The 57,671-nt window shown below is 62.7% G+C and carries 46 protein-coding genes and 2 pseudogenes (2 of these 48 only partly in view); 16 read left to right on the plus strand and 32 right to left on the minus strand.

Annotation, left to right across the window (positions count from 1 at the left end):
- From RI103_RS32190 to RI103_RS32210, 5 genes are all read right to left on the minus strand, one after another.
- Positions 1-128: the 5' portion of a succinate dehydrogenase iron-sulfur subunit gene (locus RI103_RS32190; protein ID WP_012428644.1), read on the minus strand. It extends 577 nt beyond the left edge of the window; the window shows 128 of its 705 coding nt (coding positions 1-128); its start codon is at positions 126-128; its stop codon lies off the left edge, out of view.
- Positions 129-152: 24 nt separating this feature from the next.
- Positions 153-1,928 carry a succinate dehydrogenase flavoprotein subunit gene (gene sdhA / locus RI103_RS32195; RefSeq protein ID WP_310816771.1) on the minus strand — a complete coding sequence of 592 codons (1,776 nt, stop codon included), beginning with the start codon at positions 1,926-1,928 and terminating at the stop codon, positions 153-155.
- A gap of 4 nt (positions 1,929-1,932) precedes the next feature.
- A complete protein-coding gene (gene sdhD / locus RI103_RS32200; protein ID WP_310816773.1) occupies positions 1,933-2,301 on the minus strand; it encodes a succinate dehydrogenase, hydrophobic membrane anchor protein in 369 nt (122 codons plus the stop codon).
- Positions 2,302-2,304: 3 nt separating this feature from the next.
- Positions 2,305-2,721 carry a succinate dehydrogenase, cytochrome b556 subunit gene (sdhC, locus tag RI103_RS32205; RefSeq protein ID WP_116146977.1) on the minus strand — a complete coding sequence of 139 codons (417 nt, stop codon included), beginning with the start codon at positions 2,719-2,721 and terminating at the stop codon, positions 2,305-2,307.
- Between the two features lie 157 nt (positions 2,722-2,878).
- Positions 2,879-3,679 (minus strand): GntR family transcriptional regulator, encoded by an 801-nt coding sequence (locus RI103_RS32210; protein WP_310816774.1) that lies wholly within the window; start codon positions 3,677-3,679, stop codon positions 2,879-2,881.
- Positions 3,680-4,172: 493 nt separating this feature from the next.
- Between RI103_RS32210 and RI103_RS32215 the strand changes: the two genes are divergently transcribed.
- The 6 genes from RI103_RS32215 (at position 4,173) to acnA (ending at position 12,610) form a co-directional block, all read left to right on the plus strand.
- Entirely contained in the window at positions 4,173-5,156 is a 984-nt protein-coding gene (locus RI103_RS32215; RefSeq protein WP_154557955.1) for a malate dehydrogenase, read from the plus strand.
- A 244-nt stretch (positions 5,157-5,400) separates the two neighbouring features.
- Positions 5,401-6,417, plus strand: a complete 1,017-nt coding sequence (locus tag RI103_RS32220) for an aldolase/citrate lyase family protein (protein ID WP_310816777.1) — start codon at positions 5,401-5,403, stop codon at positions 6,415-6,417.
- 160 nt (positions 6,418-6,577) lie between these two features.
- Positions 6,578-7,765 carry a 2-methylcitrate synthase gene (gene prpC, locus RI103_RS32225; protein WP_310816778.1) on the plus strand — a complete coding sequence of 396 codons (1,188 nt, stop codon included), beginning with the start codon at positions 6,578-6,580 and terminating at the stop codon, positions 7,763-7,765.
- Between the two features lie 103 nt (positions 7,766-7,868).
- The gene (locus RI103_RS32230; protein ID WP_310816779.1) at positions 7,869-8,375 is read left to right on the plus strand and encodes a hypothetical protein; all 507 of its coding nucleotides are present in this window, start codon (positions 7,869-7,871) and stop codon (positions 8,373-8,375) included.
- A 25-nt stretch (positions 8,376-8,400) separates the two neighbouring features.
- Complete coding sequence (locus RI103_RS32235; RefSeq protein ID WP_310816780.1) at positions 8,401-9,852, plus strand: bifunctional 2-methylcitrate dehydratase/aconitate hydratase; 1,452 nt, start codon at positions 8,401-8,403, stop codon at positions 9,850-9,852.
- 40 nt (positions 9,853-9,892) lie between these two features.
- Positions 9,893-12,610, plus strand: a complete 2,718-nt coding sequence (gene acnA, locus RI103_RS32240; protein WP_310816782.1) for an aconitate hydratase AcnA — start codon at positions 9,893-9,895, stop codon at positions 12,608-12,610.
- 123 nt (positions 12,611-12,733) lie between these two features.
- Here the strand turns inward: acnA and RI103_RS32245 are convergent, their stop codons facing one another.
- The 8 genes from RI103_RS32245 to RI103_RS32280 form a co-directional block, all read right to left on the minus strand.
- Positions 12,734-13,723, minus strand: a complete 990-nt coding sequence (locus RI103_RS32245) for a hypothetical protein (protein ID WP_310816783.1) — start codon at positions 13,721-13,723, stop codon at positions 12,734-12,736.
- The gene (locus RI103_RS32250) at positions 13,720-14,736 is read right to left on the minus strand and encodes an ATP-binding protein (RefSeq protein ID WP_310816784.1); all 1,017 of its coding nucleotides are present in this window, start codon (positions 14,734-14,736) and stop codon (positions 13,720-13,722) included. Before RI103_RS32250 ends, RI103_RS32245 begins: the two co-directional genes overlap by 4 nt.
- A gap of 11 nt (positions 14,737-14,747) precedes the next feature.
- Positions 14,748-15,383: a response regulator transcription factor gene (locus RI103_RS32255; protein WP_310816785.1), complete on the minus strand. Its 636-nt coding sequence runs from the start codon at positions 15,381-15,383 to the stop codon at positions 14,748-14,750.
- A 187-nt stretch (positions 15,384-15,570) separates the two neighbouring features.
- On the minus strand, positions 15,571-16,662 hold the full coding sequence (locus RI103_RS32260) for an OmpA family protein (RefSeq protein ID WP_310816786.1): 1,092 nt from the start codon (positions 16,660-16,662) through the stop codon (positions 15,571-15,573).
- Positions 16,663-16,815: 153 nt separating this feature from the next.
- Positions 16,816-17,655, minus strand: coding sequence for an ABC transporter permease (locus tag RI103_RS32265; protein ID WP_310816788.1), 840 nt, complete (start codon positions 17,653-17,655; stop codon positions 16,816-16,818).
- Between the two features lie 14 nt (positions 17,656-17,669).
- The gene (locus RI103_RS32270; RefSeq protein ID WP_310818629.1) at positions 17,670-18,938 is read right to left on the minus strand and encodes an ABC transporter permease; all 1,269 of its coding nucleotides are present in this window, start codon (positions 18,936-18,938) and stop codon (positions 17,670-17,672) included.
- Between the two features lie 160 nt (positions 18,939-19,098).
- Positions 19,099-20,148: an ABC transporter substrate-binding protein gene (locus tag RI103_RS32275; RefSeq protein WP_310816790.1), complete on the minus strand. Its 1,050-nt coding sequence runs from the start codon at positions 20,146-20,148 to the stop codon at positions 19,099-19,101.
- Positions 20,149-20,256: 108 nt separating this feature from the next.
- Positions 20,257-21,354 (minus strand): ABC transporter ATP-binding protein, encoded by a 1,098-nt coding sequence (locus tag RI103_RS32280; protein ID WP_310816792.1) that lies wholly within the window; start codon positions 21,352-21,354, stop codon positions 20,257-20,259.
- Positions 21,355-21,484: 130 nt separating this feature from the next.
- Between RI103_RS32280 and RI103_RS32285 the strand changes: the two genes are divergently transcribed.
- The gene (locus tag RI103_RS32285) at positions 21,485-23,032 is read left to right on the plus strand and encodes a PLP-dependent aminotransferase family protein (protein ID WP_310816793.1); all 1,548 of its coding nucleotides are present in this window, start codon (positions 21,485-21,487) and stop codon (positions 23,030-23,032) included.
- 8 nt (positions 23,033-23,040) lie between these two features.
- Here the strand turns inward: RI103_RS32285 and RI103_RS32290 are convergent, their stop codons facing one another.
- A complete protein-coding gene (locus RI103_RS32290) occupies positions 23,041-26,790 on the minus strand; it encodes a DUF748 domain-containing protein (protein WP_310816794.1) in 3,750 nt (1,249 codons plus the stop codon).
- A gap of 233 nt (positions 26,791-27,023) precedes the next feature.
- Positions 27,024-28,436 carry a DUF1254 domain-containing protein gene (locus RI103_RS32295; RefSeq protein ID WP_310816795.1) on the minus strand — a complete coding sequence of 471 codons (1,413 nt, stop codon included), beginning with the start codon at positions 28,434-28,436 and terminating at the stop codon, positions 27,024-27,026.
- Between the two features lie 299 nt (positions 28,437-28,735).
- Between RI103_RS32295 and RI103_RS32300 the strand changes: the two genes are divergently transcribed.
- From RI103_RS32300 to RI103_RS32310, 3 genes are all read left to right on the plus strand, one after another.
- The gene (locus RI103_RS32300; protein WP_310816796.1) at positions 28,736-29,386 is read left to right on the plus strand and encodes an FMN-binding negative transcriptional regulator; all 651 of its coding nucleotides are present in this window, start codon (positions 28,736-28,738) and stop codon (positions 29,384-29,386) included.
- A 127-nt stretch (positions 29,387-29,513) separates the two neighbouring features.
- Positions 29,514-32,135 carry a heavy metal translocating P-type ATPase gene (locus RI103_RS32305; protein ID WP_310816797.1) on the plus strand — a complete coding sequence of 874 codons (2,622 nt, stop codon included), beginning with the start codon at positions 29,514-29,516 and terminating at the stop codon, positions 32,133-32,135.
- Positions 32,136-32,397: 262 nt separating this feature from the next.
- Positions 32,398-34,371 (plus strand): Cache 3/Cache 2 fusion domain-containing protein, encoded by a 1,974-nt coding sequence (locus RI103_RS32310; protein WP_310816798.1) that lies wholly within the window; start codon positions 32,398-32,400, stop codon positions 34,369-34,371.
- 80 nt (positions 34,372-34,451) lie between these two features.
- On the opposite strand, the gene RI103_RS32315 is transcribed toward RI103_RS32310, so the two are convergent.
- Complete coding sequence (locus RI103_RS32315; protein ID WP_310816800.1) at positions 34,452-35,105, minus strand: glutathione S-transferase family protein; 654 nt, start codon at positions 35,103-35,105, stop codon at positions 34,452-34,454.
- Positions 35,106-35,325: 220 nt separating this feature from the next.
- On the opposite strand from RI103_RS32315, the gene RI103_RS32320 reads away from it, so the two are divergent.
- Positions 35,326-36,789 carry a polyhydroxyalkanoate depolymerase gene (locus RI103_RS32320; protein WP_310816801.1) on the plus strand — a complete coding sequence of 488 codons (1,464 nt, stop codon included), beginning with the start codon at positions 35,326-35,328 and terminating at the stop codon, positions 36,787-36,789.
- 93 nt (positions 36,790-36,882) lie between these two features.
- On the opposite strand, the pseudogene RI103_RS32325 reads toward RI103_RS32320, so the two are convergent.
- From RI103_RS32325 to RI103_RS32365, 9 genes and pseudogenes are all read right to left on the minus strand, one after another.
- Positions 36,883-37,002, minus strand: a pseudogene (locus tag RI103_RS32325) (cupin); the annotation flags it as partial.
- A 7-nt stretch (positions 37,003-37,009) separates the two neighbouring features.
- A complete protein-coding gene (locus tag RI103_RS32330) occupies positions 37,010-37,621 on the minus strand; it encodes a flavin reductase family protein (RefSeq protein ID WP_310816802.1) in 612 nt (203 codons plus the stop codon).
- 96 nt (positions 37,622-37,717) lie between these two features.
- The gene (locus RI103_RS32335) at positions 37,718-38,728 is read right to left on the minus strand and encodes a DUF6708 domain-containing protein (RefSeq protein WP_310816803.1); all 1,011 of its coding nucleotides are present in this window, start codon (positions 38,726-38,728) and stop codon (positions 37,718-37,720) included.
- 2 nt (positions 38,729-38,730) lie between these two features.
- The gene (locus tag RI103_RS32340; protein WP_310816804.1) at positions 38,731-41,493 is read right to left on the minus strand and encodes a T6SS effector BTH_I2691 family protein; all 2,763 of its coding nucleotides are present in this window, start codon (positions 41,491-41,493) and stop codon (positions 38,731-38,733) included.
- A 475-nt stretch (positions 41,494-41,968) separates the two neighbouring features.
- Positions 41,969-42,883: a 3-hydroxyacyl-CoA dehydrogenase family protein gene (locus RI103_RS32345; protein WP_310816806.1), complete on the minus strand. Its 915-nt coding sequence runs from the start codon at positions 42,881-42,883 to the stop codon at positions 41,969-41,971.
- A 153-nt stretch (positions 42,884-43,036) separates the two neighbouring features.
- Positions 43,037-43,336 carry a hypothetical protein gene (locus RI103_RS32350; protein ID WP_310816808.1) on the minus strand — a complete coding sequence of 100 codons (300 nt, stop codon included), beginning with the start codon at positions 43,334-43,336 and terminating at the stop codon, positions 43,037-43,039.
- A 439-nt stretch (positions 43,337-43,775) separates the two neighbouring features.
- Positions 43,776-43,934, minus strand: coding sequence for a hypothetical protein (locus RI103_RS32355; RefSeq protein ID WP_310816809.1), 159 nt, complete (start codon positions 43,932-43,934; stop codon positions 43,776-43,778).
- 736 nt (positions 43,935-44,670) lie between these two features.
- Entirely contained in the window at positions 44,671-45,999 is a 1,329-nt protein-coding gene (locus tag RI103_RS32360; RefSeq protein WP_310816811.1) for a hypothetical protein, read from the minus strand.
- Between the two features lie 132 nt (positions 46,000-46,131).
- Positions 46,132-46,818 (minus strand): MgtC/SapB family protein, encoded by a 687-nt coding sequence (locus tag RI103_RS32365; RefSeq protein WP_310816812.1) that lies wholly within the window; start codon positions 46,816-46,818, stop codon positions 46,132-46,134.
- Between the two features lie 269 nt (positions 46,819-47,087).
- Between RI103_RS32365 and RI103_RS32370 the strand changes: the two genes are divergently transcribed.
- A complete protein-coding gene (locus RI103_RS32370; RefSeq protein ID WP_310816814.1) occupies positions 47,088-48,197 on the plus strand; it encodes an AGE family epimerase/isomerase in 1,110 nt (369 codons plus the stop codon).
- 57 nt (positions 48,198-48,254) lie between these two features.
- On the opposite strand, the gene RI103_RS32375 is transcribed toward RI103_RS32370, so the two are convergent.
- Positions 48,255-48,530 carry a hypothetical protein gene (locus RI103_RS32375; protein WP_310816816.1) on the minus strand — a complete coding sequence of 92 codons (276 nt, stop codon included), beginning with the start codon at positions 48,528-48,530 and terminating at the stop codon, positions 48,255-48,257.
- Between the two features lie 218 nt (positions 48,531-48,748).
- On the opposite strand from RI103_RS32375, the gene RI103_RS32380 reads away from it, so the two are divergent.
- Positions 48,749-48,952, plus strand: coding sequence for a cold-shock protein (locus tag RI103_RS32380; protein WP_007178724.1), 204 nt, complete (start codon positions 48,749-48,751; stop codon positions 48,950-48,952).
- Positions 48,953-49,064: 112 nt separating this feature from the next.
- Here the strand turns inward: RI103_RS32380 and RI103_RS32385 are convergent, their stop codons facing one another.
- Positions 49,065-50,687, minus strand: coding sequence for a methyl-accepting chemotaxis protein (locus tag RI103_RS32385; protein WP_310818630.1), 1,623 nt, complete (start codon positions 50,685-50,687; stop codon positions 49,065-49,067).
- Between the two features lie 269 nt (positions 50,688-50,956).
- Between RI103_RS32385 and RI103_RS32390 the strand changes: the two genes are divergently transcribed.
- The 3 genes and pseudogenes from RI103_RS32390 (at position 50,957) to RI103_RS32400 (ending at position 52,992) form a co-directional block, all read left to right on the plus strand.
- Positions 50,957-51,391, plus strand: a complete 435-nt coding sequence (locus tag RI103_RS32390; protein WP_310816818.1) for a PaaI family thioesterase — start codon at positions 50,957-50,959, stop codon at positions 51,389-51,391.
- Between the two features lie 58 nt (positions 51,392-51,449).
- Positions 51,450-51,581 (plus strand): annotated as a pseudogene (locus tag RI103_RS32395) (transcriptional regulator); the annotation flags it as partial.
- Positions 51,582-51,639: 58 nt separating this feature from the next.
- Positions 51,640-52,992 (plus strand): aminotransferase class V-fold PLP-dependent enzyme, encoded by a 1,353-nt coding sequence (locus RI103_RS32400; protein WP_310816820.1) that lies wholly within the window; start codon positions 51,640-51,642, stop codon positions 52,990-52,992.
- A 102-nt stretch (positions 52,993-53,094) separates the two neighbouring features.
- On the opposite strand, the gene RI103_RS32405 is transcribed toward RI103_RS32400, so the two are convergent.
- From RI103_RS32405 to RI103_RS32425, 5 genes are all read right to left on the minus strand, one after another.
- On the minus strand, positions 53,095-53,943 hold the full coding sequence (locus tag RI103_RS32405; protein WP_310816822.1) for an ureidoglycolate lyase: 849 nt from the start codon (positions 53,941-53,943) through the stop codon (positions 53,095-53,097).
- Between the two features lie 61 nt (positions 53,944-54,004).
- Positions 54,005-54,748 (minus strand): SDR family oxidoreductase, encoded by a 744-nt coding sequence (locus RI103_RS32410; protein ID WP_310816824.1) that lies wholly within the window; start codon positions 54,746-54,748, stop codon positions 54,005-54,007.
- Positions 54,749-54,791: 43 nt separating this feature from the next.
- Positions 54,792-55,622: an amidohydrolase family protein gene (locus tag RI103_RS32415; protein WP_310816825.1), complete on the minus strand. Its 831-nt coding sequence runs from the start codon at positions 55,620-55,622 to the stop codon at positions 54,792-54,794.
- A gap of 7 nt (positions 55,623-55,629) precedes the next feature.
- Entirely contained in the window at positions 55,630-56,670 is a 1,041-nt protein-coding gene (locus RI103_RS32420; protein WP_310816826.1) for an aldo/keto reductase, read from the minus strand.
- Between the two features lie 98 nt (positions 56,671-56,768).
- On the minus strand, positions 56,769-57,671 hold the 3' portion of the coding sequence (locus tag RI103_RS32425; RefSeq protein ID WP_310816827.1) for a UxaA family hydrolase. 417 nt of this gene lie beyond the right edge of the window; 903 of the gene's 1,320 nt are visible here — the last part of the coding sequence; the start codon falls outside the window, past its right edge; it ends in the stop codon at positions 56,769-56,771.

The raw sequence follows: 57,671 nt of genomic DNA on the forward strand, positions 1-57,671 counted from the left end.
TTCAACTTCAGCAGTGCGTCGAGCAGCATGCGTTCGTGCGAGTCGATCTCGATCTCGTACGTTTGCATGCGCGGCGCTGCGTCCTTGTCCGGGTCGTAGCGATAAATTTCAAATGTACGCTTTGCCATTTCTGAATTCCTTTGACTTGTGCCTTAGAAGGTCCGCGCTTTCGGCGGAACCGATTCGACCGTCAGCGGTTGCATGTGAACCGGCTTGTAGTCGAGGCGATCGCCTTCGCTGAACCACAGCGTATGGCGCAGCCAGTTTTCGTCGTCGCGATGTTCGAAGTCGTTCTGCGCGTGCGCGCCACGGCTTTCCTTACGCGCTTCGGCGGAAACCATCGTGGCGCGTGCCACTTCGATCAGGTTCGCCACTTCCAGCGCTTCGATGCGCGCCGTGTTGAACACCTTCGACTTGTCCTTCAGGTGGATGCTGTCGACGCGGTCAGCCACTTCGCGGATGCGCTCAACGCCCTCAGCCAGCAGCGCCGAGGTACGGAACACGCCGGCGTGCTTCTGCATCGTGCCGCGGATGTCGTTCGCGACCGATTGCGCGTACTCGCCCGAAGACGAGCTGTCGAGCTTCGCCAGACGCGACAGCGCGAAATCGGCGGCGTCGGCCGGCAGCGGCTTGTGCTCCTTGATTTCCTTCACGTGCTTGACGATGTGGTTGCCGGCCGCGCGGCCGAACACCACCAGGTCGAGCAGCGAGTTCGTACCGAGACGGTTCGCACCATGCACCGACACGCACGAGCATTCGCCCACTGCGTAGAAACCGTTGACCGGCTCTTCATGACCCTTCGACGTGCCCACGACCTGGCCGTGGATGTTCGTCGGAATACCGCCCATCTGATAGTGGATGGTCGGCACGACCGGAATCGGTTCTTTAATGCAATCGACGTTCGCGAACTTCAGCGCGATTTCGCGGATGGACGGCAGACGCTTCATGATCGTCTCGGCGCCGATGTGCGACAGGTCGAGCAGCACGTGATCCTTGTTCGGACCCACGCCACGGCCTTCCTTGATTTCCTGGTCCATCGAACGCGAAACGAAGTCGCGCGGTGCCAGATCCTTCAAGGTAGGCGCGTAGCGTTCCATGAAACGCTCGCCGTTCGAGTTACGCAGAATGCCGCCTTCGCCGCGCACGCCTTCGGTAATCAGCACGCCCGCGCCGGCCACGCCGGTCGGGTGGAATTGCCAGAATTCCATGTCTTGCAGCGCGATGCCCGAACGCGCCGCCATGCCCAGACCGTCGCCGGTGTTGATGAACGCGTTGGTCGATGCCGCGAAGATCCGGCCCGCGCCGCCCGTGGCGAACAGCGTGGTCTTGCCTTCGAGAATGTAGACGTCGCCGGTTTCCATTTCCAGCGCGGTCACGCCGAGCACGTCGCCTTCGGAGTCGCGGATCAGGTCCAGCGCCATCCATTCGACGAAGAATTGCGTCTTGGCTTCCACGTTTTGCTGATACAGCGTGTGCAGCAGCGCGTGACCGGTACGGTCAGCCGCCGCGCAAGCGCGTTGCACCGGCTTTTCGCCGTAGTTCGCGGTGTGGCCGCCGAACGGGCGCTGGTAGATCGTGCCGTCTGCGTTACGGTCGAACGGCATGCCGAAGTGTTCGAGTTCGTAGACGGCGTTCGGTGCTTCGCGGCACATGAACTCGATTGCGTCCTGGTCGCCGAGCCAGTCGGAACCCTTGATCGTGTCGTAGAAGTGGTAATGCCAGTTGTCCTCGCTCATGTTGCCGAGCGATGCGCCGATGCCGCCTTGAGCAGCGACCGTGTGCGAACGCGTCGGGAACACCTTGGACAGCACGCAGACCGACAGACCGGCGCGCGCGAGTTGCAGCGAAGCGCGCATCCCCGAGCCGCCTGCGCCGACGATAACCACGTCAAACTTGCGACGCGGCAGAGAATTCTTGATTGCAGCCATTCTTTTACACTCTCCAGAGAATCTGCGCAGCGTAGCCCGCACATGCGAGCAGCCAGACGATCGTCAGCGCCTGAAGCAACAGGCGCACGCCAACGGGCTTCACATAGTCCATCCAGATGTCGCGGATACCAACCCACGCGTGATAGAACAGCGACAGCAGCGTGACAAACGTGGCGAGCTTCATCCATTGCGTGGCGAAGATCGACGCCCAGCCGTCGTATGAGAAATCACGCGCGCCGAAGAACCACACGAGCAGGATCACCGTGTAGATCGCCATGATGGCGGCGGTAATGCGCTGGGCCAGCCAATCGCGCAGACCGTAATGCGCGCCGACAACGAGACGCTTCGAACCGATTCGGTTATTAGCTGACATTTTTTAGAATGCTCCGAACAGTTTTGCCGCGAATGCGATGGTGAGCAGCGACGACACGACGAGAACGACGATGGAGGTCGACTTGCCTTTTTCCTTCGTGACCGCGTTGTGGTTCGTGTCCATCAGCAAGTGACGGACGCCGGCGCAGAAGTGAAACAGGAAGGCCCACGCGAGAACGAGCGTGATGAGCTTGACGATGATGTTGGAGAGGAAACCTTTGAAGACTTCGAAACTAAGTTCCGATGTCAGACTCTGATCGAAGAGGTACAGCAGGAACGGAAGAAAAACAAAAAGCAGACCACCGCTCAAGCGGTGCAAGATCGACACTCGCCCCGCTAGCGGGAGACGGTATGCCGTCAATATCTGCCCGATACCGATGTTCCGGAATTCCGGCCTCGGTTTTTTTACGGCTTCAGCCATGCTAGACCCCTACTATGTAGTCACACTAATCCGCGATTTTAGCGCCTTTTTATATCGCGCTGCAGCGAAAACCACGTCAGGTCCGTTACAGCGCGCGCGATAAAGGCGCCTTCAAACAGGCGCGCGTGTGGGACGCAGCACCTTTATTCAGCCCGATTCAGCTTAGATCGTTCTGATAGTAATACCCGGTTGTGACATACCAACCACGGCGCACTTCAACAGGCCGGTCTCCATATGTATAGGACACGCGCTCGACCGATAGCAGCGGAAACCCCGCGGGCACATGCAGCAGATCGGCCACGGAAGGCTCGGCCGCCACCGCGCGGATCTTCTCCGTTGCGCGGATCATGCGGGTACCGAACTCCGTCTCGAACATCGCGTAGAGGGGACCTTTATACTCCGACAGCCGCTCGAGCGTGAGGCCGCGAAACACGGCGCCGGGCAACCAGATTTCATCGAGCACGGTGACTTCGCCGTCGAACTGCAGCAAGCGCTTGATCAACACGACCGGATCGGCCGGCTTCAGATCGAGTTGCCGGGCGATGTCCGCCGACGCGCGCAACCGCCGGCATTCAAGCAGGCGGCTGACGTGCGGGTGTTCCGCGCCGTCGTCGGCCAGTAATCTGAGGAAGCGAAACTGGGCGCGGTCTTCGTTGTGCGTCGCAACAAACGTACCCTTGCCCTGGCGGCGCACCAGCAGGTTGTCGGCGGCGAGTTCGTCGATCGCTTTACGCACCGTTCCCTGACTGACCTTGTATCTGGCCGCCAATTCGACTTCACTAGGTATGATCTCCCCCGGCTTCCATTCGCCGCTTTCCAGGCTCTGCGTTATCAGCCCCTTGATCTGCTGATACAAGGGGCTGAACGTAGGCGACGTGGCTGGGGCGGCAGCGGGTACACCCTCGCCCGCGGCGCCTTGGCCGCTCGGATTCGTGGTGTTCGCCGGGTTCGAATTCATCCGCGCATTTCATCATAAAGGGCTAGGCCGCGTCTAGGGTTTTCCCCGCAATAGATATGTCTTATATAAGACATAAGATAATGTTGACTTTGTGTCTGACGACTCCTACACTCCTTGTCGAGCAAGGGTTTGCGGGTTTTTTCGGCGGCTGTTTGATGCAGTGCCGCGACGCGCCGGCAGCCACTCTGCACCATGCCGTTCCCACGCAGTTCAGGTTTCGATTCGCCGCCATTCGTTGGTCAGACGCTTGCCGAAACGCGCTGTTTGCAGGAGCCCGCACCGTGCAGCGGCTACCCGGCGCCTCGTATTCCGCTCCCGTGCGGCAGTACAGATTTCCGGCATGGCGGTCTTGCCGCAACGCGCCGCTCGGCCTCGTCAGATCGCGAGGCAGTCCGCGACAGTGAATTCCGCCGTGTTTCACAACGCTTCGCTGAACGCGCATATAGAATGGCGTTTTCCGTAGCGTCTAACGCATCGTCCTGGAGATTTCTCAATGGCTAAGCCCGCAAAGCGCGTTGCCGTCACCGGCGCCGCAGGTCAAATCGCTTACTCCCTGCTGTTCCGCATCGCCAATGGCGATCTGCTCGGCAAGGATCAGCCGGTGGTCCTGCAATTGCTCGACCTGCCGCAAGCGCAAGGCGCCGTCAAAGGCGTCGTGATGGAACTGGATGATTGCGCATTCCCGCTACTGTCGGGCGTCGTGATCACCGACGACCCCAAGGTTGCATTCAAAGATGCAGACGTGGCCCTGCTGGTCGGCGCGCGTCCGCGTTCGAAAGGCATGGAGCGTAAGGACCTGCTGTCGGCCAACGCCGAAATCTTCACGGTTCAGGGCAAGGCGCTGAACGAAGTCGCGAGCCGCGACGTGAAGGTGCTGGTGGTCGGCAACCCGGCCAACACGAACGCCTACATCGCCATGAAGTCGGCGCCGGATCTGCCGAAGAAGAACTTCACCGCCATGCTGCGTCTGGACCACAACCGCGCGCTGTCGCAACTGGCGGCCAAGTCGGGCAAGCCGGTCGCGTCGATCGAAAAGCTGGCGGTGTGGGGCAATCACTCGCCGACCATGTACCCGGATTTCCGCGTTGCAACGGCAGAAGGTCAGGACCTGACCAAGCTGATCAACGACGAAGAATGGAACCGCAACACGTTCATCCCGACCGTCGGCAAGCGCGGCGCGGCGATCATCGAAGCGCGCGGCCTGTCGTCGGCGGCGTCGGCGGCTAACGCGGCAATCGATCACGTGCGTGACTGGGTGCTCGGCACGAACGGCAAGTGGGTCACCATGGGTATCCCGTCGGACGGTTCGTACGGCATTCCAGAAGACATCATCTACGGTGTGCCGGTCACGTGCGAAAACGGCGAGTACAAGCGCGTCGAAGGTCTGGCAATCGACGCGTTCTCGCGCGAAAAGATGGACGGCACGCTGAACGAATTGCTGGAAGAGCGCGAAGGCGTTCAACATCTGCTGGGCTAAGCGCCTGATGCAGACGAACCGGAACTCATGAAAGAACGCCAGGCCGCCCGCGAGGGAGCCTGGCGCGATGCGACAAGTGGGTGGGCGCTCACCGGCGCCACCACCGCGGGTTCCGGTTTTTTTACGTGCGAATGCAGCCATTCGCATCTGATCCGAACGCGTTTTGCGCAGTTACCGCGATGGTCCGGCAGAACGCGCCCGAATCAGATTTCTCCAAACACTACCCACGCTCCTGACGCCGAAGATGCGCGCCCTCACACCCGCCGAAGTGCTGTTTGACGGCGAAGTGCCGCCCGCTGTGCTGCCTGCCTGCGATCACTACGCCGGCAGTGAAAAGCTGATGCTGAAATCGTTAGCGTTGCAGCAGCAACTGGGCCCCGTGTTCGACATCACGCTCGATTGCGAAGACGGCGCGCAGGTCGGCCGCGAAGCGCAGCACGCGGAGCTGGTTGCCTCGTTGCTGGGCAGCGAGCACGACCGCTTCGGCCGAGTTGGCGTGCGGATTCACGACTTCGATCACGCGCACTGGCGCGACGACGTCCGTCTCATTCTGCGGGCCGCGAAGCGAGCGCCTGCCTACATCACCCTGCCGAAGATCCGCAACGTCCCCGACGCCGCCGAAATGATCGCGTTCATCGAGGCCACGCGGCGTGAACTCGGCCTCGCGCAACCGGTGCCGGTGCAATTGCTGGTCGAGACGCACGGCGCGCTGACGCGCGTGTTCGATCTGGCCGCGCTGCCAGGCGTCGAAGCCCTGAGCTTCGGCCTGATGGACTTCGTCTCCGCGCACGACGGCGCGATTCCCGATACCGCCATGCGCTCGCCCGGCCAGTTCGATCATCCGCTGGTGCGGCGTGCCAAGCTGGAAATCTCGGCTGCCTGCCATGCATACGGCAAAGTACCGTCGCATAACGTCAGCACGGAAGTGCGCGACATGAGCGTGGTCGCGAACGACGCTACGCGCGCACGCAACGAATTCGGCTATACGCGCATGTGGAGCATCCACCCGGCGCAGATCGAGGCGATCGTCGCGGCATTCGCTCCGCGCGACGAAGAGATCGCCACAGCCACCGAAATCCTGCTGGCCGCGCAGTCCGCGCAATGGGGCCCGACGCGCCATCACGACACGCTGCACGACCGCGCCAGCTATCGCTACTACTGGTCGGTGCTGCGTCGCGCGCAAGCCACCGGTCGCGCCGTGCCGGAAGATGCCGCGCCGCTCTTCACGAAAGTGGGCACTGACGTGCAAGCCGGATCATGAGCGGGAAAGTCCATGCGGCAATCGGCGCGCCGGCGGTGAGCCGCGTATGCGGTCGCCGCCATGAAATCGAAGCACAGCCTCGTCTGGCGCTGCGCACAAGCGGCGTTGAACGCACGGGTCAATCAGAAGCATCGAGCAGGCACAAAGGAGATTGCGGGAGATGAGCGAGACGACGCAAACCGCCGGTGCACAAGGCGGCAACGAACCCCAAAGCGGCTTCAAACCGAAGAAATCCGTCGCCCTGTCCGGCGTGACGGCGGGCAACACGGCCCTCTGCACGGTCGGCAAGACCGGCAACGATCTGCATTACCGCGGCTATGACATTCTCGATATCGCGAGCGCCTGCGAGTTCGAAGAGATCGCGTATCTGCTCGTGCATGAAAAACTGCCGACCCTGGCTGAACTCACCGCCTACAAGACCAAGCTGAAAGCGCTGCGCGGCCTGCCCGCGAATGTGAAGGCCGCGCTCGAATGGATTCCGGCCGCCGCGCATCCGATGGACGTGATGCGCACCGGCGTATCGGTGCTCGGCACCGTGCTGCCGGAGAAAGACGATCACAACCTGCCGGGCGCGCGCGACATCGCCGACAAGCTGATGGCCTCGCTCGGCTCGATGCTGCTCTACTGGTATCACTACTCGCACAACGGCAAGCGCATCGAAGTGGAAACCGACGACGATTCGATCGGCGGCCACTTCCTGCATCTGCTGCACGGCGTGGAGCCGTCGAAGGCGTGGGTCGACGCGATGCACGTGTCGCTGAACCTGTACGCCGAGCACGAATTCAACGCGTCGACGTTCACCGGCCGCGTGATCGCGGGCACGGGCTCGGACATCTATTCGGCGATCACCGGCGCGATCGGCGCACTGCGCGGGCCGAAGCACGGCGGCGCCAATGAGGTTGCGTTCGAAATCCAGTCGCGCTACCAGACGCCGGACGAAGCGGAAGCGGACATCCGCCGCCGCGTCGAAAACAAGGAAGTGGTGATCGGTTTCGGTCATCCGGTGTACACGATTTCGGACCCGCGCAACAAGGTCATCAAGGAAATCGCGAAGAAGCTCTCGAAGGAAGCGGGCAACAGCAAGCTGTTCAATATCGCCGAACGGCTGGAGTCGGTGATGTGGGACGCGAAGAAGATGTTCCCGAACCTGGACTGGTTCAGCGCGGTCTCGTATCACATGATGGGCGTGCCCACGGCGATGTTCACGCCGCTCTTCGTGATCTCGCGCACGGCCGGCTGGAGCGCGCACATCATCGAGCAGCGCGTCGACAACAAGATCATCCGCCCGAGCGCGAACTACACCGGACCTGAGAATTTGAAGTACCTGCCGCTAAATAGGAGAAAATAGCGGTCGCTGTGCGCTTTCAAAGCGCGTGCAGTTCAACCACGCGGTCGCCAGGACCGGTAGCCCGCGGAATGTTTAACTGAAACTAGATAGAAAGGTTTTCTCCATGAAAAAGCTGATGATCGCCGCCGTGATTGGCGCCCTGTCCACGACGATGCTGACCGTCGCGACCGACGCCGCCGCGCAAACGGCGACCACCACGAAGCCGGCTGCCAAGGCTGTGCCGAAAAAGCCGCAGCCGAAGCGCCTGATCAAGCGCAAACCGAACCCGGCCAAGGAAGCGAAGGTCGATCCGGTGCCGGACGGCGCGGAAAAGTGGTCGTGCAACGAAGGTCTGTCGTTCGACCTGAAGGGCGACATGAAGCGTGACCAGATCGTCACGGTTCACTGGGCCAACAAAAACTACAATCTGCCGCGCGAAGCGACCACCACGGGCGCAGACCGCTTCCACGACGCCGCAACGGGTATGGACCTGGTCGTGATCCCGACGAAGGCGATGTTGTTCTCGGACAAGGACAGCTCGCGTCTGGCCGACGAGTGCAAGACGGCAGCCATGCAGCAAGGCGCGCCGGCTCCGACGCAATCGAACGCGATCGACAAGACCAGCAACTAAATATCGTCATCAGGAAAGCTCTCCGATGTCCGCTCCGATTTCCAACGTGCGACCCGACCCGGACCCAGTCCTGGCCGATATCGTCGACTACGTTCTGGACTATCAGATCGACAGCGTGCTCGCGCTGGAAACCGCGCGTCACTGCCTGATCGATACGCTCGGCTGCGGACTCGAGGCGCTCACCTACCCGGCCTGCACCAAGCTGATGGGACCGATCGTGCCGGGCACGATCGTCCCCAACGGCGCGAAGGTGCCTGGCACGTCGTTCCAGCTGGATCCCGTTCAGGCCGCCTTCAACATCGGCGCCATGATTCGCTGGCTCGACTTCAACGACACCTGGCTTGCCGCCGAATGGGGGCATCCGTCGGATAACCTCGGCGGAATTCTGGCGACGGCCGACTGGCTCTCGCGCAGCGCCATCGCAGCGGGCAAAGCGCCGCTGGCGATGAAAGACGTGTTGATCGCCATGATCAAGGCGCACGAAATTCAAGGCTGTATCGCGCTCGAAAACTCCTTCAACAAGGTCGGGCTCGATCATGTATTGCTGGTCAAGCTGGCGTCGACCGCGGTGGTCGGCCAGTTGCTCGGTCTCACGCGCGAGGAGCTCATCAACGCGGTGTCGCAGGCGTTTGTCGATGGGCATGCGCTGCGCACGTACCGCCACGCGCCGAATACCGGCTCGCGCAAGTCGTGGGCCGCGGGCGATGCGACCTCGCGCGCCGTGCGTCTCGCGCTGATCGCGAAGACCGGCGAGATGGGCTATCCGTCGGTGTTGACCGCGAAGACGTGGGGCTTTTACGACGTGCTCTTCAAGGGCAACGCGTTCCAGTTCCAGCGGCAGTACGGTTCGTACGTAATGGAAAACGTGCTCTTCAAGATTTCTTTTCCGGCAGAATTCCATGCGCAAACCGCAGTGGAAGCCGCGATGAAGTTGCATGCGCAACTCAATGCTGCGGGAAGAAGCGTGGACGACATCCGCAAGATCACGATCCGCACGCACGAAGCCGCGATTCGCATCATCGATAAAAAAGGTCCGCTGAACAATCCGGCCGACCGCGATCATTGCATTCAGTACATGATCGCCGTACCGCTGATCCACGGCCGCCTGACGGCCGCGGACTATGAAGATTCGATCGCGCAGGACGCGCGACTCGATGTGCTGCGCGCGAAGATGGAATGCGTCGAAGACGCGCAGTTCACGAAGGATTACCACGATCCGGAGAAGCGTTCGATCGCCAATGCACTGACGATCGAATTCAACGACGGATCGACATTCGACGAGGTCGTAGTCGAATACCCGATCGGTCATAAGCGTCGTCGCGAAGACGGAATTCCGTTGCTGGTCGAGAAGTTCAAGACCAACCTCGCGCGCCGCTTTCCGGTCAAGCAACAACTGGCGATTCTCGACGTGTCGCTGGATCAGGCACGGCTCGAAGCCATGCCGGTCAATGAATACGTCGATCTGTACGTCATCTAGTCAAGTACTGTAGTTCCGCGATCAAACCAAGGAAAACACCATGGCCCACAACCTCCACAAAACGCTCAAGGAATTCGACAGCGGTTCCGGCAAAGGCAAGTTCTACTCCCTGCCGCAACTCGGCAAGGCACTGAACATCAAGATCGACCGCCTGCCGGTTTCGATCCGAATCGTGCTGGAATCGGTGCTGCGTAACTACGACGGCAAGAAAATCGCCGAAGAACATATCGAGCAGCTCGCCAACTGGAAGCCGACGGCTTCGCGCGTCGACGAAATCCCGTTTGTCGTGTCGCGCGTCGTGCTGCAAGACTTTACCGGCGTGCCGTTGCTCGCCGACATCGCAGCCATGCGCGGTGTCGCGAAACACATGGGCAAGGATCCGAAGTCGATCGAACCGCTGGTCCCGGTCGATCTGGTCGTCGATCACTCGGTGCAGATCGATCACTTCCGCGAAAAGAACGCGCTCGACCTGAACATGAAACTGGAATTCCAGCGCAACAACGAGCGCTACCAGTTCATGAAGTGGGGCATGCAGGCATTCGACACGTTCAAGGTCGTGCCGCCGGGCGTCGGTATCGTTCACCAGGTGAACCTGGAATACCTCGCACGCGGCGTGCACAAGAAGGCGGAAGGCGCGGACACGGTGTACTACCCGGATTCGCTGGTCGGCACCGACAGCCACACCACCATGATCAACGGTATCGGCGTGGTGGGCTGGGGCGTGGGCGGTATCGAAGCGGAAGCCGGCATGCTCGGCCAGCCGGTGTATTTCCTGACGCCGGACGTGGTCGGCGTCGAACTGAAGGGCAAGCTGCGCGAAGGCCTGACGGCGACCGACCTGGTCCTGACCGTCACCGAACTGCTGCGCAAAGAGAAGGTTGTCGGCAAGTTCGTCGAATTCTTCGGCGAAGGCACCGCGTCGTTGTCGCTGCCGGACCGCGCGACGATCGGCAACATGGCGCCGGAATACGGCGCGACCATGGGCTTCTTCCCGGTCGACGAGAAAACCGTCGACTACTTCAAGGGCACGGGCCGCACGGACGCGGAAATCTCCGCGTTCGAGAACTACTTCAAGGCACAAGGCCTGTTCGGCATTCCGAAGGCCGGCCAGATCGACTACACCAAGGTCGTGACGCTGGATCTCGGCACGGTGACGCCGTCGCTGGCAGGTCCGAAGCGCCCGCAAGACCGTATCGAAATCGGCAATGTGAAGTCGACCTTCAGCGACCTGTTCTCGAAGCCGGTCGCGGAAAACGGCTTTGCGAAGAAGGCAGGCGACCTCGAAGCGCAATACACGACGAGCAACGGCGTGGACGTGAAGAACGGCGACATCCTGATCGCCGCGATCACCTCGTGCACCAACACGTCGAACCCGAGCGTGCTGCTGGCCGCCGGCCTGCTGGCGAAGAAGGCTGTCGAAGCCGGCCTGACGGTCGCGCCGCACATCAAGACCTCGCTGGCGCCGGGATCGCGTATCGTCACGGAATACCTGACGAAGACCGACTTGATGAAGTACCTCGACAAGCTCGGCTTCACGCTGGCCGCTTACGGTTGCACGACCTGTATCGGCAACGCGGGCGATCTGACGCCGGAACTGAACGAAGCGATCACGAAGAACGACATCGTCGCGGCAGCGGTTCTGTCGGGCAACCGTAACTTCGAAGCGCGGATTCACCCGAACATCCGCGCCAACTTCCTGGCCTCGCCGCCGCTGGTCGTTGCTTACGCGATCGCCGGCAACATCACGCGCGACCTGATGACCGAACCGGTCGGCAAGGGCAAGGGCGGCAAGGACATCTACCTGGGCGACATTTGGCCGACCAGCGAAGAAGTCAACGATCTGCTCAAGTTCGCGCTGGACGCCGAAGCGTTCCGCAAGAACTATTCGTCGCTGACCAAGAAGGGCGACTTGTGGAGCAAGATCGAAGGCGAAGAAGGTCAAGTCTACGACTGGCCGAAGTCGACCTACATCGCTGAGCCGCCGTTCTTCGGTAAGGACTTCTCGATGACGCCGGCCGACAGCATCGCTGCAGTCAAGGACGCGCGCGCGCTCGGCATCTTCGGCGACTCGGTCACGACCGACCACATCAGCCCGGCTGGCTCGATCAAGGAAGACTCGCCGGCAGGCAAGTGGCTGAAGGAAAACGGCGTGCAGAAGGCCGACTTCAACAGCTACGGCTCGCGCCGCGGCAACCACGACGTGATGATGCGCGGCACGTTCGCCAACGTCCGGATCAAGAACCTGATGATCCCGACGAAGGCCGACGGTTCGCGCGTGGAAGGCGGCCTGACGATTCACCAGCCGAGCGGCGAACAACTGTCGATCTATGACGCAGCGATGAAGTACATCGACGCCGGCACGCCGACCGTCGTGTTCGCGGGCGAAGAGTACGGCACGGGCTCGTCGCGTGACTGGGCTGCGAAGGGTACGCAACTGCTGGGCGTGAAGGTCGTGGTCGCACGCAGCTTCGAGCGGATTCACCGTTCGAACCTGGTCGGCATGGGCGTTCTGCCGCTGCAGTTCAAGGGCTCGGACAGCGTGCAATCGCTCGGCATCACCGGCGAAGAAACGTACGACATCGAAGGCCTGGGCGCGGACTTCAAGCCGCAACAGGAAGTGACGCTGGTGATTCGTGGCAAGGACGGCAAGGAAAAGCGCGTGCAGGTGCTGCTGCGTATCGACACGCCGATCGAAGTCGACTACTACAAGCACGGCGGGATTCTGCCGTTCGTGCTGCGTTCGCTGCTGGCTGCTTAAGGCATTCGCTGGCCTGAACGGCAACTGCGAGCTGTTTTGCAGGGGCTGCGTCCTGTGGAGGACGCAGCCGACTTTGAAGCCCGACCGATGGTCGGGCTTTTTTTTAGCTGCGATTTTTCACTGCTATTTTTGGGCACGGTCGGACTTGAACGCGTCCGGGTTGTCGATGATCCGACGCTGGGTCATGCGGGCGTTCCAGTCGGCGTCGTCCGCGACCGGTAGGCTGGCGCGCGTCGTGATGTTCGCGCGCCGCTGCTGCACGGCCCAGTCGAGCAATGCCGCGCGCTCGGCTGTGTCGTTTGCGGACGAGGAGCGTGCGGGCCACCCGGGTTGTTTCGACACGGACGGCTGCGTGGCTGGATTGACCGCGCGACTCAGTGTGAGCCGTTGGTCGATTTGCGGCTTGCTGAAGCGTGCGCTTGGGACCTGGCCATGCGCCTTTGTGGGCCCGCTCGGCGCGACCTGACGTCGGGCCACGTGTGCGGTCGGAAGCGGCACGCGGTGATCGACATGCTGTGGCGTTGGCGTATTTGGAGGAGTTGTCTTCAATGTCGCGGCCGTCGACGTAGGAGCGTCTGGGACCGTCGCCTTCAGTGCCGCTCCAGCGGCCTGAGGTCCGCTCCGTTGAGCCGTCCTCGCGACTTCGACCGGCGATTGCGCCGTAGCCGTGGTCGTCGCCTTGTCGGCATCGTGCGTCGTACAGGTGGCCAGCAGCCAGCCCAGCACGATGCTGCAGCCCGCGAAGATCACCCCTCCGAGAATATGATCCGAACGCGTAGAACTCGGCCGCACCCTGCCCGAGTTCAGGTAATACCTGGCCTCCGCCAATTGCTCTTCAAACTGATGCGAATGGTCGCGCTGCCGCGGCCGCTTGTAGAAGAAGAGAAACTTTACGCCAGGTGGAAACACGCCGCGACGTGGTGGTGACGCCTGGCGTTGTAACGCGTTCTGGACTGCCTGTTGCGCAGCGGTGGGCGACAGGGCTTGTGGTTCGCGTTGCGCCGTGGCCTGTGCCTGCCGACGCCGCGAGCCGAACGGCGGCGGCAAGGCGTCAAACGGACGCAGACTCGGAAGCGCCAGATCGCCCTCGATCAAGGCCAACGGTCGGTTCATTGTGAGGCGCTCCGGTATGCGCGAGACGTTGCTTCAAGTTGAGTGATGAGGCTCCGCGCGCGCGCCATGAGCGCGTCGATCGATCCAGCGTTGTGTGCCAGTGGCGACAAACTCGCACGCCGCAACGCCTCCATCAGACTGCCTGCGCCGACGAGACCCACTGCTCCGCTCAACCGATGCAGCACGCTGTGAAGATGATCGAAGTCGCCTTCATGAAGCAACGCGCCGAGGCGTTCAAGGTCGTCGTTCATTGCCTGGCGCCAGTTGTTGAAAAATGCGCGGACATCGACGCCCTCTTCGGACAATGCGTCCAGGTAGCGACTTTCGAAGGGCTCAAAGGAAGCACTTGCAGCGGAATCGCGTGGCTGCGCGGCGCTGGAGAAGGGAACCGCCTGTGCGTTGCCAGTACCCGTTTGCGCAGATAGCTCCCGTTGTTCAATGGCAAACGGCGCGTTGAAAGTCGCGCATGGGCCTTTCACCGGGGTGCTCACGATGGCAAGCTCGCCACCCATGCACTGCGCCAATTTTCGGCAGAGTGGCAAATACGCGTCAGCGTCGCTGAGTCGTTTGCCCACCTTTGGATCATCAGTGACTGGACCGGAAAGCTGCGGCAGTGCGGCGGGCGCCGTCTTGTCAGCCGCATCAACTACGTTGATAAAGATACGTTGCAAGCCCGGATTCAACGACTGTGCCCACACGACGAGCGAAATCTCTCCCTGTGCACTGTGCTGGATCGTTCGGTTTAGCAAATGGAAAATGATCTGGCCTAACCGTGCGCTGTCGGCGCGAATCGTTTTGGTCACCGATTGACCGACGCTCGCGCGCAGCCGCAAATCGCGGCGAGAAGCAAACGGGACAAGCAGAGCGATAACACCGTCGATGAGTTCGCGCAGGTTCGTCGCACTCTCGTTGAGGATGAAGGCGCGCGACTCCAATGGCGAGGTATCCAGTAAATCGTTAAGCGTTTGACTCCATGTGCACACAGAAGAATGAGACAGGTTCACTATATTCATAGCCCGCAAGCCTAGTCGACCAGACGGTGCAAAGTCGCGAATTCGATCAGTCCTGCCAAAGACGAAAGACCGAGTTTTTCCTGAATACGGCCCTTGTATGTGCTGACGGTTTTGTCGCTTATAAACAAGGCGTCCCCTATCGCCTTGTTCGACATACCTTTCGAGAGCATTTGCAGAATCACGAGCTCCTTGTCCGACAGCTGCCCGATCCGCGCCTCTTCCCCTCCCACTCCATTGGCGAGTCCCATGCCGCCGCCACTGGCCGTCACCGGAAACACGGTATAGCCCGCCAGCACCGCCTCGACGCCGCGCATGATCTCCTTCATTTCCTGCGACTTGCCAACGAAACCGTGGACGCCCGAGCGCATCGCGCGCGGCGCGAATATGGCCGGGTCGTGGCCCGACAACACCATCACGCGAATCGGCGGATGGACGAGCTTGAGACGGGGAATCACATCGAGTCCACTGATGCGCGGAATGTCGAGATCCAGTATGGCTAGCTCCGGGGCGTGCAGCCTGGCCATCTCGACAGCGGTCTGGCCGTTATCGGCCTCGATCACGTTTTCAACGCCAAGCAACTGCACGAGCTGCATTTTGATGACCATACGGAATGCGGGATGGTCGTCGATAACCAGAATAGTTGACATATTTCCAATCCTCCTTAACACACGTTTGGCGATTATTTTTAGCGCCAAGCATCAATACGCGTCTGTGTGCGCGCCACAGTTGCCCGTGGCGTATACAGATACGACACGAACTACACGACGCGATCGACCTCGGGCGCGCCGTTGCCGGTCGCCGGCACCCAAGCTCACTTTTCAATGTAAAGGCCCACTAGGAACCTGCCGCGACAAGTTCGATCTCGACACGGCGATTCGGCGCGAGACATCGCATCAATTGATCGCGCTGCGTTTGCCGGCAATCGACCAGCGGATTCGCACTGCCCCTGCCCTGCGCGGCCATCGGCAAGCGCACGCCACGCGCTCGCAGATAGCGCTCGACCGTGTGTGCGCGTTGCGTGGACAGACCAAGGTTGTACGACTTGTCGCCAAGGCGGTCAGCGTAGCCGGTGATCTTCAGCTGCCGCATGGCGGGAATCTTCTTCAAACGAATGGCCACGTCATTTAACTGGCGTTTGCCCGCGGGCAACATGGCGGCGTCGTCACCGCCGTTGAATTGGAAAAGGGAATCGGTTTTTAGCGTAACCTTTCGCGGCGAATCCGCAGCAGGAACGGAAGCCGGGACACGTGCCGGCGCCGGAGCCAACGTCGGCGTTTTCAACGCCTGCTCGCATTGCAGCGCTGTTTCCGCCGATTGGCGCAAGTTGCCCTGCACTTCGGGCAAGCGTTTCTCAGCATTGGAAAAGCCGCGGCGCCATGCGTCATGCCCGGCCTGCATCAGTTCGACTTCGGCACAAGCGAGCGGCGGCTGCGCTTGCGGACATTGCGCAACCGCGGAATCCGACTTGATGGCATTGACGATTTTCCACAGATCGGGGCGCACGGTGGACACCGTGCGCAGCGCGGGATTGGCGGCGGATAACGGTGTGCCGTTCTCCAGGCTCATGGTGATCATGGCCGCCTGACCGATCGCTTCTTCGACGAAGCCCCAGTGGTCGTTGGCTTGCCGCGCCTGTTGCGCGGCATTGATCCAGCATTGTGCCTTGGCGTGAAAATAGCCGTTCTTGTCGCCCGGCAGCTTATCGAGCCGCGTCTGCAGAAATGCTAGCGCCGCGCTGCTGCTTGCCGCCGGCGCGTAGGTGCTGATCCATTGTGAGTTGACCGCGCCTGCGGCTTCATCCTGCGTGGCGCCGAAACCGCTTTGCAGCAAGGTGGCGTCTTCAACGCCGAGCCGGTCACGCGCGGCGTGGTCCGCGCAAGCGGTCAAGGCGAGCGCGCATACAAGCACCGTTAGCTGGTGTTTCATTGATTCCCCGCGTCGAGCGCATCTTCTTATTGAGGGCTTCGAGTATGAAGAGACGCTGAAGCGCAGGGAATGGGAGCAGTCTTAGATTAACGTCAGAAATTTGTTGATTGACATGCACTGCGAATAAAATTCGTCATCCATCGACGTAGATGTTCAAACCTTGACCGCCCGCGCCGCATTTCGCCCACGCAGCCACTCGAGCGCCAGCAACAGGCTGGTGGAAAAAACAATCAGAATGGTTGCCAGCGCGGCGATGGTCGGGCTGATATTTTCGCGGATACCGGTGAACATCTGTCGGGGCAAGGTAGTTTGATCCGCGCCCGCGAGGAACAGGGTCACGACGACTTCGTCGAATGAAGTCGCGAAAGCGAACAGCGCACCCGAAATCACGCCCGGCGCGATTACCGGCAATGTAATGCGGAAAAACGTCTTCACCGGATTCGCGCCTAGCGACAAACTCGCCCGAACCAGGTTGTAGTTGAAACCCTGCAACGTTGCCGCCACCGTCGTCACGACAAAGGGCACACCGAGCGACGCATGCGCGAGAATCAGGCCGATGTAGGTATTGGCCAAACCAAGCGGCGCAAAAAACAGGTACATGCCGACGCCGACCACCACCACCGGCACGATCATCGGCGAGATCAGGACCGCCATGAGCAGCCCTTTGCCGCGAAAGTTCGCCTTGGTCAGTCCGATCGCCGCCAGCGTGCCGAGCACGGTTGCGACCACCGTTGCCGAGGGCGCGACGATAAAGCTATTCTTGGCGGCCATGCGCCATTCATCGGACGCGATCAGATTCTGATACCAGCGCAGCGACCAGCCCGGAATCGGATACACCAGAAACGTGCTCGACGAAAACGACAGCGGCACGATCGCCAGCACCGGCAAGATGAGATACAGCAGCGTGAGCACGGCCAACGCACGCAGCGCGAAATACCACACGCGCTCGACGAAAGACGTATGCGGCGCGAACAAAGGCTTGGCAAGTTTCATCGCAATGACTCCGTTCAGCCGAGGCTCAGTGACGAACGCGTGAAGCGCCCGTAAATGACGTACAGCACGAGCGTCGCGGCGAGCAGCAGACCGCCGAGCGCGCACGCCATGCCCCAATTGATCGTCACGTTGGTGAAATACGCGACGTAGTAGCTGACCATCTGATCGTTCGGACCGCCGAGCAAGGCCGGCGTGATGTAGTAGCCAATCGCCAGAATGAACACCAGCAGTGCGCCCGCACCGATGCCCGGATAGGTCTGCGGCACGTACACGCGCCAGAACGCGGCGAACGGATGGCTGCCGAGCGAGACCGCGGCGCGCTGATAGGTGGGCGGGATCGACTTCATCACGCTATAGAGCGGCAGAATCATGAACGGCAGCAGAATGTGCGTCATCGAAATGTAGACGCCGGTGCGGTTGAACAGCAGCGACAGTGGATCGTGCAACAGCCCGCTGCCTATCAGCGCCTTGTTCACCAGCCCTTCGCTTTGCAGAATCACGATCCACGCCGCGACGCGCACGAGGATCGAGGTCCAGAACGGAATCAGCACGAGAATCATCACCAGATTCGCGCGACGTTCGGACAGTGTCGAAATCCAGTAGGCGAGCGGATAGCCGAGCAATAGCGCGAAGAACGTCACCGCCGCGCCGATCACGAAGGTGCGGCTGAACACGGCGAGATAAATCTGTTGATCCGGATCGGTCGGAATGATGTGGCCGAACGCGTCCTGTTTGTGGTCCAGCGAGGCCAGCAGATAAAACGGTGAATACTTGCCGGAATTTTTCGCAATGGCTTGCCAGTACGCGACGTCGTTCCAGCGTTCGTCCAGTTCGACGAATTTCGCATGAACCTGCGCGGGTGTCAGTTGCAAGGGCTTGCTGTTGTCGTCGACGAACGGCATGGCACGCGCGGACTTGGCGACCAGCGAACGGTAACCGGGAATCTCGACGTTCAGGCGTCGCGCGAGTGCGCCCAATCCGTCGCTGTCGGCGATGGCGGCGAGATCGACAGCCAGCGCGGTATAGGCGGTATCCGGCGGCGGCGTCTTGCGATCCCACGCGCTCAGCGACGCCAGTGTATGGGGCAGCGCGTTGACGACTTCGGGATTTTGCGCGGCGCGCGTGAGCAGCGCGCCGATCGGCACGACAAAAATCAGCAGCAGAAAAATCGCGAGCGGCGCGATCAGCAGCAGGGCCATGGCCCGCTTTCTTGATTCGGCAGCCTTCAGCTCGCGCTTGAGTCGGCCACTTGATTCAGGCGTCGAATCGGCAGCGATGGTCATCGTAGTCACACCGTCTCCTTGACGACCCGAGTCAGCGCTTCAGCGCTGACTCGGGTCCCACGCATCACCGCGCGCACATCGCTACCGCACGTGCGCGCGTCATTTCGCATCCAGAGGGCGCGGCTTCCAATAACAGCCGCGCCATCCCGCACAACGCTAACTACTTCGAAGCCCACGACGAAAACCGCTGCTCCAGTTCATCGCCATGGTCGGTCCAGAACGCCAGGTTCTGCAGCACCGCATTTTTCCCGTTAGCCGGCGAGTTCGGCAGATTCGCAAGCGTCTTCGGATCGAGCGCCTTGATCGCCGCCACATTCACCGGACCGTACGCGATGTTGTGCGCGTAGTCCTGTTGTGGCTTCGACGAAATCGAATAGGCGATGTATTTCTCGGCCAACGCCTTGTTCGGCGTGCCCTTCGGAATCGCCCAATAGTCGAGGTCGTAGATGCTGCCGTTCCACACCACCTTCAGGTTCTTGCCTTCCTTCTGCGCGGCGTCGATCCGGCCGTTGTACGCGGTGGACATCACCACGTCGCCCGCGACGAGGAATTGCGGCGGCTGCGCGCCCGCTTCCCACCACTGGATGTTCGGCTTCAGTTCGTCGAGCTTCTTGAACGCCCGGTCCTGGCCTTCCTTGGTGGCGAGCACCTTGTAGACGTCCTTCGGCGGCACGCCGTCGGCCATCAACGCGAATTCGAGGTTGTAGCGCGCGCCCTTGCGCATTGCGCGCTTGCCCGGGATTTTCTTGACGTCCCAGAAATCGGCCCAGCCGGTCGGCGCCGTTTTCAGCTTGTCGGCGTTGTACGCAAGTGCCGTCGACCACACGAAGAAGCCCACGCCACAGGTTTGCGGCGCTTCGGGAATCAGATCCGACTTCTTGCCGATCTTCGACCAGTCGAGTTTCTCGTACAGCCCTTCATCACAACCACGGCCGATATCGCCCGATTCGACTTCCACCACATCCCAGTTCACATGCTTGGCCTCGACCATCGCCTTCACTTTGGCCTGCTCGCCGTTGTATTCGACGGCGGTGACCTTGTTGCTGGACTCTTTTTCGAACGGCTGGTTGAATGCAACCTTTTGCGCGTCGCCATTCGCGCCGCCGAAATTGACAACCGTCAGTTCGGCTGCATTGACTTGCGCGGCGCCCAGCGCGAGCGCCACAGCACCGACAGCGATGGCGCAGCGCGATTTCCCGATCTTGCTCATGGTGTGTTGCTCTCCTTTGGTGGTGTGCTTCAGGCTACGTAGTGCGACTTTGTTATGTGCTGCTTGATCCGACCTGCCTGCATTGAACACTTTCAGTGTTCGACACATTCACGCCCCTGCAAAAACCCGCAGATGCTCGGGTGCGAACTCGAGTGCGACCGGCGCGCCGGGCGCGAAGGTGTCGAGCACGCCGGTGCCGAGCGGCACCTTCACGAAGCACTCGTCCTGTTGCGGCAGACCGCAACGCATGCGCACGTGGTCGCCGAAATAGATCAGCCCGCGCGCTTCACCGGCGAGCGCATTGGCGCCCGGCCGCGACGAGCCATTGGCCAGCTTCATGCGCTCGGGCCGGATGCACGCGACCGCCGGCGTGCCCGCCCGCGCGCCGCCGATATTGCGGCCGGTGAGGCGCGTGCCGTCGATCAGATGAAATTCGCAATACTCGCCGTCGACATTCGCGATCGTGCCGCGCAGCTTGTTGCTGTCGCCGATGAAGTTCGCCACGAACTCATTGCACGGCGATTCGTACAGACGATCCACGGTGTCGAGTTGCTGCACGATGCCTTTATCGAACACGGCAACACGATCGGACATGGTCAGCGCCTCGCCCTGATCGTGCGTGACGTACACGAACGTAACGCCGAGTTTCTCGTGCAGTGATTTAAGTTCGTACTGCATGTGTTCGCGCAACTGTTTGTCCAGCGCGCCGAGCGGTTCGTCCATCAGCACGAGCTTCGGCTCGAACACCAGCGCACGGGCGAGCGCGATACGCTGCTGCTGGCCACCGGAAAGCTGCGCCGGATAGCGCTTCGCGAAGCTCTCCATGCGCACCATCTTGAGCGCGTTATGCGTGCGGTGCGCGCGCTCATCCGCCGAAATCTTGCGCACGGTCAGCGGATATGCGACGTTCTGCTCCACCGTCAGATGCGGGAACAGCGCGTAGTTCTGAAACACCATGCCGATGTTGCGCTTATGCGGCGGCACGGTATTGAGCAGCGTGCCATCCAGCCAGATTTCGCCGCCCGTGGGAAATTCGAAACCCGCCAGCATCATCAGACAGGTGGTCTTGCCCGAACCGGACGGCCCGAGCAGCGTCAGGAATTCGCCCTGATAGATATCCAGATCGAGCTGTTTGACGACCAGCGTTTCGCCGTCGTAGGTCTTGCGCACACCTCGAAAGCTGACGATCACGTCTTCGGTTTTCATCGTCCAAGTCTCCTCTGCTGTCCGGCTGGCTCCCCCTGCAAAGCAGCGGGATTGCATCAATTGCGTGGCTCACTATAGACCGTTACGGTTCTACAATATGGAACCATTTCATTATTCCGGATAGAACCACTTGGACACCGTGATTTTGTCGGATTGGCTCGCCGCGCGGCTCGACCGCGCGGCCGCCGAACCGGTCTACCGGCAGACGTTGCGGCTCATGCAGCAGGCCATTCTGACCGGCCAGCTGCCGCCGGGCACCAAGCTGCCCAGTTCGCGCACGCTCGCCGAAGACCTCGGCATTGCGCGCAACACGGTGCTGCACGTCTACGACCAGTTGACCGCCGAAGGCTATGTGATCTCGACCACCGGCAGCGGCACCTATGTCGCCGACACGCGTCCGGACGCGGCCGCCGTGAACATGCGCAGGAAGCCGGCGGTGGCGAGCGTCGATAAAGAAGACAGTACGACCAGGGAAACTCCCAAGCCGCCAAAGCGCGATCTCGGCGACCTGTCGACTCGCGGACGGCGTCTGATCGACAAAGCCGGCGTTTCCGCCAAACAGTGGGGCGCGTTCATGCCGGGCGTGCCCGACGTCGCGGAATTCCCGGCGCGCACGTGGAGCCGGCTGCAGGCGCGTTTGTGGAAGGAAGCCAATCCCGATCTGCTCACCTACGCGCCCGGCGGCGGCTACCGGCCGCTGCGGCGGGCGTTGTCGGATTACCTGCGCGTGGCGCGCTCGGTGAATTGCACGCCGGATCAGATCATCATCACCACGGGCATCCATCAGTCGATCGATCTCGCGGTGCGCCTGTTGACCGATGTCGGCGACCGCGCGTGGGTGGAAGAACCGTGCTATTGGGGCGCGCGCAGTGTGTTGCAGTCATCGGGGATTACCCTCGTGCCGGTGCCGGTGGACGACGAAGGCCTGAATCCGCGCGAACAGGATCTGCAGCAGCCGCCACGACTCGCGCTCGTCACGCCGTCGCACCAATATCCGCTCGGCATGGTGATGAGCCTCGCGCGCCGCCGCACGCTGCTCGAATACGCGCGCCAGCACAACGTGTGGATCATCGAGGACGACTACGACAGCGAGTTCCGCTATGGCAGCCGTCCGCTCGCCTCGCTGCAAGGACTCGACGACGCCGGCCAGGTGATCTACGTCGGCAGTTTGGGGAAGATGCTGTTTCCGGGCTTGCGGATCGGCTACATGATCGCGCCGGAGCATCTGGTGGACACGTTCCGCACCGGCGTGGCCGAGTTGTACCGCGAAGGTCAATTGATGCAGCAGGCGGTGATGACCGACTTCATCATGGACGGGCACCTCACGTCGCACGTCCGGCGCATGCGTGCGCTATACGGCGAACGCCGGCAGATTCTGATCGACGCCATCACCGCGCGTTTCGGCAGCGAACTGCCGGTGATGGGCGACGAGGCCGGCCTGCACCTGGTGCTCGGCCTGCCGGATCACGCCAACGATCGCGCGGTGACGGCCGCGGCTTATGACGCCGGCGTGATCGTGCGTCCGCTCGCGAGCTATTACAGCAGCGATACGCCCGCGCGGCGCGGACTGCTTCTTGGTTATGCGTGTGTGCCGAACGACAAGATCGGTCCCGCGTTCGACACGCTCGCGCGCGTAATCGAACAAACCGCCTTGAAGGCGCCGACGCGCGCCGCCTGAACGCGCACTCACTTCAAACCGAAGTCGACTCGCGTCGTCGCGCCCTTGTCCTTGATGCCGTCGGCGTTCAGCTTCGGCGCGACGATAAATACGCGGCTGCTGTCGATCTTGCCGTCCAGATACTGCTGCACGCTCTGCGCCCGCTGTTGTGCGAGCTGGCGCAGGCTGGCATCGTCGATCGGTGCGTTGGCGGCGAGCGCGCTCTTCATTTCGTCGTCCGGCAAACTCTTGGTCAAGCCGACAAAATTGCGCGGCTTCTTGAAGTCCGCCGACTTGTACGCCTTGCTCAGATACTTGTCGTACTCCTTCGGGTCGACGGTGACGGTCGACAGATCGACACTCTCGCCGTTACCCACCACGTCCTTGATCTTCTGCTGCTTGACGAGGCGGTCCACGTAGCCGGTACGCAACGCGGGTTCGTCGACGGCCGGATCGACGCGGCCGATCAGATCCATGCGGATCGACGGTTTGTCGCTCAGCGCCTTCACGATCGTGTCGAGTTTCTGGGTGTCGGCGTCCGTGAGTTTCGCCGAGCCGGGTTCGAACTCGACATAGCCCAACTCCTCGCCACTGCCGCCGAACGCGTTGGCGATCAGCGAGAACGGCGCGGTCACCGCCTTCTGCAGCAGATTGAGCACGGCATGCCAGATCAGGCCGCCAATACTGAACTCGGGATTCGACAGCGAGCCCGACACCGGCAGGTTCACGTCGATTTCGCCACGCGAGTTTTTCAACAACGAGATCGCGAGACGCACGGGTAGTTTGGTCGCCGTATCGTTGTCGACGTGATCGCCGAACGTGAGCTGGTCGATGAAAATGTGATTGTTCGCGTCCAGCTGGTCGTTCGCCAGCTTGTAGTGCAGATCGACGTTCAGCTTGCCCTTGGTGATCGGATAGCCGGCATATTTCGCCGAATACGGCGTGAGATTGGTCAGTTCGATATCGTGCGCGACCGCGGTCAGATCGAGCGCCGGCTTCGCAATCAGCGGATTGACGGTGCCGCGAATCGACAGCGGGCCATTGGCCGCCAGTTTCGCGGCGATGTCGACCGGCGCGGGCGTGGTCGACTGCGTGCCGAACGCGCCAACCGTGCCCTGAATGCCGACCAGGTTCGCCGTGAAATTCGGCTTGATGAAGTTGTCCGTGTACGTCACGCGGCCCTGTTGCAGCACCAGTTGACCGAAGTGCAGCTTGACCGGGCTTTGCGGCGGCGCGGCAGCCGTCACCGTGGCAGCCGACCCAGCCGACGAAGCCGGCGCAGACGCGGCCGCGACCGTCGACGCTGCTTGCGGCGTCAACGGCACCGGCTCAGCGCCGCTCTTGTCGCGCGTCAACGATTGCGCGGCGCCGCTTTCATGCGCGACGACGTCCTTGAGGTTGAGCTTGCCCTGCGCGTCGAGCAGCACGCGTCCGTAGAACTTCGTGAACGTGACGCGCCCCGCGTCGACCACCGTGCCGTGCTCATCGTAATCGGCTTTCAGGTTGGACAACGCAAGCGAGCCCCATCCCGCGAATGGATCGGAGGTCGCCTTGTCGAGCATGCGGACTTCGACCAGCGCCACGTCGCCGTGGTAGGTCGCTTTCAGCGACTTCGCCTGATTCACCGCGAGGTCGCCGCTCGCGTTGAGCAGCGCGCTCGCGATCACCGCATTCAGCTTGCTGCCGAAATACGGTTCGAAGGCCGCCGCGTCGAGCCGGTTGGCGTTGACCTTGACGGCCACCTTGAGCGGCGTTGCCGTGACATCGCCCTTGACGCCGAGTGTGCCCTTCTTGTTCAGTGTGGCCTGCAGATCGACCGGCAGCGCGCGGCTCAGGTCGTCGCTAATGTTCTGCACCTTCAGTTGCAGCGGCGCGATGTTCAGTTTCACCGGCTGCGGCGTGGTGTTGTCGGTGAAATTGGCGGTGGCGTCCTTGAGCGTCAGCTCGCCGAGCTTGTAGTGCCATGCGGGCCCTTCCGCCTGCGCCTTCTTGACCGCGTGGATCGCGGTGCGCCGCGACGCGGCTTCATGCTGGCCGGCAAGCGCGGCGAGGTTGATGCTGCCGTCTTTCAGACGCTGCGCGTCGACCGCGAGGCCGGTCGTGTCGACGCTGGCGATCTCCGCGGTGCGCGCCGCCACGTCCACCTGTTTGAGCTTCACGCTGCCTTGCGCGAGCGAGATCAGCGGATCCTTGCTGTCGCGCGTCGCGACTTTCAGCGATTGCAGGTCCAGTTGTGAATCGGTGACCATCACCGCCACCGGCGACTTCGACCAGTTCGCGCCGATATTGGCGGTGGCGGAAAGCGCGCCGTCCGTGACCTGCGCGACGGTCGCGGTGTCGATATACGGTTGCAACAGCGGCAGCTTCAACGATTTCACATCCAGCTTCGCGCTCGCCGTCTTCGCCACGAGGCCGAACGCGCCGGCCACGCCGAGCGAGCCGCCGGCGTTCTTGAAATCGGTGTTCAGCGTGTAGTGCGCGGGCGTTGTGGCGAGTGTCGAGAAATCGGTCAACGTCACGGCCAGTTTTTGCAGGCCGACGTCGACGGGCCGCGAGGCGGCGTTGTCGTGGACGTTCACCGTGCCGTCATTGAGCACGAAGCGTTTGATCGACAGATCCAGCGGCGGCGCCGTCTTTTCGGTGGCGCTCGAACCGGATGCCGCAAGCGGCGCGCTCGCGGCCGGTCGCGCCGCGGTCGCCCCGGATGCCGGCGCGGGCGCGAACATCTTCTCGACGCTCACCACACCGTCTTTATCGCGCGCGAGATTGGCAGTGGGCGCGTCGATGCGGATCTCTTCGAAGTGATAGAGGCTCTTCAACGGTTCGAGCGTCGCGACGGCTACATGCACCGCGCGCGCCGCGAAGAACGGCGCCTTGCTCTGGTCCTGCACGTCCACGTCGTTCATATCGACGGTGCCCGCCACGCGCAGCGAAGGCGCGTCGTTGGACACCACGAAGTTGAGCTTGAGATCGGTGGACAGCTTGCCGGACTGCACGATCACCGGCAGCTTGGTCGGCACGTAGGACATGAGACGCGGCACGTCGAGACCCTCGAAGCGCAACGACACTTCCGACTCCCGCGACGCGGCAAACGGCTTGGTCCTGCCGTCGATGGCAAGCGGACTGCCGTCGATCCGCGCACGCAGCAACGGCTCGACGAAGATATCGGTTTTCGACGGCAGCGTGGCGATGAACGGAATGCCGAGCTTCCACTGATCGATCACGTGCGTCGCGCCGAGCAGCTTGTCGTCGAACGTGATCTGGCCGTTTTCGAGGCGAATGTTCGAGACGGAGAACAGCGTAGGTTTGCTATCGGGCTTGGCCGGCTGCTTCGAGAATTTCTCGATCAGGTCGGTGAAATTGAAGCGTTGCGCATCGTAGCGAACAATGTGAAAGCGCGGCGAATCGAGCTGCACTTCGTCGATGATCGGCGCCGCGCGAAACAGCGAACTCCATGACGGCTGCACGATGAGCCGCGAGATATCCACGAAGTCGCCCGCGCCGCCGCGCTCGCCAATATGCACACGATCGGCCTCGAGCTTGAGCGTGTACGGATTGAGCGCAATGCGGCCGATGGTGGCGGGGCGGTCGAGTTGTTTGCTGAGCTGTTGCTCGGCGATGTGGCGAATCAGCGGCGGCGCCGCGAAGAAGCCCAGCAGACCAAACAGTACAACGAAGATCAGCAGACCGGTAACGACACGCCGGGTACGGCGTGACTGCGCGACATCGCGCACGGTCTGCATGGACGAGGCTAGTGATGCTTTATTGAGGCTTGCCATGCTCGGTTTTGGGTAATGCGGCGGCAAGCCCGCCGCGAAAACGAAAATCCCGCAAGCGGCAGTATAAGTCGTGAATCTTTCGTCGGATATAAATGTAAGCCGGGGCTTACACATTACTCCGCGCGATAGCGTCGTATGTCCGCCGGGTTGAAGCGGCGGGCATGTTTTGCTCGGTGCGTTGCGCGGTCGGTTACCGATGCGCCGCTGTCACGTCACCGACACGTAGGCCGGTATCACTGACGCACGACGGCTGGCGGCTGCCAGCTACCGTCGGTAGCTTGCGGCTTGGGCGCGTACAAACGCAGCACGAGTTGCAGATCGGCGCGCGGCGCCGGCAGCCAGTTGCCGCTCCTGCTGCGAGCGGACGACACCGTCACGTCGAGCGAGCCGTCGCGGTTGCGGCGTGCGCCATTGCGGTCGCCCACCGCCAGACGCGCCGGTGCGCTTTCGCCAAGCGCGCCGTCCTTCGTGTAGGCGGTGATCGACCAGAAACCGCGCACTGGCGGCAACTGATTCGGCGCGAATTGGATCACGTAGCGGTTGGCGCCGTTGAGCGCATGACCGTCGCTGTCCTGCGTGACGACCGCGCGTACTTCGTCGTCTTTCGTGCCGATGCCCGGTTGCGCGTAAGCGGCATAGGCGCGCATCGCGTAGTCGGGGCCGTAGTTGCCCACACCGTCGCCGAACCAGCTCCAGCCATTGCCGGTCAGCAGATTGGACGGCGGCGTGACGACGCGCTCATGACCGTCGGCCAGACCCGCTGCGATGGCTTCCGGCGCATTCGGCAGCTTGACCGGCTCGCCTGCCGTCACGCCGAGGTCCGAGAGGAATTTCAAGGCATGCGGATCGGCCGGCGTCGGCGGGTTGCCAGGCAAGGCCTGTGCGAGCCGGGTGAAGAAGCCGTTCGCGTCGAGCGCGGCGACTTGCGCGGCCGGCGTGCCGGAAGCACCCGCGGCGGCGACATTGCTGCGCGGCGGCGTGATCGCGGCGGAGCGGGCGTCGCCCGCGTAGACGCTCAGCGGCGCCACGCGAATGGCGCGCTGAAGCTTGCGGACCGCCGTCAGATCGCGCGTGCCGTTCGACTGGATACGCACGCTCACCCATGCGTTGCGGGTCGGTACGTCGACGCGCTTCGCACCCTTGGGCAAATCACCCTGCCAACCTGGACCGACGAAGGCGATCACCTGCGCCTTGATGCCGGCCGCGCGCGTGGCGAACTGCGAACTGGTCGACCACACCACGTTGGTCCACATGTCGAGCACGCGGGCGTCGACATAGCGGCCATGCGAATCGGGCAGCGACACGATCACCGGTTCGCTGCCGACGTCCAGCCAGCCGGTTGAATCGAACGTATCGAGACTCGGCTGCATCGGACCGGACGCGCCGATCGGCGGCAATGCCTGCGCGTGGCGCAGCGTATTGAGCGGCGCCTGGCCCGGATCGGTGCCGACCGCCGCGTCGCGCGCGACACCCATCAGCACGAGCGGGTAGCCGAATACATACGAGTCGGCGACTTCGTCCTTGATCCAGCCGGTGGATTTTTGCGTCGCGGAGGGCGTCGATGCGCAGCCGGCCAGAAATGCGAGGCCTGCGAGCGATGCGCAGGTCCAGTGAATCGGAAACAGTACTCGGCGATTTTTTATCATTCGTTCAGGTGGCGGAACGTGCGGTCCTAAGGGAGACGCCGGCGTGCAGCGAACCCTGCTTGCGCGGCCTCCCAAAGCCCACGCAGACAGTCCGCGGTTCGCGATGCCGACAACACCGGGTTGTATCGTATCCTCTTTCACCGAGCAAGCGCAAAGGCATGAATAGCGCCGGGTCGCGCGCGCACGCCGCCCTTTTGCGGTACGGTTGACGTTTCTCGTTACGTTCGTCCTGGCGCCCCGTGCCTCGGGCGAGCTTTTTTCATCGCTGCTCTTTCGCCCCCTCGTATCCGGAGCGCTTCATGTACATGCCCGCCCATTTCGAAGAGAACCGCCCAGAGGTTCTCCATCGCCTGATCGCCGAGCAGCCTTTCGGCGCGCTGATCACCCACGGGCCGAACGGGCTCGATGCGAACCATGTGCCGTTCGAGTTCGAAGTCCCGTCGGCGGCCGGTGAAACGCTCGGTATCCTGCGCGCTCACGTCGCTCGCGCGAATCCCGTGTGGCAGGAGGCCGCCGCGAACCCGGAAGCGCTCGTGATCTTTCAGGGCCCGGCCGCTTATATCTCGCCGAACTGGTATCCGAGCAAGCACGAGGCGCATCGGCAGGTGCCGACTTATAACTATATGGTGGTGCACGCTCACGGCCGGATCGTCGTGCGCGACGACGAGTCGTTCGTACGCGGCCTGGTCGCGCGCCTGACCCGCAAGATGGAAGCCGGCGAACCGGCGCCGTGGAAAATGGGCGACGCGCCCGCCGATTTCATCACGCAGATGCTCGGCGCGATCGTCGGCATCGAGATCGAGGTGACGCGGCTGGTCGGCAAGTGGAAGCTCGGCCAGAACAAGGCTGCGGACGACCGCCGCGGCGCGGCCGAAACCCTGCTGGCGCGCTCGACCAACGAACAGCAGGCCGTCGGCCAGGCCATGCTGGACGCGCCGCCAGCCTTCTGAGCGGGCGTTTCGGCGAGCTATCGGCGCGCTGACGTACACCCCGCAATTCGTCCTTGACCTTCCCATCATGGGAAGGTCAATACTGGGTTCATGACGCGGCCCGATGCCGCCACGAGCCTTGCCTACCATGACCGAACTTGCCAATCCACAGCGCTCCACGGACGCTGTCACTTCTGCCGCCCGGACCGCCGAACTCGACATCGGCGGAATGACTTGCGCCTCATGCGCGCTGCGTGTCGAGAAAGCGCTCGCCAAAGTGCCGGGCGTCACGCGTGCGTCGGTGAATCTCGCCACTGAGCGAGCGCGAATCGAAAGTGATGCCACCGTCGATTCCGATACGCTCGCCAACGCCGTGCGCAAGGCGGGCTACGACGCGACGCTGTGCGCCTCCCCGGACGCCGCGCCGCTCGTGGCCGAGGTGCGGCAGTCCACGCAATTGGCGATCGGCGGCATGACCTGTGCCTCATGCGCGATGCGCGTCGAAAAGGCTCTCGCGAAAGTGCCGGGCGTGGTCGGCGCGTCGGTGAATCTGGCGACCGAAACCGCAACCGTCAGTCTGGACGGCGCGGCCGCCGCCCCGGACGCGTTGATCGCCGCCGTCAAGAAAGCCGGCTACGAAGCGGCCTTGATCGCGCCGCCCGACACACCGGCGGCTTCTGATCACGCCACTCCCGCCGCCGCCAGGCGCGACCCAACCCGCCGCGAACTGGCAACCGTGCTCGCCTCCGCCGTGCTGACGCTGCCGCTCGTCGCGCCCATGGTCGGCGAATGGTTCGGGCTGCACGCGATGCTCTCGCCGTGGCTGCAATTCGCGTTTGCCTCGATCGTGCAGTTCGCGTTCGGCGCGCGCTTCTATCGCGCGGCCTATCGCGCCGTGCGGGCCGGCGCGGGCAACATGGACTTGCTGGTGGCGCTCGGCACCTCGGCGGCGTATGGCATCAGCGTCTATGAACTGGCGACCCATCCGGGCGACATGATGCATCTGTATTTCGAAGCGTCGGCGGTCGTGATCACGCTGGTGCGCTTCGGCAAGTGGCTGGAAGCGCGCGCCAAGCGCCAGACCACGGACGCCATCCGCGCGCTCAACGCGCTGCGTCCCGAGCGCGCGCGCATTCGCGTCGGCGCCGATGAACGCGACGTGCCGCTCGCGCAAGTGCGGGTCGGCACGGTGGTGATCGTGCGTCCCGGCGAACGCGTGCCGGTCGACGGCGCGGTGCTCGAAGGCCGCACGCATATCGACGAATCGCTGATTACCGGAGAAAGCCTGCCGGTGCCGAAGCAGGTGGCCGACGCGGTCACCGCCGGTTCGATCAACGGCGAAGGCGCGATTGCCGTGACGACCACCGCGATCGGCGCGGAAACGACGCTCGCGCGAGTCATCCGCCTCGTGGAAAGCGCGCAGGCCGAGAAGGCGCCGATCCAGCGCCTCGTCGACCGGGTCAGCGAAATCTTCGTGCCGGCGATTCTGGCGATTGCCGCGCTTACGCTGGCGGGCTGGCTGATCGCCGGCGCGGGCGGCGAAACCGCGATTCTGAACGCGGTCGCCGTGCTAGTGATCGCCTGCCCGTGCGCGCTCGGATTGGCCACGCCGGCGGCCATCATGGCCGGCACCGGCGTCGCGGCGCGGCACGGCGTGCTGATCAAGGACGCCGAAGCGCTGGAGACCGCGCATCGCGTGACGATCGTCGCGTTCGATAAAACCGGCACGCTGACGCTCGGGCAACCGTCGGTGACGGCGTTCGAGCCGATTGGCGGCGTCAGCCGCGACGAGGCGCTGGCGCTTGCCGCGGCGGTGCAGCGTCATAGCGATCACCCGTTAGCGCGGGCGGTGTTGAAGGCGCATGAAGTCGCGGCGACGAACAGCGGCGACGTGACGGCGGCGGACGCTGGCGGTGTGGCGGCAGCGTCCGCTGGCGGCACGGCAGCGACGGAAACTGGCGTCGCGGTGGCGTCCGGACAAATCCCGCCGCAGCATGCGAGCGCCGCGCGCGCGGTGGCAGGCCGCGGCGTCGAAGCGGACGTCGACGGGCGCACGCTCGCGCTGGGCAGCACGCGCTGGCTCAACGAACTCGGCATTGACTTGCCGGCGGAACTCGCCACGCGCGCTCACGAACTCGAAGCCGCGGGCAACACCGTTTCCTGGCTCATGCAGCGCGAAGCGCCCGCGGCACTCGCCTTGATCGCTTTCGGCGACACCGTCAAACCGACGGCACGCGCGGCCGTCGAACGGTTGGCGCAAATGGGCATCAAGAGCGTGCTGGTCACCGGCGACAACCGCGGCAGCGCGGCGAGCGTGGCCAAGGCGCTCGGCATCGACGAATTCCATGCGGAAGTTCTGCCCGACGACAAGGCCCGTGTGATCCGCGATCTGAAGATCCGCAGCGCCGGCATCGTGGCGATGGCGGGCGACGGCATCAACGACGCCCCCGCACTCGCCGCCGCCGACATCGGCATCGCGATGGCGACCGGCACCGACGTCGCCATGCACGCGGCCGGCATCACGCTGATGCGCGGCGATCCGGCGCTGGTGGCCGACGCCATCGACATCTCGCGCAAGACCTGGCGCAAGATCCAGCAGAACCTGTTCTGGGCGTTCGTCTACAACCTGATCGGTATTCCGCTGGCCGCCTTCGGTTTGCTGAACCCAATGCTCGCCGGCGCGGCAATGGCCTTTTCGAGCGTGAGCGTCGTCACCAATGCGTTGTTGCTACGCGCCTGGCGCGGCGCGCAGGCTCGTTCGGCGCGCTGAGCGAACGCGGCGGCGAGAAATGCCGTGCACGCGCGGGGCCTATTAGCGGCGTCGTGATCAACGCGTTGTAGCGGCACGAAGGGCAGTTCGGCGCGCTGAGCGCGCCGCGTACCGAAACGCCTCGCTGGCAGCAGCGCCAATTACGAAGCGCTTTCAAAATTCTAAAGAAAGCGGGCGCCGCGGCCGTAAACAAGCCATCGATGCCGGGCATGCCTACGCATGGCTCACGCACCGCTTGTCCTCCTCTACTCTGCGAACGTCCATGCAATTTCTCTCTTTGCGCCGCGCCAGCGTCGGCGCGCGGCTCGCGATTCTTTCGTGCGTGCTGGTGACGTTGATTTTCGCCGCGTTTACGTGGGCGCTCACCCGCACCGCCGGCAAGCAGATCAGTGACCAGGTGCTGGAACGCATCGCCGATAAGGACCGCTCCATCGCCGCGATGATCAAGCTGTTCGACAAGGCCTTGTCGAACGAGGTCGACCGCTCGATGTCGCTGTTCGCGAGCTTCCTGCCCACCGGCTACACGCTCGACGAAACGCAGAAGGTCGACATCGGCGGCGTCGCCACGCCGACCCTCAAGGCCGGCGACAAAGTTCTGAACATGGACTTTTCCATCCCCGATCTGTTTCTCGAACGCAGCGGCGCGGTGGCCACCGTGTTCGCGCGCAGCGGCGACGACTTCGTCCGCGTCACGACTTCGCTCAAGAAACAGGACGGCTCGCGCGCCATCGGCACGCTGCTCGATCGCAAGGCGCCCGCCTACGCGCTGCTCCTCGCGAACCAACCTTACACGGGACTCGCCGCGCTCTTCGGCAAACGTTTGATCACGCAGTACCGGCCGATCACGGACGCAAGCGGCCGCGTGATCGGCGCGCTGTTTGTCGGCGTGAATGTGGACAAGGAAGTTCAGTCGGTCCAGGACGGCATTCGCAATCTGAAGATCGGCGACAGCGGTTATTACTTCGTCGTCGACGCGTCGAACGGCGGCAGTCGCGGCAAGCTGATCGTGCATCCGGCAGCCGCCGGCCAGAGCGCCGACAACGCCAATGCGCCGTATCAGCAAATGCTCGACATGAAGGAAGGCCAGCTCGAATACAGCTCAGCCGATACCACGCTCGGCGAACGCGGCGCGCGCGACAAGTTCGTGTCGTTCGTTACCGTGCCGGAATGGCAATGGCTGGTGGGCGGCGTCGCGCCACGCGACGAAGTGATGGCCGACGTCATCACCACTCGCAACGAATATTTGCTGCTCGGCTTCGCCCTCGTCGGTGTATTCGCGGTCGTGTTCCTGTTCGCAGTGCGACGCCTCGTGAGCCGCCCGCTCGACGAAGCCGCCAAGGCATCCGAACGCTTCGCCTCGGGCGATCTGAGCGTGCGCGTGGCGAATGGCGCAAGCGCACGCGCCGATGAAATCGGCCGCCTGATGCAGTCGATCGACGGCATCGGCGAAGGTCTCGCGCGCATCGTTTCGCAAGTGCGCAATGCGTCGACGGATATGTCACACGGCACAGAGAAAATCGCCACCGGCAGCGGCAATATCGCCGCGCGAATCGCTACGCAGGCGAGCAGCCTGGAGGAAACGGCGGCCAGCATGGAAGAGATCACCTCGACCGTGCAGCAGAACGCCGACCACGCCGCGCAGGCCAATACGCTCGTCACGCGTGCCGCCGATGCCGCGCTCGAAGGGGGCCGCGCTGTCGAACGCGTGGTGTCGACGATGGGCGAGATCAGCCGTTCATCGCAGAAGATCGCCGAGATCACGAGCGTGATTGAAGGCATCGCGTTCCAGACCAATATCCTTGCGCTGAACGCGGCAGTGGAAGCCGCGCGAGCGGGCGAGCACGGCAAGGGCTTCGCGGTCGTGGCTTCCGAAGTGCGCGCGCTGGCGCAACGTAGCGCGGCTTCGGTGAAGGAGATCGAGAGTCTGATCGCGACATCCACGGCGACCGTGCAAAGTGGTTTCCAGATCGCCGAAGAAGCCAGCTCGACGATGCAGGGCATCGTTCAACAGGTCGGCCAGGTGCGCGCGATCATGGGCGAGATCAGCGTCGCGTCGCGCGAGCAATCGGGCGGCATCGAGCAGGTGAATCTTGCGGTCACGCAGATCGGCGAAGCCACGCAGCAGAACGCGACGATTGTCGGCGAAGCCGAACTCGCGGCGGCCGGGTTGCGCGATCAGGCCGCGCGTCTCGCGCAAGTGGTCAGCGTGTTCAAACTGGAAAGCGGGCGCGATTGACGCGCAGTTCCTCACGGCGCTGTGCTGTTTAGTGCAGCGCGCGCCGCTCGCGGTTGCGGCAGCATGGCCATTCGACTTCTTCAGAACTCGACGTCCAGTTCGTCGATCTCTTCCACTTCCTGCTGCGCGTCGGCGATCCACTCCTGCATCTCGGGCAGCGCCATGATCCGCTGTCCGTATTCGACGATCTCCGGATCGAGTTTGACGTCGTAGGTCACGAAACGCGTCACCACGGGCGCGTACATCGCGTCCGCCGCGGTGCGCTCGCCGAACAGAAACGGCCCGCCGTACTGCTTCAGACAATCGCCCCAGATCGTCACGATGCGGTCGATATCCGACTGAGCCCGCGCCCACACCTTGAAGCCCGGGAAGTGCGCTTTGAGGTTCATCGGCAGAGCCGAGCGCAGCGAGGCGAAACCCGAGTGCATCTCGCCGCAGATCGAGCGGCAATGCGCGCGGGCGCGAATATCTTCCGGCAGCAGTTTCGCGTCCGGTTTCAGTTCGTTCAGGTATTCCGCAATCGCCAGCGTGTCCCAGATCTTGATGCCGTCGTGAACGAGGCACGGCACCAGGATGGACGGCGAGAGCAGCAGAAGTTCAGCGCGTGCCGCGGGGTCATCGATCGGCATGACGATCTCTTCGAAAGGCAAACCGCTGAACCTGGTCAGCAGCCAGCCGCGCAACGACCACGACGAATAATTCTTGCTGCTGATGGTAAGCGTGGTATTCGCCATACGATTCTCCTCCAGATGAGGCGTTCGGTCGACGCCTGACGCCATGCGTGCACGTTGCCGTGCGCGCGCGCACCAAAGCGCGGCAATTTCGGCCCGTTGTCCCGACTCGCGCAAATGCTATGCCAACGTGGGGGCACGGTCGCACCAGCACGTATGCGAGCTTGGCACATGACTTGCCTTTATTTGGGCTCCTTTCCATTTCAGCATTCGTGCGAAGGTTATGAACCTGTTCGCATATCCTACATATCAGGCTTTCGCCGACATGATGCTGCCGATGCGGCACGGCGCTGCGCTGGTGAATCATTCGCTCGACGCGTGGCCCGCGTTCGGCGAGACGTCGCATGGACGCTCGATCCGCGCGGGCTGCGAGCTGTTGACGCTGGCCGGACTCACGCCCGTGCGGCCGCCGTTCGAGATCGACAGCGTGATATCGGAAGGCAAGTCCGTGACGGTCGTCGAGGAAGTGGCGGCGCACACGCCGTTCTGTTCACTGTTGCATTTTCGTAAGGAGACCCAGCCGTCGGCGCCGCAACCTCGCGTGCTGGTGATCGCGCCGATGTCCGGCCACTTCGCGACGCTGCTGCGCGGGACCGTGCGCACCATGCTGGCCGAACACGACGTCTACGTCACCGACTGGCATAACCCGCGCGATGTGCCCTTGAGCCAGGGCCGCTTCGGCTTCGACGAATTCGTGCAGCACGTGATCGACTTCACCGAAACGATCGGGCCCGGCGCGCATCTGCTGGCCGTGTGCCAGCCGACCGTCGCCGCGCTGGCCGCGGTCGCACTCATGGCCGCCGACGATCATCCCGCGCAGCCTGCAAGCATGACGCTGATGGCCGGGCCGCTCGATACCCGCATCAACCCGACGCGCGTCAACGAACTCGCCAAAAGCAAACCGCTCGAGTGGTTCGAGCGGAATCTGATCAGCGCGGTGCCGTTCGGTTTTGCCGGCGCGCACCGGCGCGTCTATCCAGGCTTCATGCAGCTGACCGCGTTCATGGCAATGAACCTCAACCGTCATCTCGACTCGTTCGAGACGATGCATTACGAGCGCGCCAAAGGCGATCCGGCGAAGGCCGACACGATTCGCACGTTCTATGAAGAATACTTCGCGACGATGGACCTGACGGCTGACTTTTATCTGGAAACGGTCGATACGATTTTTCAGCGTCATGCATTGCCGTTGCATGCGCTCGAAGTGCAAGGGCGTCTTGTCGAACCGTCGAAGATTCGCCGCACGGCGTTGCTCACTGTGGAAGGCGAGAAGGACGATATCTGCGCAGTCGGGCAGACACTCGCCGCGCAGGACATGTGCGACAAGCTGCGGCCGTACCTGAAGACGCATCACGTGCAGACCGGTGTTGGACATTACGGCGTGTTCAATGGACACCGCTGGGAGCGGCACATTTATCCGCGCGTGCGCGCCGTGATCTACGACAACGAACCGCGTGCGGTGCTGGTGAGTTCGCGGGCGCGCACGATCCAGCCGATGCCTGCCGCTACGGCTGCCGAGGTCACGGCGGCGGCGCCGGCTGCGACGGCGGTGGTCGATGTGGAAATGGATGCAGCGGCGACGGACGGAGCAGATGGATCCAGCGCCACTGCGAGTGCGGGTTCAACGGCTGCCATCAAGCCGCAGGCGTCGCGTGCACCCCGCAGGCGGCCACCAGCGACTCAATGAGTTTATTGTTCGAGCGAGCGGCGCGGCTGCTTGCTTAACTTAGGTAGCGCTTGCGCTCGTGCTTCCAAAGCAAGCGGCCGCTTTCCGCTTTCGCTAGACCGCGACAGTCTTCCAAGGCGTCACTGTCGGCACTGCGCACGGCCCTTCTACTTCGATCGATTTGAAATCCGCTGGCGAGACGATTTCGATGTACTCCATGTCTTCCGAGTAGTCGTGGCGTTCAGGCGGTTGGACGGAACATCTGGAACATATCGCCGATTTCCGCGTAGTCGGCGCGGTAACCGGCGCGCATGATCGGCTGCGCGGCGTGGGTGTCGAACAGGCCGTCTTTCAGATAGGCCTCGTTGATATGGACGCCGACCACCTGGCCGAGCGACAGATAGTTGTCCATCGGCGTGCCGTCGAGGCTATGCAGACGCACCACTTGCAGCAGCTTGCACTCGAGCGCAGCCGGCGATTCAGCGACGTGCGGCACGGCCACGTTGCGGCCCGGGGCGGGCGTGAGCCCCGCGAGTTCGAATTCGTCGACATGCGGCGGAACTGGCGCCGATGAGCGGTTCATCTGCTCGGCGAGTGGTTTGGTGGCCAGATTCCAGACGAATTCGCCAGTGGCTTCGATGTTGGCGACGCTGTCTTTGCGGCCTTCGCTGCAGAAACCAATGATCGCCGGGAAGGTGGCGAATGCGCCGAAGAAACTGTAGGGCGCGAGGTTCAGTGTGCCCGCAGTGTCGCGCGAGGAAATCCAGCCGATCAGACGCGGGGCGACGATGGCTTTGAACGGATCGTGCGGGAGGCCATGGCCGGTCGCGGGGTCGTAGAAGTAGTGGGGCATGAAGTTTTGGGGCCTCGTGGATGGGCGAGACGGCATTTATACCGCAGAGCGTCGCGGGCTGCTGGGCATGTGTAGGTTGCGAGGCTTCTCGTGACGTTATCGCAACGAATGCTCGCGTGCCCGCTCTGCGTCCCAACGGCGCTTTGCCTTGGCTTCTGCATATTCCAGCACCCCGGGAATGTCGGCAGCGAACTGTCCCGTGGAAGCAGGGATCGGCCAGACGTGCGGATCGTCTGCCGCGACCTCACAGGTCGCTTCGACGTCGGCGGGGAACACCGGCTGCTTGCAGGTGTGAAACACCACCCAGCGCGTGGCCGTGAACAGCGCGATAAACGGCGCCAGCAGCACACGTTTGAACGGCGTGGTGGCGTTCGTGAAGCTCACCGCAAAGAGCATGCAGTTCTTCAGCGTGGGCGTGACCGACAGGGCAACGTATTTTGCGAACGGACTGTCCGCTACTGCATCCGGGCCCTGATCCATATAACGCCTGACGAACTCCCACATCTCTCGTACCGGCGGTTCGCTTTCCGCTGCGTGGCCCAGCGCGAACGTGTCCACCACGGTATCGCCATTCAGCACTTCGCCGCGGATATCACGAAGGAATTTCATATCGGTGCCTCGACCGATATGGAAAAACACCGATTCCCACGGCACCGTCAGTACACCGCCCGGTCCGTTGTGACGGAACACATGGACCATCCGGGTCAGGCGGTTAAAGCGGATTGGGTAGTGGGTGTAGCTGAAATATTCCAGGCGAAGTATGAGGTAGTAGAGGAGGTAGGCTCCTCCCAGAAAGAACACCGAGACCAACATACCGAGCCACCAGTACGAACCTTCTTTCGTTATGGAACTCAGCGCTATCCAAGCTAGCAGTAACGCCATCCCCACGAAGAACAAGCACCCCATGGTTACAAGAGACGTGTTGAGCATGCCGCGAAAGCGGAAGCGGCGGTCAATCCAGTCAATATATTCAGAGTTGATGCGAATCAGGCCAACATGCTGGCCTGCTTCTATATTCGTCTGCGCCTCACGTGGCAAGCTTTCAGCCCGCTCCTGCGGCGTCAAGGCCCGATCCAGGGAGAATGGTTGCATCCAGCCGGTGAACACGGTTACTCCCCTTGCGCCAATGTTTGTAGTGCGAAGGCCTGCGCTACCGGGCCTTCGTAACGCTTGCTCTTGCCAAAGGTCAGCGACTGACTCAACCAGTCCTGTAGCGCGTTCGGCGTCAGCCACGCAACAACGACCATGATGGCCCCAATCGCCACTCCCACCAGCAGGCCAATACCAGCAGTCGACGCGCCCAGCAGCAGAAAGGCGGCCAACACTGATATGCCGCCGAGCACTACATTTAAGTAACCCAAGACTGGGTGCTTATGCCTCGTCTGAATGCCATCAATAATCGCCAACACCCCAGCCACCACCCCACCCACCACGCCCATTAACTTCCCCACGCCGGTAAACCACCCAGCCCGCGTCTCCATTTCAATCGCCATAAACTTGAGCTGCCGCGCGGTCCTAGCCGTGCCCCACGCCGTTTTTTCCAGTAACGAGCCCGTTGTTTGCCCGATCCCGCCGAGCAGCCCCACCAGCCCAGCGGCAAAGTTAACTGTCTTGCCGAGTACCTGCCCGGAGTCGGCCTTCATCATCTCCTTGAACGCACTACGCAAGGTGATCGCCGAGAGCACCATCTGCACGACGCCTGATTTGACCTCCATATTGCCCAGCTTGCCAACGCTGTCCTGCATGATCTCGTCGAACTGTGCGGGCGTAAGCAGGTCGGCCAGAGCCGCTTGACGCGCTGCTCCTGATAGCCCCATCAGCTTCTGTGCCTTGGCCTTGTCCACCAGCATCACACCGTGATAGGGATGCAGTTCGTTTGCCGTGCCAGCCAGCTTGTCTAATGCCGCACGCACACCGCTGCGATACATCTGTGCACCACCACCGGAGAGCCTGGCCAGCATGCCGGCCAGGCTGCGCGCAGCGTCCTTGCGACTCCATTGCCCGCGCAAATCCACCAGGATCAGATCAGCATTGCCCTCCCGTGCTACAGCGCCGAGAACGGCCATCAGCCAGGTGGAGGGAAGAGCCTTGCTGCCGCCGATTGCGAGCACACGATCGAACGCCATGCTCAGGTTGCTGATCGCAGCGCCACTGAACTGATAGACGCAACGCGCAACGGCGTCCAGGTATGGCTTTTTGAGGTTGCTCCTGGCGCCTTCGATGATCACGTCCTTGAACTTATCGTGAAATTTCTCCGCCAGGTCTTTCCAGATAGAGTCTTTCGCTGTCGCTTTCTCGAGTGCCTGGTCTGTCCAAGCGGCAATCAGTGGTTCGTGATTCAGCGCCAATGCACGCATCACCCACGCATCCGGATGACGCGGATCCTGCTGGACGCATTGGCTCAGATAATCGAGAACGGCAGTTCGGCCACTGGCGTCGTGTATCAACGCGGTGACGAGGTGTGTATAGGCCTCGCCACTATCAATTTGGTGGGAATCGTAGTTATGCGTCAGATAGCTCTGCAAAGCCTGACTTTTGAGCCAGGCCAGATAAGGTATATCCAGTGGCGCCAGCGTTGCGTCTGTGAAAGTCCGGAGTTCGGAGAGATAGGTGGTCGACACATATTTGAGCTGGCCCGGTTCATCGAATTCGTCGGCATACTTCTTCCAGCCTTTTCGTTCGACCGCGGTGTGCTCGTCGTCATTGAGATTGCCTGCGTTGGCGAGTCTGTCTTGGTGGGCGTCAAAATCGTGCTGCGTTGGATAGCCCACCAACGCGATTTGACGGGCGTCGCCAATCTCGGCTGACAGCGTTCTATTTGCCACTTCTTCCTTGAGCGCGCCGTTCTTCACTGCTTCTCGTAGTGCGTCAATGGTCAGGGCGGTCTCGTAGGTCCACTTGCGCTGTTTGTCGTCCGTAAATTCAATACCGCGTTGGATTGCCAGACCGTTCAGTTCCATCGCGATACCGGCCGGGTCGAACAGACCCACCAGCGCGGGACGCCACGGTTTGGCGGCGTTGGCTCCCCACTCCGTGAACGCATGTGTTTCATTGTGTGCAAGCCAAAACCGGAATGGCGAAAATGCCCATGCCGCGGCTGCCACCGGGCCGCTCGTTGGAGCCTTGCCGATCGAGCTGGCCAGCAGTTGCTGCGCCATGGGTGAAAGCATGCTCAAGGCTTTCTTGCTAGCGGCATCCGTTCTAATGAGGTCTTCAGGCCGACGGTAAGGCGGTGGCACGAAATTCTGGACAGCGTCGCGCGTCTCTCTCTGAAGCGCCGCGCCGTCCGCTGCGAACTCGGCCACCTGCTTCAATGCATCGAATGTCGCCACATGCGGCTGCATCGTGCCGCTTCGCCAAGCCGCGATGTCGATGCATTGCATATGCGCGTTGCGATACGCCAACGAAGCATGTTTCTTGAGAACGGCCGGTGTCCACATCACATCGCTGAAACCGAGCCATACCCTGGTTGCGTGCGCAGCCTCCTTGACCGCGATGCAACGAGCGAGGTAGGGATCGTTCCTGGCCTTACAAGCACTGCCGAACTCCAGGTTTTCGACAATGGGTGGCACTTCGGCATGAATATCGAATGAGTATAGGTAGCTCTGTCCGTTGACGACATACCCGGCCCATTCGCAGCGCCGTTCATCGAACACATAGAGGTAGCCGGGGCGCAGCAGGCGCAGCGTGTAGTGCGCGGCGTTGACAGGCAATTCGATTGACGTGACGTTGGCGCCGAACGGGGGCGAAATAGTTGGCGCGTTGCCTTTGTCGGATCGCGCGATGGCATAACGCGTGGGAAGAATGGGCAAGCCTTGTTTATTGCAAACCGGGCAGACTCTCGGAGGCGTTGAAGACGTGGCGGCATTCATGAACTATTGGCCAGCTTGCAAGTGTTGAGAAAGTCCGCTATGCGGCGAATCCGGATGCCGTCGACGTCAAAGCACGTTGTCACCAACGACATTGCTACATCGCCAAAGCAATGCAAGCGGTTCAGGCGAGCAGGATGAATGTGGCGCTGACAACTGGCCGTATGCAGGACGACAAACAATGGATCCTGTCGCCCCGTCAGACAGTGGGGATCTTCGACCTCGGTCACCGTGCACGTCGGACTCGGCAAGAAAAAGCGTCTGCCCCACTGCACTGCGGCTGTGCGGGCCTCGCTTCTTACTGGTCCAACATCGACACGCTCTGCTCGAATACTGATGCAGGAACTCGGTCTTGTTTAGTCAGAGATGTCTGAACGTGCGAGGAGAAAATGATGAATTTAAGTGAATCGATGCGGCTTGGATCGCGCAAGACGTTGTACATGAAGCCTCGCCCATTTGCACGAATCAGCCGCCTTCACTAACCGCGACTAATCACGCGCTTGCGCCCTTCCTTCACCTGCGCCAGATGCGCATCGTCCCAATCATAGAAGCCCGCACCGCTACGCACGCCGACACGCGCTGCGTCGACCTGCTCGCGCAATAGATCCAGCACGTCTTCATCCTTGGCCAGTTCCGGCATCAGATGAGAGGCGATATCGAGGAACGTGTCGAGCCCGCCCATGTCCGCGCCCTCGAGCGGCCCGACGATCCCCCAGCGTCGACCCAGCGACGCCTTCATCACCCGATCGACCACGTCCGGCGTCGCCGCGCCCGAGCGAACGATATTCAACGCCTCCCGCAGCACCGCGAACTGCAGCCGGTTGCCGACGAAACCCGGAATCGCCTTCGCCAGCACAACGGGCTCCATGCCGATCGCGCTCATCAGCGCTGCGGTCTGCTGCGTCACTTCCGGCGCGGTCGCCGTGCCCGGCACGACTTCGACGAGCGGAATCATGTGCGGCGGATTCCAGAAATGCGCGATCACAAAACGCTCTTTCGCGCGCAACGGAGCGACCAATTGATCAGGAGGAAAACCGCTGGTGTTGCTCGCGAGAATCGCGTCGCCGGCCAGCAACTGGGTCAGCGCCGCATACAGACGATGCTTCAATTCGAGCACCTCGGGAATCGCCTCGATCACGAAGCGCGCCGACGCCATTATGTCGAGTTCCGCATGCGTTTCGATGCGCGCCAGCGCCGCCTGTTTGGCGGCGTGGTCGATGCGCCCGGCGTCGATCAATTCGTCGAGCACCGCTTCCGCTTTCGGCGCGACGCTCGCGAGACGCGCCGAATCGACGTCGTGAACGATCGTCCTGTGTCCATGCAATGCGCTTTGCGTCGCGATGCCGACGCCCATCAATCCCGTGCCCACCACGCCTATTACTGCCTTGTTCAAGCCGCTCTCCTGCTGCCGTCGATAAAGCGTTCAAGGATAGCGCAGCGCGCCGATTCGCAAGTCCGAGCGTGACAAAGCCGGTCTTCCGCGGGGAAGGACCGGCTTTGTGGACTTCATGCCGACGCCGCGTCGTGCGGCGCCGTCACGCGCGAATTAATAGCGCTGCGGCGGGCGATGGTCGTCGCGGTGGTGCGGATCGTAGTCGTGCGGATGGTGACGCATCCAGTCGTCGTGAGCCCAGTAGCGATGGCCGTCATAGTAACGATCGCCGTGCCAGCCGATATTGATCGACACGCCCACCGGCATCATGTGCGGCTGACCGTAGACTGCCGGCCCCGGACCGTTCTCGACGACCACGCGTTCCTGAGCCAATGCGCTGCCGGCTGCGAGCAACGCGCCGCCCGCCAGCAAGGTTGCGATAATCGAACGCGATGTCTTGTTCAACGTTTTCATAGTGACCTCCCATCAGAGTTTTGTATCAAGCCAGCGTCCGTGCTCGATCGACCTGGATCTGCAATGTCAGACTCGAACCAGACGACGTACGCTTGAGAACAACTTTAGCGGCGCAAACCGCGTGAAGACGTGAGGACTTGTAAGCGTACATTTCACAGATAGGGACGGATGATCCGAGCGCCTTTTGCCTGTCACGGCCCGTGTACAAAGCGATATGCGGTAACTTGACCCACGCGCGGCCCGCGGACGTGTTACAGGCTCCGTTACATTCATTTCGCCCGGGAAATATTGGGCACGGCACCCAAACGGCGGCAAACCGCCCGAAAAACAAAAAGCCACGGGACGCGTTTCGCGAACTGTGGCTTCAATAATGTGATGCGCACCCGAAGTGCGCGCCCCTGCGCGATGGTCCGCGCTCAGGGCCAGTACGACTTTGCTTTTAGTCGCTCAGCTGGACGCCGAACAACGTAGCTTGTGCTCTGCGCACGCGTTGTGCTTCGCGGCTACGCGCTTCGTACGAGTAGTCCGTATCCAGCGGCAGATGGGGCGACGCAAAGAGGTCGCTGACCTTTTGGAACAATGCAAAAATGAAGCTCATGGCGACTCCCGGTTAGTTACTGCATTTGCTAGGGTTTTCCCTTAAGAAGAAGTATAGGGTTTTCCCTAGGCAAAAGCTAGTGCAATGCAGCAATTTTTCGGTGCGGTGCGGTGTCGCAAGGTTTTTTCGTATGTTGCGTTGCGACATGACAACGTCCCCGTTTTTTTAATTTCAGGGTCAAAAAAAGTCCGACTCAGCGGGGCGTGGTCGGCACCGGCTTTTTCTGCTGCACACCGGGCTTGGGGATCGCCGTGCTCCTGCGCGGGTTGACCTCCGGGGCATCGACGGCGCCGGGCGCTGAAAACTCGATGCGCACAGCCGAGTGTGCCTCGTGGACGCCCTGATCGCGCAAAGGGTGCCCAAAAATTCCTCGATGGAATATTTGTGCTCGCTAGTCGGTAGGGTGGCTCATGTTAGAAGATTCGCTGGCGTATCCCGTCCAGCTTCGCAACAACTTTGAGAGTTCGAGACGCCGGGTTTGCGTCGGGACGCGGCGGAAACGGGCGGTGCCTTACGGCGCCTATCCGGCAAGAAAGGGGCAGCGGGAGAACGGCCGGTTGGCGGTTGGCTGCCGGTGGCGACGGTCGGCGGCGGCCCGTCGGCCCGTCGGCCCGTCGGCCAGTGGGCCAGTGGGCCAGTGGGCCAGTGGGCCAGTAGGCGGTCAGCGAGGGGCGGTCGGCGACGGGCGAGTCGATCGCCGCGGCCGGCTTGTCGCCGGCGCGGCGCTCACTGACTGTCAGTGCGAGGTGACTGCTTTCGGCTTATGCGCGTGCCGGGTTGGCGCGGCACGCCTGGCATGCGCCGGCGTGGCGGCCGCTCGCTGAGGCGCGGCCGGCGCTGCCGCGGCCGCGTCGGAAGCGGCATTGGCGATGGCTGCATTCGCCATCGCCATGTGCGTGTCGAGCAAACTGGCCATCGCCGCCTGCTGGTTCTGCATCATCTGTTCGATGCGGTGCTGCTGCGCGGTGGTCTCACGCGTGAGGCGCATCAACAGCACGGTTTGCGTGATGCCGATCGCGACTGTCACCAGCAACGCGCCCACTACGATCGACAGCATCCATTTCATACGTCGCGAATGGTCGGTCGCGGCGCGGCGCTGATCCGCGATCACGCCATAGAGCGCGTCGACTGTATCGGCGAAGGCGGTTGCCCGGGCACGATCGAGTTCCGGCGCGGCGCGCTGCGCGGCCGCACCGGCTTCGGCGCGTCGGGCTTCGCGCCAGGGCGTCGCCAGCGCGGCGTTGGCCTGTGCGGACGCCGATGAATTCATCGATGCCTCCGCGCCCGGCTTCGACTCGGCAGCCGCAGCGCCCGATTCCAACGATGCAGCTTCATCCAATGTCCTCACGGCGCCGGCCGCAGCCGCTTCCTGCGACGCCGACGCCGACGCCGCCTTGGCAAACGTCGCGGCGAAGCGTTGCGGCGTCCTGACACCGCCAGCGACCGATGCAGCCGCCGCGTCGGTCGTCGCCTCCAGCTCGGACGCCTGGCGCAGCGCGGTCACGCTGCGCGCCACGGTCGCTGCCGCCATGGCGGGCGTAAGCGGTGCCGTTGCATCGCGCGCCTGCGGCGCCGATTTCTCTTCGGCAGACGCGGCCGCCGGTTTTGCGTCGTCCAGAGCCACTGGTTCGCCGGCCGGCGAAGCCGTCGCCGCCAACGGCTCCATTTCGAGTCCGCTCAACTGCGCGTTGACCGGCACCGGGTCGTCGTTGAACTTCGCAGCACGGGGCGCGCGGCGCGCAGACCGCGCGTCCGTCGACGCGTTGTCGCCGGCATCGATCGCACCGACCGCGGCCAGCACCACATCGGGTAATTCGAAGCCATGCAGCGTGCCTTGCCGGATGTCGATATTCATCGCTTCCAGCGTGGCGCGGGTGGGATCGTCGGGGAACAGGTCGAGCGTGCTGTCGTCGCGGGAGGCGTCGCTCAGTTGCGCGAGGCGTTGTGCCGAGCGCGCAGCGCGCGCCAGCTTGTTTTCAGTTTCGGTCGGGACGGTGGCCTGGCGACGCTTTTTCGAAGCGGCGCGCTGAGGCCGGGACTGCGTGGATGCTACGGAATCTGCCATAGAGAAAAAAGCGGCCGTCGCCGGAAAGCGGGCGCGGAGCACCGCTCGTCAATGCCGTTGGAATTTTTCGAGATCGCATTGTCGCATGGCCGCCCGCGCCCGCCGAAGCCATTCGGCGAGGATTTTCCGTTTTTACGAAGCCGCATCATCCTGCCGGAACTGTTTGACACCGTGCAGCTGACGCAAGCGTCCGCAGATCGCCTCGTATTCCGTATTCGACACGCGATGCAAGGTGATCATCACTTCATCGCATTCGGGCGCGTCCTCGCTTTGCTGCATCACGAACTGTTTGACGCGTGGGCTCGCGGCGCCGAGTTCGTCGTGCAGCGAGTGGAACGTCATGGCGCCGCGCTCGACGATCATCGTCAGTTGGCGCCGTTGCTTGACCGTGATGAAGCGGCGCTCGAGCGGCTTGATGCCGGCCAGAATAATCAGAATGATGATGGTCGCCACAATCGACGCCGTGTACAGTCCGCCGCCGACCGCAAGACCGATGGCGGCGACCGACCAGAGGCTCGCCGCCGTCGTCAGCCCGCGCACAATCTCGCCGCGCAGCAGGATCGAGCCCGCGCCGAGAAAGCCGATGCCCGACACCACCTGTGCGGCCATCCGCGAAGGATCGAGCACGACGTGGTCGCCGGTGAGCACTTCGGCGAAACCGTAGGCCGAGACGATCATGATGAGCGCCGAACCGACGCACACCAGCATGTGCGTCCGTAACCCCGCAGCCCACGAAAGCCGTTCCCGCTCGAAGCCGATGACGCTGCCGAGCGCCGCGGCCAGCATCAGACGGGCGATGAGTTCGAGGTTCCCGAGCATTGTTTTTCCTCCTTATCGGAAATTATTTGAAGTACTTTCCGCACGGGCGCCGCAGTGCCAGCGTGCCCCGTTTGCTTTATGCTAGGCCGCACGCCGCCAGGCAGGTTGCACGGCGGGCCGCTGCGCCGGTTCTGGGTAGCTTCTTTGCAAAGCGGGTAGCATCCAGCCTCGCCAGCAGGTTTGCCGGCAATTGCGCCGCCTCGAGAATGACACTACGAACCAGGTCCACGGTCGTTTCGCTTCGACATATCGTGTTTGACCTATTGACTATGCAGAGCATGAACCCTCCCGCCGCTTCCACTAACGCACTCGCAACCAACCTGCGCGATCACTTCACAGGCGTGGTGCTGCCGATCTGGCGCGGCCCGGGTTTCAACGCCGCGCTGAAGCTGCCCTACGAAGCGGTTAGCGCCGAGGATCATCAGCCGCTGCCCGCCGAGCGCTACCGCGCCATGGCGTGCGCGCGACAACTATTCGTGTTCTCACAAGCAGGCGACGCGGCCCATGCGCAGGTGCTGTTCGACGCGTTGACGCATACCTTTCAGGACACGCGCCACGGTGGATGGTTCTACAGCGTGGATTCGCAAGGCGCACCGCTCGACAGCACGAAGGACCTGTACACGCACGCGTTCGTGGTGTTTGCGTGCGCGGAGTATGGCCGGCGCTCGGGAAAACGCGACGCGCTGGAAATCGTGCATCGCACGTCCGCGCTGATCCAGTCGAACTTCGCCGCTGAAGACGATCTGTTCAACGCCGCGTTGACGGCGGACTTCGCCGCCGTGACAAGCACGCCGATCCAGAATCCTTTGATGCACCTGACGGAAGCCTGGCTGGCCGCTCGCGAAGCCACACACGACAACGCTTTCGAAGCGGCGTTGCGGCGCCTCGCCGGCGCAGTCGCGCAGCGCTTCGTGCATGCACCCACGGGCTGCATCGCGGAGTTGCCGATCGGCACGGACGATAACCGCCTGGAACCCGGCCACCAGTTCGAGTGGTTCTGGCTGGTCAGGCAGGCGGGCGCGTTGTTCGAAGGCTCGGGTCTCGCCGAAGCCATGCCGCGTGCGTTCAGCTTCGCGCAGCAACATGGCGTGGACCGTGAAACCGGCGGCGTGTGCGCGTCGCTCGACGAAACCGGCCGGATCAAGGACGCGACCCAGCGGATCTGGGCCCAAACCGAATATCTGCGGGCGCTGGCGAGCCACGGCGACCCGGCGGCGCGCGCCGCTTTGCCGCGGCAAATCGAACTGTTCCAGCAACGCTTTCTGCGTCCACAGGGGTGGTTCGAATGCAAGACGCCGGCGGGTGAAGTGGCGCGCGCCGACATGCCGTCGACCACGCCGTATCATCTCGCGACCGCCTACGAGGCGTTGCCGGCCTGAACGCCGGCCGCGATCTCACGACGGCAGCACGGACACAAAAGCCGACCAACCGGTCGATCAATACTCTTCGCGCTGCCAGGGGCTCCAACCGCTGTCGGCAGATTTGAAACGCATATAAGTTGCGCTCTGCCCCGTGGGGGTGTCCGATGTGTCGCCGTGCGGCTTCTGATCGGTGGTGTGAAGGGCGAAAGCCTGGCGGTCTTCGGTATCGACCGTGATTCGGCCGACTGGGTCCGGGGCGCCTTCTTGAGGTGATTTAGACTCCAATATCGCCAGATAGGGGGTCAAACGACTCCAGAACGAGGTAAGTTCTTCCTGCAAATAATGTGTCAATGTTTTTCCTGGAAGGGTAATGCAAGCAGTTTACCCTACCTGCAGGACCAGCCTCCCAATTGCTTTCCAGGCCTCGAAAAGGCCGGAACGGGGGAATACCCGGATGCTGGTTGATTGGCGTCCGTCATAAAGACGTGATACAACTCCTACTTCGCGCTCGATCTCGTGTTGAGAAATAGCGGTCGCGAATGCAACACACAACATTTACTGGATTAAAAATGGCAACAGGTACTGTGAAGTGGTTTAACGATGCAAAGGGCTTTGGCTTCATCACGCCGGACGACGGCGGCGAAGACCTGTTCGCGCACTTTTCGGAAGTTCAAGGCAGCGGCTTCAAGTCCCTGCAGGAAAACCAGAAAGTGACGTTTGAAGTTAAGCAAGGCCCGAAGGGCAAGCAAGCTGCGAACATCCAGCCGGCCTAAGTACCGTCAGGTACGTTGAGGCACCCTTAGGCGCTTGCGTCTAATGCAAAATGGCCCGCTTCGGCGGGCCATTTTCTTTGTCTGATGCTTTCTTTTTAAGCGCGCACGCGGTTTAAATTGTGTGCATGCCGGACAACGCAAAATCGGCCGCCGGCCCGCGAGCGTCGTCGATTTGTTGCGTGCGCAACACAGATTCCGAAATTTCGAACACGGAAACGGCTTGTTTCAATTGCTGCGTCTGTTGATGCAGCGAAGCCGCCGCTGCCGCGGCCTGTTCGACGAGCGCCGCGTTCTGCTGCGTCATCTCATCCATCTGCACCACCGCCTGGTTGACCTGCTCGATGCCCGTGCTCTGCTCGAGCGACGACGCGCTGATCTCCGCCATCATCTGCGTGACACGCGAAATCGAAGCGGACACGTTGCTCATCGCTGCGCCGGCGTGCTCGACCAGCGTCGAACCGCCCCGAATCTCGGCGACCGATTCGCTGATCAAGGTCTTGATTTCCTTCGCCGATTGCGCGCTGCGCTGCGCAAGGCCGCGCACCTCGCCCGCCACCACGGCGAAGCCGCGCCCCTGCTCGCCCGCGCGCGCCGCTTCGACGGCCGCGTTGAGCGCGAGAATATTGGTCTGGAACGCAATGCCGTCGATCACCGAAATGATCTCGGCGATCTTGTCCGAGCTCTGCGCGATGCCGCGCATCTTGTCGACCACCTCGTTGACCACTTCGCTGCCGCGCGAGGTCGCTTCGAGCGCGGTCTCGGCGAGCGCGTTGGCTTCGCGGGCATGCTCGGCGTTCTGGCGCACGGTCGCCGTCAGTTCCTCCATGCTCGACGCGGTCTCTTCGAGCGATGCCGCCTGGTTTTCGGTGCGAGCCGACAGATCGGCGTTGCCGGTCGCGATTTCGTCGGCGCCCAGGTGAATCGAGTCGGCGGATTCGCGCACGGTTTGCACGGTGCGCGCCACGCTCGCCTGCATTTTCGCGAGACCCGAGAACAGGCGGCCAATTTCGTTGGTGCCGCGCGCGGCGATCGGCTGGTCGAGACGGCCTTGCGCGATACGGTCGAAGTGACGGCCCGCTTCTTCCAGCGGCGCCACCACGCCGCGGCGCAGTGCCGCGTACACGGCGAACGTGCCGGCCACCAGCGCCAGCAGGATCACGACGCTGACCGCGCGGAAGGTCGCCATGCGCGTATCGATCGAATCGAGCGACGCACGGCTCGCGGTATTGCCGAACTGCACGAAGTTACGCGACTCGCCGAGATACGCGTCCTGGAACGACTGCGTCGGCTGATCGAGGAAGGCCTGAATGTTGTTCGAATCGAGAAACTGCACCAGTTCCGCGAGCGCGTCGTGCAGCTTCTTGTGGCGCTCGGCGAGCGCGGCGGCGCGAGCGCCGTTTTCGTCGCTGGTCTTCGGCGCGCTCAAGAAGGCCGCGAACGACTGGTCAGCGGCCTCCAACTGTTCGCGGGCGTGCTGCACGATATCGGTCGGCTCCGAACCGCCGCGCACCATGCGCGTACCGGCCCGCGAGAGGTTGATGCGCGCGTCCATCAAATGCTGGGTCGTTTCGTTGACGGCGTCCACCTGCTTCAAAGCGATGTTCGACAGATCGCCCACATCGTCATGGGTACGCGTGAGCGACCAGAATCCCAAACCCACCGTGACAAGCTGGAAAACGCAGAACGCGGCCAGAACACACAACAGGCCGGATGCGACCTTGATCTTGCTGAACATCATGAATACCTGAAGACAAAGAATGACGGGAACTACGTCAGGGTTAACGGCATAAGCGCGCCGCGCTTGAGGTCAATTTCGCGAAAGATCGTCTTACGTCCCCTTTTCCTCGGCCAACTTCATCATTTCAATCATTTCGCGCAACAATGCACGGCGCAAATTACCGATTCACCTTGACGCGGTACGTGCGCGCTTCCTAGAGTGGGTAGGGACTGCACGACGCAGGCCAGTGCAGATTGCCATCACGGGCCACGCCCGAAGGAATCACAATGACCGACCTCCTCGACCGGGCGCGCGGCGCACTGCATGCCCAGCCGTTCAGCATGCTGTTGGGCGCAGAGTTGATGCATACGGGCACCAGCGAACTCACACTGAGCCTGCCGATTCGCGACGAGCTGCGGCAGCAGCACGGCTTCGTGCATGGCGGCGTCATCAGCTATCTCGCCGACAATGCGCTGACGTTCGCCGGCGCGCTGCTGCTCGGACCGAAGGTCGTGACCGGGGAATACAAGATCAATTACCTGCGCCCGGCCATCAACGGCACGCTGATCGCGCGCGCGAAGGTCGTCTACGCCGGCCAGCATCAGGCGACCTGCCAATGCAACGTGTATGTGATGGAAGGCAACCGCGAAAAGCTGATTGCCGTCGCGCAAGGCACGGTCAACCGGATCAGCGAGAGCGGCGAGCACGAGCACGCGAGCTGACGCCACCGCACCGCCAGGCTAAAACACATGGCGCCGCCGTGAAGGCGCTTGTCCACGTTTCGTCACGCGTCACATGCGCATCCTCGCCGATGCGGGTCTCGTGCGTGCGCAACGGATCGGCAAATTTACCTACTACAAGCGCATCGACGCCGAGTTGCAGAAGCTCGGCCGCGACCTGGCCAATCTCTAGGCGCGCGATCTTTTTCAGGCGACCGCGCCGTCACGTTATCGATACTTCAGGGAAACACATGGACGAACTTGCACTTGCCGCCGACGCCGACCAGCGCGCGCACGCCTACCTTGCCGGCATCGGCAAGCGCCGGGTGTTTCCGGACGCGGCCGCGCTCGCGCAACTCGCGGCCTTCGACGAAGCCTTCCCGCAGCACGGACATGCCCCCGCCGACGTGCTGCGCCTGCTCGACGAACACGGAACGCCTGGCACTGTCGCGTCGAACGATCCGCGCTATTACGGCTTCGTGATTGGCGCGGTGCTGCCGGCCGCTGCGGCGGCCGAACGTCTGATGGGCGCGTGGGACCAGTGCGCATCGACCTTCGACAACTCGCCGGTCGCGGCCACGCTCGAGAAGGTCGCCGCGCGCTGGGTGCTCGACGCGCTCGATCTGCCACGCGAAGCGGCGATCGGCTTCGGCACCAGCGCCACGGCGTGCATACTCGTTTGCATCGCGGCCGCACGGCGCGCGCTGCTCGCGCGCAAGGGTTGGGATTTCGACAACGACGGCCTCGATGGCGCGCCGCCGATGCGCGTCGTGATCTCCGAGATGGCGCACATCACGGTGAAGAAGGCGCTGCGCGTGCTCGGCTTCGGCATGAAGCGCGTGATCATCGCGCCCGTGGATGCACACGGCCGCATCGACCCCGCGCGGTTGCCGCCGCTCGACGACATGACGATCTTCTGCGTGCAGGCCGGCGAAGTGAACACCGGCGAATTTGATCCGTTCGCGGAGCTGATTCCCCGCGCCAAGGCGGCCGGCGCATGGGTTCACGTGGATGGCGCGTTCGGTCTATGGGCGCGCGCGTCGTCGAATCGGGCGCTCACCGATGGCATCGACGGCGCAGACAGTTGGACCACCGACGGCCACAAGTGGCTCAACACACCCTATGACGGCGCCATGGCGATCTGCCGCGACGCGCCAGCGCTCTCGGCGGCGATGAACAGCGACGCGGTCTATCTGACGGGCGCGCATGATGCTCAGAAGAACGTGAACCTCGAGTTCTCGCGTCGCGCGCGTGGCATTCCGATCTGGGCGGCGTTGCGCTCGCTCGGGCGCAGCGGCGTGCAGGAGATGGTCGACCGGCATTGCGCGCAGGCTGCACGAATCGCTGAAGGTCTGCGTGCCGCGGGGTTCGAGGTGCTGAACCGTGTCGTGCTGAACCAGGTGCTGGTGCGCGCAAAGACTGACGCGCAGACGGTCGCGATTCGCGAAGCAGCGCAGGCTTCGGGCGAAACGTGGTTCGGCCAGACGGTCTGGCAAGGCCGGCCCGCGTTTCGCATCAGCGTGTCGTCTTGGCGCACTGAAGACTCACATGTCGATCAGTTAGTGGCGCTGCTTACGCGATTGCTCGCCGAACAGCGCGACTGAGCGCCCGAGCGACAGCGACAGCGACGGCGGCGCACAAAAAAGGCGGCCCCTACTGGATGCAGGAACCGCCTTTCTCCATGCCGTAAAGCTTGCGAGCGCGAATTACTCCGCCGCGTACGTCTTCTGCGTTTGCTCGCCCAGCCCTTCGATACCCAGACGAATCGTCTGGCCCGGCTTCAGGAACACCGGATTCGGCTTGACACCCATGCCGACGCCCGGCGGCGTGCCGGTCGAAATCACGTCGCCCGGTTGCAGGCTCATGCACTGCGACACGTACGAAACCAGTTTCGCGACGCCGAACACCATCGTCTTCGTGCTGCCGTTCTGATAGCGATGTCCGTCCACTTCGAGCCACAAGCTCAGGTTCTGCGGATCGGCGACTTCATCGCGCGTGACCATCCACGGACCGATCGGGCCGAAGGTGTCGAAGCCCTTGCCCTTGTCCCATGTGCCGCCCTTTTCGATCTGCCATTCGCGTTCCGACACGTCGTTGATCACGCAGTAACCGGCGACGTAGTCGAGCGCGTTGGCTTCGTCGATATATTTCGCCGGCTTGCCGATCACCACGCCGAGTTCGACTTCCCAATCCGTCTTCTTCGAGCCGCGCGGAATTTCGACGTCGTCGTTCGGGCCGCTGATCGCGCTCGTCCACTTGTTGAAGATGACCGGTTCGGCGGGCACCGGCAGATTCGATTCAGCCGCGTGATCCGCGTAATTCAAGCCGATGCAGATGAACTTGCCGATCTTGCCGACGCACGGACCGAAGCGCGGATTGCCTTCGACCAGCGGCAGCGAGGCCGGATCGAGCGCACGCAGTTTGGCGAGACTTTCGTCGGTCAGCGCGGCGCCGTCGATATCGGCGACCACTTTCGACAGATCGCGAATCTTGCCTTGCGCGTCGAGCAAGCCCGGCTTTTCCTGGCCTTTCGGCCCATAACGAAGCAGTTTCATCCTGGCACTTCCTTTCAGTTCAGTGGTGTTCGGTTCGTGGTTCAGCGTGAATCGGTGTGCGTCAGTTCGACCAGCCGCCGTCGATCACATGCGCATGGCCCGTGGTGAACGACGATTCGTCGGACGCGAGATACAGCGCCAACGCGGCAATCTCTTCCGGCTTGCCGATGCGGCCCATCGGCTGACGCGCGACAAAGGCCGCCTGCACGGCGTCCAGCGTCGCGCCTTGCGCCTGAGCCTGCGCGACGATCCGCTGTTCGAGCGACGGCGAAGCCACCGTGCCCGGGCAGATCGCGTTACAGCGTACACCACGCGTGATGAAGTCCGCAGCAACGGACTTGGTCAGCCCGATCACCGCGGCCTTGGAGGCGCTGTACGCAAATCGATTCGGCACGCCCTTCACGCTCGACGCCGCCGACGACATGTTGATGATCGAGCCGCCGCCATGATCCAGCATGGCGGGCAGGAAGGCGCGGATCATGCGGTACATCGCCTTCGCGTTCAGATCGAAGGCGAAGTCCCAATCCTCTTCGCTGCATTCGAGAATGTTGCCTGCGTGCACGTAGCCCGCGCAGTTGAACAGCACGTCGACCGCGCCCAGTTCGGCGGCCAGCGCCTTGATCGCCGCGTCGTCGCGCACGTCGAGCTTGCGCGCCTCGACCGCCTTGCCGGCGAGTCCGTCGATGCGGATATCCGTGGCGATCACGCGCGCGCCTTCGCGTGCGAAGAGTTCGGCGGTGGCGAGTCCGATGCCTTGTCCTGCCGCCGTGATCAGAGCCGTCTTGCCGGCCAGTCTTTGTGTCATCTACGACTCCAGTTGAATGGGCTTTGCTTGTCTCTTTCAGAAATCACAGTCGATAAAACGCGGCGGCATTGCCGCCGAAAACCGCTTCGCGCTCGGCGTCGCTCAAGGGCGCGAGCAAGGTGTTCGCCACCGAATGCCAGAGCAGATAGTCGCCGTTCAGATCGAGCACCGGCCAGTCGCTGCCCCACATCAAACGCGCGGGACCGAACGACTTCAGCAGATGCTCGACATATGGGTGCAGCGTTTCCTCGGTCCAGCCGGGCGACGCCTCGGTGACAAGGCCCGACAGCTTGCAATGCACGTGCGGCAATTGCGCGAGCCGCGTGATCGCGTCAGCCCAGCTTTGATAGCCCGCGCGTCCATAACGGATGGGCGGTTTCGCGCCATGATCGACCACGATACGCAGCGCCGGAAAGCGCGTTGCGAAGGTTTCGAAAGGCTCGACGTGGCGCGCGTAAATCAACGCGTCGAACGCGAGGTCGTGGGCGATCAGCGCGTCGATGGCGGGCGCGAGATCGGGGTTAGCGATCCACGTGTCGTCCGGCAAATCCTGCAGCATCGGCCGCACACCCTTGAACTTCTGCTCTTGCGCGAGCGCTTCGATCACAGCCGGCGCCGTGGGCAGCAGCAACGGCACCCAACCGACCACGCCCGCGATTGACGGCTCATGGCGCGCCAGATCCAGCAAATAACGCGTTTCGTCGATGGTCGGCGCCGCCTGCACCACCACCGTCCGTTCGATGCCCGCGCGTTCGCGCAACGGTTCGAGATCCGCTGGGCCGAACGTCCGGTACAGGATCTTCAGTTCCGGCGTGAGCCACTCGTAATCGCCACGAGCGGGATCCCAGTAGTGCTGGTGGGCATCGATATGCATCGTCAACTCAATCCTCTGGCGCGGGGGCGCGGCTGTCGAGCAAGCCTTCGTCGCGCAACGCGGACCACAAGCCCGCGGGGATCGGCTTCTCGAACGACGCGGCGTTCTCGCGCAATTCGTCGGCACTGCGCGCGCCGGTCAACACCGTGGCGACCGCCGGATGCGCATACGGAAACTGCAAGGCGGCGGCCGCCAGCGGCACGCCGTGCGCGCGGCACACCGCTTCCAGCCGCGCGACGCGCTCGATCACTTCGGGCGGCGCCTCGCCGTAGTTAAATTTCAGATCGCCTGCGACGCCGCGCGCCAGAATGCCCGAGTTGAACGCGCCGCCTAACAGGATGCTGACGCCGCGTTTTTCACAGGCCGGCAACAGGTCGTCGAGCGTGGTCTGTTCGAGGAGCGTATAACGGCCGGCGAGCAACGCGCAATCGATATCGAACTCGGCCATTGCATCGAGTATGACCGCGCCTTCGTTGACGCCGAGTCCGACGGCCTTGATCGCGCCCGTCGAGCGCAACGTGTCCAACGCGCGGAAGCCGCCGCCTTCGGTCAGTTGCCGCCAGTAATGGGGATGATTGTCGCCGTGCGTGACACGGCCGATATCGTGCACCAGCAGAATGTCGATGTCGATAATGCCGAGGCGCTGCTGGCTGTCTTCGAACGAACGCAGAATGCCGTCGTGCGTGTAGTCGTAGATCGCTTCGAAAGGAAGCGGATTTTGCCAGCCTTCCTTGTTGTCGAACGGCGTGGTGCGGGGCACGAAACGGCGGCCCACTTTGGTGGACAGCAGATAATCGCCGCGCGGATAGCGCCGCAAGGCGTCGCCCAGACGATGCTCGGCCTTCGTGTTGCCGTAATGCGGCGCGGTGTCGAAGTAGCGCACGCCGGCGTCCCACGCGGCGGCGATGGTGGCCTGGGCTTCTTCATCGGACAGATCGCGGTAGAGGCCGCCAAGCGGCGCCGTGCCGAGTCCCAATCCGGTCACCTGCAACGGCCCGCGGCCGATGCGGCGTCGTTGCACAATCTTCGATCCGGTCGTTGCGGTCATTGAGCGCGTCTCCAGTTTTTATGCGTTTTACCATGCATGAGCAGGATTTGCCCATGGCGCGTGCGGACTGCTGGCCATCAGGACCGCAATCGAACCGCTCAATGCGGTTCGATTGCGACGACCGGATGCCGCGGTGCGGCGCTCGACGGCAAGCAAGCCGGCCCAACCGGATCGAACGTCTTGTAAGTCAGGATGAATTCCTGATGACCGAGCGTCTCCGACTTCGAGGCCGCGCCGCGCGACACCGCCACCGTTTGCTCGAACACTTCGCGGCCCACTTCGTCGAGCGTGCCGCGGCCTTCGAGGATGCGGCCTGCATCGACGTCCATGTCGCCCGCGAGATTGCGATACGTCGCGGGATTCGCGCATACCTTGATCACCGGCGAGATCGCCGAGCCGACCACCGAGCCGCGACCGGTCGTGAACAGAATCACATGTGCGCCGCAGGCGATCAGTTCGCCGATTTCCGCGTTGTCGCTGATGTTGGGAAAACCGAAGCGCGGCTCGCCGTCCGGCACCACGTCGAGCAGGTATAGGCCGCCGGTCGGCGGAATGTCGCCGGGTTTGACAATGCCGACAATCGGCGACGCCCCGCTTTTCGCATACGCGCCCAGCGATTTTTCTTCCTGCGTGGTGAGGCCGCCGTCCGCGTTGCCGACCGCAAAACTGCCGTGGCCGAGAATCGAGTAATAGCGCGCCGCCTTCGCGACGCAGGCCACGATCTCATCGCCGAGCGCCGGCCGTGCCGCGCGCGTCTTCATGTGGAATTCGCAGCCCACCAGCTCGCCGGTTTCTTCGAAGATGCACGTCGCGCCCGCGTCGATCAGATGATCGAATGCACGGCCCACAGCCGGATTCGCCGTGATGCCGCTCGTGCCGTCCGAGCCGCCGCATACGGTGCCTATCACCAGTTCGCTCAGCACCATCGGCACTTTCTGCTGCGCGGCGAGTTGTTCGCGCGCACCGCGAATCCAGTCGACGCCATATTGAATCGTGCTGCG

The sequence above is a fragment of the Paraburkholderia sp. FT54 genome, from assembly GCF_031585635.1.
Taxonomy (GTDB): domain Bacteria; phylum Pseudomonadota; class Gammaproteobacteria; order Burkholderiales; family Burkholderiaceae; genus Paraburkholderia.

Coding starts and splice junctions, on each gene's coding strand:
- sdhA (WP_310816771.1), bottom strand. CDS start 1,928: ATGGCTGCAATCAAGAATTCTCTGCCGCGTCGCAAGTTTGACGTGGTT.
- sdhD (WP_310816773.1), bottom strand. CDS start 2,301: ATGTCAGCTAATAACCGAATCGGTTCGAAGCGTCTCGTTGTCGGCGCG.
- sdhC (WP_116146977.1), bottom strand. CDS start 2,721: ATGGCTGAAGCCGTAAAAAAACCGAGGCCGGAATTCCGGAACATCGGT.
- RI103_RS32210 (WP_310816774.1), bottom strand. CDS start 3,679: ATGAATTCGAACCCGGCGAACACCACGAATCCGAGCGGCCAAGGCGCC.
- RI103_RS32215 (WP_154557955.1), top strand. CDS start 4,173: ATGGCTAAGCCCGCAAAGCGCGTTGCCGTCACCGGCGCCGCAGGTCAA.
- RI103_RS32220 (WP_310816777.1), top strand. CDS start 5,401: ATGCGCGCCCTCACACCCGCCGAAGTGCTGTTTGACGGCGAAGTGCCG.
- prpC (WP_310816778.1), top strand. CDS start 6,578: ATGAGCGAGACGACGCAAACCGCCGGTGCACAAGGCGGCAACGAACCC.
- RI103_RS32230 (WP_310816779.1), top strand. CDS start 7,869: ATGAAAAAGCTGATGATCGCCGCCGTGATTGGCGCCCTGTCCACGACG.
- RI103_RS32235 (WP_310816780.1), top strand. CDS start 8,401: ATGTCCGCTCCGATTTCCAACGTGCGACCCGACCCGGACCCAGTCCTG.
- acnA (WP_310816782.1), top strand. CDS start 9,893: ATGGCCCACAACCTCCACAAAACGCTCAAGGAATTCGACAGCGGTTCC.
- RI103_RS32245 (WP_310816783.1), bottom strand. CDS start 13,723: ATGAACCGACCGTTGGCCTTGATCGAGGGCGATCTGGCGCTTCCGAGT.
- RI103_RS32250 (WP_310816784.1), bottom strand. CDS start 14,736: ATGAATATAGTGAACCTGTCTCATTCTTCTGTGTGCACATGGAGTCAA.
- RI103_RS32255 (WP_310816785.1), bottom strand. CDS start 15,383: ATGTCAACTATTCTGGTTATCGACGACCATCCCGCATTCCGTATGGTC.
- RI103_RS32260 (WP_310816786.1), bottom strand. CDS start 16,662: ATGAAACACCAGCTAACGGTGCTTGTATGCGCGCTCGCCTTGACCGCT.
- RI103_RS32265 (WP_310816788.1), bottom strand. CDS start 17,655: ATGAAACTTGCCAAGCCTTTGTTCGCGCCGCATACGTCTTTCGTCGAG.
- RI103_RS32270 (WP_310818629.1), bottom strand. CDS start 18,938: ATGACCATCGCTGCCGATTCGACGCCTGAATCAAGTGGCCGACTCAAG.
- RI103_RS32275 (WP_310816790.1), bottom strand. CDS start 20,148: ATGAGCAAGATCGGGAAATCGCGCTGCGCCATCGCTGTCGGTGCTGTG.
- RI103_RS32280 (WP_310816792.1), bottom strand. CDS start 21,354: ATGAAAACCGAAGACGTGATCGTCAGCTTTCGAGGTGTGCGCAAGACC.
- RI103_RS32290 (WP_310816794.1), bottom strand. CDS start 26,790: ATGGCAAGCCTCAATAAAGCATCACTAGCCTCGTCCATGCAGACCGTG.
- RI103_RS32295 (WP_310816795.1), bottom strand. CDS start 28,436: ATGATAAAAAATCGCCGAGTACTGTTTCCGATTCACTGGACCTGCGCA.
- RI103_RS32300 (WP_310816796.1), top strand. CDS start 28,736: ATGTACATGCCCGCCCATTTCGAAGAGAACCGCCCAGAGGTTCTCCAT.
- RI103_RS32305 (WP_310816797.1), top strand. CDS start 29,514: ATGACCGAACTTGCCAATCCACAGCGCTCCACGGACGCTGTCACTTCT.
- RI103_RS32310 (WP_310816798.1), top strand. CDS start 32,398: ATGCAATTTCTCTCTTTGCGCCGCGCCAGCGTCGGCGCGCGGCTCGCG.
- RI103_RS32315 (WP_310816800.1), bottom strand. CDS start 35,105: ATGGCGAATACCACGCTTACCATCAGCAGCAAGAATTATTCGTCGTGG.
- RI103_RS32320 (WP_310816801.1), top strand. CDS start 35,326: ATGAACCTGTTCGCATATCCTACATATCAGGCTTTCGCCGACATGATG.
- RI103_RS32330 (WP_310816802.1), bottom strand. CDS start 37,621: ATGCCCCACTACTTCTACGACCCCGCGACCGGCCATGGCCTCCCGCAC.
- RI103_RS32340 (WP_310816804.1), bottom strand. CDS start 41,493: ATGAATGCCGCCACGTCTTCAACGCCTCCGAGAGTCTGCCCGGTTTGC.
- RI103_RS32350 (WP_310816808.1), bottom strand. CDS start 43,336: ATGAAAACGTTGAACAAGACATCGCGTTCGATTATCGCAACCTTGCTG.
- RI103_RS32355 (WP_310816809.1), bottom strand. CDS start 43,934: ATGAGCTTCATTTTTGCATTGTTCCAAAAGGTCAGCGACCTCTTTGCG.
- RI103_RS32360 (WP_310816811.1), bottom strand. CDS start 45,999: ATGGCAGATTCCGTAGCATCCACGCAGTCCCGGCCTCAGCGCGCCGCT.
- RI103_RS32365 (WP_310816812.1), bottom strand. CDS start 46,818: ATGCTCGGGAACCTCGAACTCATCGCCCGTCTGATGCTGGCCGCGGCG.
- RI103_RS32370 (WP_310816814.1), top strand. CDS start 47,088: ATGCAGAGCATGAACCCTCCCGCCGCTTCCACTAACGCACTCGCAACC.
- RI103_RS32380 (WP_007178724.1), top strand. CDS start 48,749: ATGGCAACAGGTACTGTGAAGTGGTTTAACGATGCAAAGGGCTTTGGC.
- RI103_RS32385 (WP_310818630.1), bottom strand. CDS start 50,687: ATGTTCAGCAAGATCAAGGTCGCATCCGGCCTGTTGTGTGTTCTGGCC.
- RI103_RS32390 (WP_310816818.1), top strand. CDS start 50,957: ATGACCGACCTCCTCGACCGGGCGCGCGGCGCACTGCATGCCCAGCCG.
- RI103_RS32400 (WP_310816820.1), top strand. CDS start 51,640: ATGGACGAACTTGCACTTGCCGCCGACGCCGACCAGCGCGCGCACGCC.
- RI103_RS32405 (WP_310816822.1), bottom strand. CDS start 53,943: ATGAAACTGCTTCGTTATGGGCCGAAAGGCCAGGAAAAGCCGGGCTTG.
- RI103_RS32410 (WP_310816824.1), bottom strand. CDS start 54,748: ATGACACAAAGACTGGCCGGCAAGACGGCTCTGATCACGGCGGCAGGA.
- RI103_RS32415 (WP_310816825.1), bottom strand. CDS start 55,622: ATGCATATCGATGCCCACCAGCACTACTGGGATCCCGCTCGTGGCGAT.
- RI103_RS32420 (WP_310816826.1), bottom strand. CDS start 56,670: ATGACCGCAACGACCGGATCGAAGATTGTGCAACGACGCCGCATCGGC.